Raw genomic sequence first — 57,671 nt, 5'->3', positions numbered from 1 at the left:
TCCGACAGGCAGATTCGCCAAACTGGTTTTGTACGTGATGCGATAGGCCGAGTCGATGGGGCCGAGATGAAGCTCGAAGCCGTTGTCCAGTTCGTCAAATTTGGTGGCGACAACTGGACCCTCGACCACTTTCACACCATCTGCTCCACCTGTGAGCAGCAACTTATGGATGGTTAACGAGTCCTTCACAAAAGTTTGTTCTCCGGTATAAAAATCCCGGATGATCGCGTTGTTAATCTTGTGAAGGTTGTAGTTCACATCGATTGTCCACGTGATTTCTTTTGTCCGGGCGTCGTATGTACCCGTTTTGTTGCCGTTATTGTTGGTGTAGCTGTCTGGTTTAACAGTAGCGGATTTCGTGATAGGGTCTTGTGCTTTCCCGTTTTCCTTCCAGTTCAGTTCAGCTTTGTTTTTGTACACGGATGGACGGTCCTTGGAAGTAGGATCGAACTTCGTCAGGTACGTAATGACTAGACCTTTTGTGACTGGTTTGTGGAAGGTAATCTTGAATCCTTCTTCATAAGTTGTGTTCGGAGAGATGCTGTAGTCTTTGTCAGGACCTTCTTCCAAATCCTTTGTCCAATCGTTGATTTTTACTTTGTCAGAAAGAAGAGTCAGCCCTTGACCCGCATAACTGTCGGTAATGACGACTTCGTCCATCACCTGATTGTCGTCGTTTAGACTAATTGTCCATTCGATCGTTTTATCCAGGTAGTTCACTTTTTCTTTTTTGGCGTTTTTCCAGAAGATTGCTTGATTGATCTCTCTGGATGCATCTTTTTTGGTTCCATCATAGATCTCTACTTCATTTTTCACGAGGTAGCTGTCTTGGTGGACCCGATTTTTGGCTTTGGTTTGGTAGGTGATTTCGTAAGCAGCCGACACGTCATGGTCAAACTCCAAGCGGAAGCCGGTAGGCGATGGGGTTACGTTGTACTCTGTGATGGCAGCCCCGTCTTTTGTTCCGTTTCCGTTGTCACCGATGGTCATTTTATGAACGGTAAAGGAACTATTCACGAGCTCTTGATGACTCGTATCGAATCGATCCTCGAGCCATGCGTCGCTTTGCTTGATCAGTTTTTCATTGTAGTTGTACTGAATAGCCCAGGTGATCGTTTGTTTGTTGTAATCGTAGTGAATCGCCTTTTTGTTCAAAGGCTGGCTGAATCGGACAGAGACATTTGCGGAATCGATTAAATCCTTTGGAAGGTTCGTTCCTGTGACAGTGACTTTATTCGTGTAGGTCGTATCTGTGGTACCAGTGACGTTGGTCTTGTACGCGACGCGATAAGCATCGTCGATGTCGCCAAAGTTAATTTTGAACCCATTTCCTTCTGTCAATTTCTCAGGAGTGAAGGTGGTTACCTCAGCCTTTGGATGAACAGAGCCATTCAACTGAACTTCTAATGGGAAGACCTTAATCGAGCTCATGTCGATATCCAGACCGCTTGGAAGCTCGTCCGTAAAGACAGCGCCTTTTATCGGATTTTCACTCAGGTTAAAATCGACGGTCCAGTCGAGATAGCTAGGATTCATGCCCTTATTTGCTTTTCCGTTCTTGTCGATTTCATTGTTGTTTTTGCCTTTGAAATGGACAGAGATCGGAGCGATGCCATCGAATTTGAAATCGATCTCCTGTCTCGTGCCACCCTCAAACTTTTTCTCATCGAATTCCCGCCACACATAGAACGTTCCGTCATTGATCTCTGCGCCGTCATTGATGGCATCACTGAAAGTGAAGGTGACTGTGCCGTCTGTTGTCACTTCATAGGTACCGTAGCCTCCGTTCAGATCTCCGGTCAAATTGCGATCGGTCCGAAACTTATCTGGGAGAGGGAAGGTAAAGGTGGCACCTTCTGAGTAAGGATGTTCAGCAGGGATTTTCCAAGTGAAATCAACTTGAACCCGCGAGCCCTGATCGGGGCGGATGTCTACTATGTTGTTTCCGTCCTTGTCCTTCATGACTACGCTGGTGATGATGCTGTCTTTGATGATGTTATCTTCAGGGTCTGGAACGGGTACCGGTACCTCTGGTAGAGGAACTGGCGGTTCAACAGGTGGCGTAGTAGGAGTACCCGTGCCTGGAGGAGTAGTAGGAGTACCTGTATCCGGCGGAGTAGTAGGAGTACCCGTGCCTGGCGGAGTAGTAGGAGTACCCGTGTCCGGCGGAGTAGTAGGAGTACCTGTGCCTGGCTCCCCGCCAACGACAACCTCACCTTGTGTTTGGGCATACGAGGTTGTCGTGAAACCGAAAAAGTTTTGGATGATGAGCAAAAGTGCCACCAATACGATCCAAGATTTCCTTTGCATATGCTCCTCCTGTACTTATAAAAAACTAGCTCATTCCGTCTTTCAGTCGGAAGTGTTAGGGCTGAGATGAAGTCGTCTGTTTCCATTCAGCTTGAACGATCAGTCTGTCCTTCGGATCTTTTGCTCCAACAGGGGTGCATGTGACCAAGGTGATCAATGGCTTCTTTTGATCCTCTAGAACTTCTATTTGTGTACGATCTACAACAAAGGCTCTCACGACAACGAATTGGTAGATTGCCGTTTTCGTCTTGATCTCAATCTCATCGTTAGGTGCTAGTTCGTCCAAGCGATTGAATTGCTTGCCATGAGTAATCCCGCGATGGCCTGCCAGTCCAACATTGTTCACACCGAATTCCTTGTCTGGCTCGATCAGGCCAACGCCTTTACTCAAGGCATGCTTGTCCGCGCCTTCAAAAATCATCATTTCCAGATCAATTTTGGGAATCCGAATCACGCCTCTGGCACCTTCCAACATAGCGAGCGGCTCTTGTATCTGAGGAGCTGGTGGGTTCTTTGATGCAGCCGTTTCTATTTGCTCGCTGACGTTGCTCAGTTGTTCGAACGCTTCGATGAGCTGTTCTTGCTTTTGTGCAGATACCGCCGTTTCCCATTGAGGATAGAAAAGGAGGAATAAGCCTGCCAGGATAAACCCAGCACTTAACAGCACTCGCACATTCTTCAACTCCCTTTTCGCACCGTTAACTCAATTCACCTTTCCCCCCTTGTCCAAATTTTTAGTTAAAATAAACTTTTTTCGGCAAGGGCATTCTTCATTGTATAAATCATGCTAGTCGAGAACAACAGACACCCACTGTTCCAATTGTGAAAAAATGCCTAGAAGAATCATAATCTTTCGACCTAAACAATTTCTGAACATGAAAAAAGCCAGAGGAGAAAGACTCCTGACTGGCTTTTTTTGGTCTTTATTCTATGATTAATAGGCGACGCTTTTCGAAACAAATCCAACTAAGACTTTCCTATTTGCATCGATGGTGGAGCTAAGGATTCGCTTTCGCCCGCAACAGATTCAACCCCATCCCGATAAAAACAATCCCCGTCAGCTTGTTGAGAATGACAGAGAACTTCTGGTTATTACGCAATTTTTGCGTAGCGAAGGAAGCAAACAGGGCGAGGAGACTACACCAGATGCCACCTGTAACGGTAAAAGTAAGGCCAAGAATAAGGAAAGGGAGTGGTCCGGCTTCCGTTGCGCTAACGAATTGCGGGAGGAAGGCGATGAAAAACAGGGCGACCTTCGGATTCGTGACACTTGTCAGAATCGCTTGCAGATAGACCTTTTCACCCTTCAGCTTCTTGGAATCGGCCGTATCAAAAGCTGGTGATTCCTTCGTCATGAGCATGCGAATGCCTAAATAGACGAGATAGGCGACCCCCAATATTTTGACGATGTTAAAAAGCACGATGGATTGCGCCAAAATGAGCGACAAGCCGAAAGCAGCCAAGAGTGTGTGAATGAGTGAGCCTGTCAAAATGCCGAGAACCGAAAGAATACCTGCCTGTTTTCCTTGCGAAATGCTGCGGGTGATGATGTACATCGTGTCTGAGCCGGGTATCAGGTTCAACATGATTGCGGTCATCAGAAATGCTTCATAATGAACGATTCCAAACATCGCTTCTCACTCCTCGTCTATCTATAAAATAAAAGTAGATTATAGAATAATCTGACACTTAAGGCAATGCGAAAAATGAGGAAAAGCCCCTGACGCAGATCAAAAAAGCATGATCGCGAGGGGAGCTCGTTATTCAAGCAAACTGATTACGGCGTCGATTCAGTAGCGCGTATCCAGCCTTCTTTTCCATTAAATACAATCTGGTACCAGCCATTCAGATCGGCGATGACTTGTAGGGAACCATCTGCTATTACTTGACCGATCTTCTCATATTCTTCACCGGGACCCGCAAAAACATCGATTTTTTGAGTGGCAGGGGGAGTTTGATCTGTCCCTTCTGTTGAGCCGTCAGCAGGGGAAGTCGCATCTCCTGACTCGTTACCCTCGGTCGTTTCTTCGGAACTCGCTTCTAAGTCAGCCAGCTTTTCTATGTAATTCAAGCCATTGTCCTCGAGCTTGAACAGAGCGATTTCCTTTTCCCCTTTTCCTACCGCATTTTTCATGATCACATGCTCGGAGTCTTCTACACTGAGTTCATCCGCCTCGACCGAAAAGCGCTTATCGATTGACTCTTTTGTCAAATTCGGGGACAGTGCCGCGTAGGCGTTAGTACGCTCTTTGCCGGATGCACTCACGATAATCACAGGCTGTTCTTTACTTCCGAGCGTATTGTCGATCTTAGCCTTTGCCGATTTCATGTCCACATCGAGCGACTGATCCAGATAGAGGAGCGAGTCATTTGGCATTTTCGCTGCGAAATAAAGACGTTGATCTGCCTCGGAGAGTCCAAATGCGTAAAGCTTTGCCCCCCAGCGATCTGTGCCGGAGAGCATTTCGGTGAACGTTCTGTCTGGGTATCTCAGTTGCAATAAGCGTGCTGGATCGTATTCCAACCAGAGTTTTTCCAGATCGGACAGGAGTGTAGCCGTATTCTGGAGCGGATTCAACTGTTCGTACAATTCACGTGCTTTGGTGAACTCGAACGACTTGATGTATTGTTCTGCCTGCTTGAGCTTGCCTTCTAGATAGCGGGTGATCGAATCGAGGACAGGCGAATCAGTAGACAGTACATCCTCGATTTTGCGATAGGCGGCTGCCATGTTCACGAAGGCACTCAGATCCTTCGAACGAATGACTTCCTTTATTTCAGCTAACGCATACTTTTCCAATTGACCCACTAACCAATCTGTCTCGATACCCAGTTTTTCGTAATGGCGTATGCTTGTAGCGGTTTTGGTGATGACTTCTTCAAAAGGAGCCGAAGCAATTAGCACCCGCAGCTTGGTCTTTTCATAGTCCTGGAACAAGGCCGTGAGCTCAGCCTGCTTCTTCTTTTTGCCGCCGTAGTATTCATCTGGAATGGCAAGGAGTGTTTCAATGAAAGATTCGTCCTGGTAGTTTTCCTTTTCGAGATTCGATTGGGCCTGAGCCTTCGCTGTTTGCAAGGCATTCAAGTAATAATCGGAAAAGCTCTTATCCATACCCAATTGAGCGGACAATTGCTGGAAAAACATCGCTGGTACATTCTTTTGATTCTGGTATTTCTGTTTGACCACTTGGTATTGTTCATAGACTGCACCGATTTCTGCGATCTTCTTTTCCGAGATGGCAGAACGCGAATACAGGTGAAGACCTTCCAACTCGGTGCGGATAGAAGTCAGTTGAAACATGATGGAATTCCATTCGTCATCTCCGTAGGACAGGACAGCCATATCATGCGCGCGAGAAAAGGTTTCCTCAGCTTGCAGCAGGTTCTTTTGGTCATAAAACGCCTTTGCCTGTTTATACAACGTAACCTGCTTGTACCCGAATCCAAGCTTGAACAGAACGGCGATCAAACCCAAGGCAAAGAGTCCGAGAAAAATATTACGGACCCAGAGGGACCGATGATAGGGAGAGATAGGAAGCATAAAAGGCTCCTCCTTCACAGTAAGCCTTTGAAATCGGGGTCAAACGCGTAATGCGTATCTACCCTGTTTTTGGTAGAATGATACAGTTGTTCCCAACCCTCATCCTTATGGGTTTGTACCATTTTTGCCAATCGCAGAAGGCGCTCGCGTGGCAAAAAATCGATAAATTCGATAATCAGATCCTGATACTCATCCACATAAGACTTCATGCGAAGCGCCGCACCTGCCACTTGACCGATGAGCTGATCCCCATTTTCTAGTAACAATATTTGATTTTTATAACGTCTGACATAATTGAGAACAGATTTTTTGACGAGCGAAGGCTGGACCTTGATGACTTCGCGCACATATTCCATGAAGTCCTTGTCGTACATAGAGGGGATGAGCGTTTCGAGCTCCAGCTCCATGTCTTTGCGCAGGACGTAATGATTGAGGAACATGATCTTGCGTATCTTGATCGTATCGGAGTCGATGAAATGTCCGATCTCTTTCGTTTTTTCATAAGCTTCCTTGAGATGTCCTTCTTTGACGTCGTTGCCCACTTCCTCCAAATGACGGTGGAGTGACTTCTTGAACGTCTCCAGTTCCTTTGTCAAAAAGTGTTGAAATTGTACGTCTCTTTCATAGGTGCCGTATTTTTTCTGCATCACGAAAAACAGGACGAACAACACACAGCCAATACCTCCTGCGAGAGCTAATTGCAATAGGGTATCCGCAGAAAGGACAGCAAGACAGACGAATAAGCCCAAGAGCAAAAAGCGCGTCTGCACATAGCGGCGCGTTACGGCATGGGAAACCTGGCGGATCGGTGTGTAGGCTCTCCCGCAGGTCTCACAATGTGTCTCCCACAGGACATGGTACGTATGGCATCGCGTGCACGCTTGAATTCTTTCATACGTATGAGTGGTTTTACGGGTTTTGCGAAATTGTACGCCGATTCGCTTTCTCATGGTGAATCCCTCTTCTCATTCAGTAAGGCATGAAGATGCTGATCGATTTCGGCGTTGGAGAGATTGCGCCGTTTTAGTCGCAGCAGCTTGAGGAATCGGACCGCTAGCAGCAAAAAAGCCGCAAACAACAGAAAGTAAGTTAACATAAAATTTCTCCTAACGAAGTTGTCGAAATCTGTAACAAAGAATCATGTCGTATCGTATTACGAGTAAGGGGCAATCATTCTAGTACTTTTTTATCATCTGTCTTCTACTTCTTGAATCTAGTGGTAATAGTGTCATAGTCTTACTTTCTTTGCAACACTTCACAAATTCTTTGTAACGAACAAGAAAAGGAGCACTTATGAAAATAATACGATTCCGAATGTTATGTCGATACGTAGCATGTCTTGTCTTGCTCTTGGTCAGTGTCCTCTCCGTCACTCACCCAGGCTTTGCGCAAACGAGCGGAAATAATATGGACGCTGTCCTGGTCGTGGACGTCAGCAACTCCATGACCCAAAGCGATAAGAACAAAGTCAGCAACGAAGCGATGAAAATGTTCGTCGACATGACGTCGATCCAAGCGAACAAGATTGGTGTCGTCGCCTATACCGACAAGATCGAGCGGGAAAAAGCCCTGCTTGAGATTAATTCCGAAGAAGACAAGAACGATATCAAAGCCTTCATCGACAGCCTGCAAAAAGGAGCCTACACCGATATCGCAGTAGGGGTAACGGAAGCAGTAAAAATCCTGGATGCAGGACGCAATCCAAACAATGCGCCAATCATCGTGCTGTTGGCAGACGGAAACAACTATTTGAACAAAGCATCAAGCCGTACCCAAGCACAGTCTGATCGAGAGCTACAGCAAGCAGTGAAAGAGGCCAAAGACAAAGGCTATCCGATTTACACGATTGGCTTGAACGCAGACGGTCAGCTTAACCGCACGACCCTGCAACAGATTGCTGCGGATACAAATGGTAAATTTTTCGAAACAAGCACAGCGGACAAGCTCCCGCAAATCTTGAGCGAAATCTTTGCGAATCACTTGAAGCTGAAGGTTGTCCCGGTGAAAAGCTTCGTCGCAAACGGTCAAGCTCAGGAGATTCCGATCCCCATCCCGAATGGCAGTGTCATGGAAGCCAATATCTCGATCATGTCGCAAAAGGCAGTGGAAGTGAAGCTGTTCGATCCGGCGGGCAAGGAAGTACAAATCCCTTCCAACCAGGTCAGACTGTCGAAGTCCAATGCGTACACGATGATCAAGCTGGTCAAGCCACAGCAGGGCGATTGGAAGCTACAGGTAAAAGGCGCCCCGAAGGAAAAAATCGATATTAACCTCATCTTCAACTACGATCTGCAATTGGAGATGGAGCCAGTCACAGCCAAGAGCTTCAAGGCTGGCGATGTCGTACCGATCAAGGCTGCGCTTGTTTCAAACGGACAGAAGGTAGCGAGTCCTGATCTGTACAAGCAGATGAAGGCGACACTGATCGTCAATGACAAGACGGACAATAAGACAAATGAGGTCATCCTGAACAATACGGGCAGCGGGTTCGAAGGCAACTTCACAATCCCGGCTGACCATACGTACGAGATAAAAATCAAGGCAGAAGACAACAGCTTTTACCGGGAGACAAAACCACTCCTTGTAGATGCTTCTAAAACAGCAGGTTCTGGAGCGGGCAAGCCGAACACAACCACTGATCCTGCGGCAGAATCGAAACCATTTCCATGGATGACCGTAGTAGGAGGTACCGTGGTTCTCATCCTGTTGATCGGTGCAGGCGTGTACGCACTGTCGATCTATCGCAAGGCGAACAAGGGCTTCGCGGGCCAAATCGCCGTCGAGATCGTGGATGAGGATACAGGCGAAAAGTCCAATCCACAGTACAAGAAACTGAACGCGTTCAAAGGAAAAGTGAAGCTGCACCAACTCTTGCAACTCGCCCCTGAGTTTGCGGAGACAGAGAAAGTCATCTTGTTACCAGGGAAAAACGATACGCTGATCATCGAAAACCGTTCGAGCTGTCGAATCGAAAAGGCAGGACGTGTCCTCGATGCAAGCAAAGGCAAAGAACTAAAGAAAAACGATCGCATCAAAATTTCGTTAACGAATGTGAACAAGTCCTTATATGTAGATTACATCGTCTAGGAGTGAGTCGATTATGAAAGCAGTTGTGAGAGAACACATTCAACAATTGGACGTATCCCTCGGCGGAGGAATCGTCAGTGACAAGATTCGCGTAGATACAATCGATAACCCGATGCTCGTCATCGGTCTTGGCGGTACAGGAATTGATGCGCTTTTGCGCCTGAAATACCAAGTGAACAGACGCTTCAAGCTGCCGGTAGATCAGCTTTCCAAGAAGCGCAAGGAAAAGCCGGACAATATTGAATTCATCGCGTTTGAAACGAATGAGCATGACCGCAACAAAAAGTACAAGGGCATCGGACTCGATCCAGTGACGGAGTTCGTACTCCTGTCTAATCCTGAGATTGGCGGTGTGTTGCAGAATCGCAGCATTCTGGAGCCGTACATCACTGACTGGCTCTCACCAGAGCTGACGATTACGGATGGTATCAGCGGAGCATCGGGTGTTCGTCAGGCAGGTCGACTTCTTCTCTTTACGAAAATTACGCAAGTCGTTCAAACGATTGAGAAAAAAGTCAAGATGCTGTGCGAGGGCACGAACAAAAAGCTGACGGTATTCCTTTTGAGCGGTTTGTCCGGGGGAACGGGGAGCGGTTGCTTCCTCGACATCGCCTATATCGTACGAGGCATTTTGGAGCGCGACTTCGGCAGTGCAGGGGTAGACAAGGTGAATACGCTGGGTTACCTGTTCACGCCTGACGTCAACCTGTCGAACAAGAGCCTCAGCTCCCACACACGCGACTACATCATGAAAAACGGTTACGCGGCATTAAAAGAGCTGGACTACTGGATGAATGCGGACGAGCGAAATGAGCGTTTCCGCCAGCAATACGGCAATGTACTCACTGTCCAATCGCCAATGCCACCATTCAACCTGTGCCATTTGATTTCTGCGACCAATCTCGAAGGCAAAGCATTGGAAAACGCCTACGATTACTGCATGAACGTAACCGCGGAGAACATTACGAACTTCATGGCGAGCGAAGAGAAACGTTCGGGTGAAGAGTTTGCGATCCACGACTATATCAGCAACATTCGTACGAACATCAACCAGATGCCAAAAGCGTACGCAGCCAACTACCAATACAACGTCATCGGTGCTTCCTCTGCTGTCTTGCCGATCGAAGAGATGACAACGTACTTGGCCTATCGCTTGTTTAAAAAGATGGAAAAAATGTTCACGGTAGCGCCAACGCAAGAAGATGCGGAGAAATTCGCCCGCAAGCTCGGAATCGACATCGACTCGATTTCCCGCAAGTTCGAGGAGCGCGTTCCTGAACCGTTGCCAGGCTATGAAAACAGCGAGCGTCTGAACTACAGCAACGTGATCACTCAGCAAGTCGTGAGCATCGACCACGAGCTGGAGCAAGGCTATCTCGCCAAAGCGCGCGAAGCGTACATCAAATGCAAGAAGCAGACGCCAGGCGATATGATCTCTGTTTTCGGCGAAATGATCACGCGTGTATTCCTGCACCCGCAGCAAGGACCTTTCTATGCGTCCCGTCTGATTCATTCGGACAAAGGCTATTGCCTGATGAAAATGATCCTCTCCTACATCGAGAGCCTCAAGGCGAATTTGGAGAGCTATCCACGTGAGATCGAGGGCGCGCGAGAGAATGCGAATGAAAAGCTGGGCGATGCCCGCAGTGCTTTCATCTCCAAGGAGAAGAAGAAAAACAGCTACATCGAAGCGAAGATCAACGAATACCAGCTCCTGGCTGATCAAGAAAAGCTGGAGCAAATGATCGAATTCTATGAAGAGCTGCACCGTTTGTTAAATGCAGAAAACAACCGCATTTATAACGTATTTACTGAGATTTTGAACGCACTCAACCAAATTTTCGAGCAAAATGGCGACATTTTGATCAACGGCGGCGAAGAGAGCGACCGTACTGGCAACAAGACATACTACTGGAACATCGTCAGTGTGCCGGATATCTCCAAGGTAGTCAGCAACATCCTGGAGCAAAAAGATGCGGACGACCTGATCCGCGATTTCACTAGCGAGCTGCTGCGACACTCCGATCAGTGGGTCAAAGAGCAGGAGCTGGATATCGTCAGCTCGATCTCGGAATTCCTCTCGGAGAAGTTCGGTGAGGTGATCACCAAGTCGATGGAAGAATTCATCGTGATCAAATACGGTCAGGACGAGACACTCGATCGCATCGTAGAGCGCAAGATTGCGAGCAAGCTGGATGAAGAGGCGATTCCGGTCTTCCATCTGAGCAACAATCTCGGCAATATGCACTTCCCTTCCTGGGGCTTTGTATCTGTGCCACTGAAAGCACCGTCGATCTTGAAGGGGATTAAAAACTATCAAAATACAGCGATTAGCGGATCGCGCTTTACTGTCAAAGAAAGTGAAGTCAAAAACCGCATCTTCTGGCTGAATACGAAAAACGGTGTTCCACTGTTTGCTTACACACCGCTAAAGGTCTACGAGGAAAGCTACGAACGTACCATTCTGGATAGAGAGGGTATCGGACGCCACCTCGTTCAAACCGAAAAGAACAACTGGGCGTACCTCCCGTCCCCTATTCCTGAAAAATCGTGGGGAGATACGTACCAAAACGGACGGATCAAAGCGTACAACGCCAACGTACGCGAACTGTTTGACCGTGCGGTGCGCTATGGAGCTATCCGCGAAAAAGGCAGCGACAGCAAGACCAGCAACCGCTATGAATCCATCGTGACGAAGCCGTTTTCGCTGGCTACTTTCTTGGCTAAGCACCAAGCGCAAGAAGACGCGACCAAGCTGAGCCCTGGCGAGATCAAACGTGCATTGGTTGAGCTCAAAGGTTTCATGAGAGATGGTCTGGAGCAAGAATTTACGCGTGATGTGTTCGGCAGTATCAATGAAGAGATGGCAAAAGAAAACCTGATTCGCTATCCAGAGCAGATTCGCTTGATCGAACAGGAAGTGCGCAAATACGAAGAAATCGAGGCCAAAATCCAGGAGCTGGAGCAGATCGTAGGTGCCATCAAGGACGAAGAAGAGCTGGTGACCCGATTTATCGAAGCACTTTACACAAACACCATCTGCAAGCGCGGTGCGCTGTACGTCTACGACAAGGATGAGGAAGAAGATGCGTGGGAGCCATTCATCAACCTGATGAAGGTCAATAAGCACGTCGAATTCGCCATCTATGAAAAATACCGCGCATTGGATCACAAGAGCATGGCAACCATCCAGCGCAAGGCTGCAAAACGCAGTGACGCGATGACCTCCGCAGAGGATACGCAACAACTGTTGGTAAAACTCGATGAAATTGCGGCGACTTTCCAAGAAACGAAAAACGATCTGGAATACGACCGCGACGAATACGTGAACGGTGAAGAGCTGTTCCAGTTCTACAAGAAAGTTTGGTCAAAAGTAAACGATATGCGCAAGACGCTGCAATAAACAATCAGGATCGTTTGATAACCGAGGAGGATGCATGAGGGATTTGATTGGAGAGTTCGCGACCCAATACGTTACGGATTTGGAAAGACAACTGGATAGCGGAAACGGACAGCGAAGTATTCAAAACCCCGTGCTCTTCCTTTTTCTCGGGGATAAGAGCGTAGAGGCACTGCAAGCTGTTCGTGCCCACAACGAGCGCAATTGGCAAAATGGTCACGGTGTTCTATATGTCCATGCGTATCAGGACAAAACATGGGAGCATCCACAAGTAATCGGCTGCCGCTTGCCGCAGGCAGATACCGACAAGAAAAAGATGCGTACTTCGATCCACGAGCGCTTTTCACTCGATGAAGCTGTCACCATGGAGCTGAACAAGGTGATGAAGCTGGCAAGCGTGCGGGTAGCGGAAATGGGCAAGTTGTTCACTGCCTTTCAGCAAGTCAATATTGCCGTCGTGGCAAGGGCGGATGACCCTGCCACGATCCTTTTACCAGAGCTGACGCTGCTTCTCAAGGGCTACCTCAACGAGCTGTTTAAAAACGTGTCCGTCGACCTGTACGTCCTGCTTCAGGAAAAGAACAACGGGGAAGCATTCGGATTCTCGACAGCGCTCTCGGTCAGCTTTTTGGAAGAGGTCAATCGTTATCAGCGGAGTGATTACAGCTATCGAGCGAATCTCTTGGTAACGGAGGATCTCGTGAAACTGCCTGTGGAGCATGTGAACGCACCGCTATTTTCACTGGCGTACCTATTGAGTGACAAGACAGAGCATGGCTTGTTTATCGAAGGCGGCATGCAGGAAAATTACGAGCTGATCAGCAAGCTGGTGCTTTTGAACAACAAAAAGGTAGAGTCAGAGTTTCATGAAAGCAACGAGGGATATAACAAGCTGCAATTTATGCGCAGCATTACCGTTGATCATGGGCAGACCAAGTTCGCGTCGGCAGGACTATCCAAAGTGAAGAGACCAACTCATGCGATTGCGCTGACGGTGCTATCCGCCGTATTTGACCGCTATTGGGAGCGACTTCAGGACGGCGAGGTGTTGCCGAAAACAAAAGCGAGAGAGAAGCTCGGGGTGACGGCGCATGATTTGCAGCGGAAATTGGCTGGCATTCTCCCTGAGGATCACATTCTGGAGGAAATGACGGGGCTCATGACCTCTGGCATTAGCTACAGCGAGCTTTGCAGTATGAATATGCGTGAAGCGGAGCTGGCTTTGTTTGACGGTAGCAGCCAAGCCTTTTTTGAGGCGAATGTCGTTTCCGGGGCGCGTAAACGTCTGGAGCACATGTTGTCTCAGGAGTCCTTGGCTGATTTGATTCAGAAAGGAATTATCGAGGATGAACGGCTTGGGCTTTATGCGGCTTACTATCTCACAGCCGAACACGCCAATGGAGCAAACCTTTTGGATGAGCTGCGCACAGGAATTCGCGAGACATCTCGACAGGTTGAACAAATTAAAGCCGAACTGGTCGATCTCTACCAAGAGCGAGTGGAGCGGCAGGACATTCGCGTAGGAGGATTTTTCACACGGGATAAAGAGCGTGTGCGGACCTTCATTCGCCATTTGCTGGACGCTGTTTATGGCAAAAAGCTGGAGCTGCTGGATTGGGAGATGATGCTCTCAATCCTTGTGAGCTATGAGAAACAGGCAGAGCAGATTCACCGGCAGTTAGGTGAGCAAGTTGAACAGCTGGAAGCCTTGCATAAGCAACTGCGGGAAATCGCCCAGACGAGTGTTCGAGAAGCGACTGACTACTTGGGCAAAAACGTGGACGAATATTACGAATCGGTGGTCCATGAAACGATCCGGTCATTGGAAGCTTCACGCGGCAGTGATTTTTACATGGAACAGCGGTATATTGGCAGCGGCGCTCTGCTCAGCGGGAATCGACTCGCCGGACTCGTGGAGAGGCTGTGTCAGTTTTGCCGGAACGAGATTCTCACCCGTGCACCATTTGCTTTATCTTTTGAGGCGGAGCTGCTTGCGCGTGCCAACGTTGGGGCTGCTTACGATAACCGAACCGTGCTGACGAAGGAGGATTTGTTCCTCGATCTGGCATTGGTGCTGGAAGAACGCGCAGCGGTTCACATCGAAGTGTTCCATTTCTTGCAAAAGCATCGCTATGAGGAGAAGTACTTGTTTGCGGATATTCACAACGACTTCGTCCAGTATGCGCTGCATAAGGATGAGAGCACACGAACTTACAAGCTGGGCTGCATCCACGAGGAACAAAAAAGCGGGATAGAAAAGATGAACCTGATGGGTGGATTCGGCATGGAAGAGTTGATGTTTTACCGTAATAACAAGAAATACCATGCTTCCTATGAGGACAGCGGGTTTGTCTTTCGCCGCGTGGGAGGAGATGAGTCGTCATGAGTCAGAGAAGGGTAAGCTTACTCATGCTAGTTTGTAGCCTGGTAGGTGGCGTGATCGGATTTTTGATCGGGGAAGTCATGCTTGGCAAGCTGTCCGGAGAAATACCGCAATGGTTGTTAATGGGACTTTATTTTGGTCAATATGCCTTTTTCGTAGGATTGATGTGCCTCATTGCGGAAATGATCTCGCCTCGACTGAATGGAGTCGGCTGGAAGCAGCGCTATCTGGGCTTTTCCTGGAAAATGCTCGTGCCCAGCACGTTTTTGATGGTGGGCGTGGTGGCAATGCTGCTTCAGCTACTGTACGGGTCATCATTTCAACAGGCCAGCGGGGCCAACAATATTGTCATGGTTCTGGATACGTCAGGCAGCATGCAGTCGTCTGACCCGGATAACCAATTGTTCAAAGCAGCAGCCGACATGGTGCAGCGCATGGACAGTGACATGAACATAGCAGTGGTTACGTTTCACGATCAAACGAATGTGCTGCAACCCCTCACCGCGCTGAGTAGCCAGTCCGTGAAGGATGAGATTGTGAAGAAGCTGCTTCAATATCCTCGAACGGATGGAGGCACCCGGATCGACCAGGCACTGCAAGTGGGGCTAGACCAGCTGCAAGCCAATCAAATGGCGAATAGTACGGTCGTGCTGATGTCAGACGGCTATAGCGATCTGGATATCCCTGCCGCACTTGCACCCTACAAGCAAAACCAAGTGATCGTCCATACGGTAGGTATGAGCCAAATCGATGCAGACGGAACGGCGCTGCTTCAAAAGATCGCTGCTGAGACTGGCGGCAGCTACTTCAATGTTGAGCACGCTGACCAAATGACAGGAATCTTTGGTCAGATTTACGATATGAGCCGAACAGACCGCAATATCGTTTCCGAGCGCACAGGAGCGACAGAAGAAAGCATGTTTTACGCGATTGCCCGTGTGGTCAGCGTTCTGATCATCGGTGCTTTAATCGGCTTGGCTCTGGGTCTGATTTTTGACAATCGCCATCTGGCTAAAAGCTTCACGATTGGCGGGGCGGTATCAGGACTGTTAGCTGGACTTGTTTTGGAAATGGGTCTGTCGTCAATCGACTTGCTTGATATGGTTGTACGTTTGCTGGCGTGTTCCTTGCTCGCCGTCATCCTGACATTGTTCACTCTCTTTGTGCCAGCTTCTACGAGTGGCGGATCGTCTTTTGCAAAGCGCAGACTGAACAACAGACAAAACCCTCGCGCGTTGGACGCCGGGAACCAAAGCAGCAAGCGGTTTGAGTAAAGGGAGCATGATGAATCATGATTAATCGGGAGGAAACAACAGAAACCTTCATCAAGGACGTCACCTGCCAGCATCAAGGGAGCGAATACGTGCTCAATTGGCATTGGGCGCAGGATATTCCGTGCGTGTACGTGCACAAGTCGCGGTTTGGCGCCCCTTTTGACGTAAACGAGCTGGATGATCGTCAGTTCAAGCTGTATACCCGAGAGGAATACAAAGTCCACAAAGGGCTGCGGGAAAAAACAGACGGCATCGGCCGGTACACATACCGCATCTTTCCTTGCCGATTGGAAAATGGCAAGCCGATTCTGCTCATGCCAGACGGGGATGCCCATGTGATCCACGTCAGCACAGGAAAGGCCAAGATCTACTACTCGTTCAAACGGGGCGGAAGCTGGTTCAGCAAGCATCAATCGTTGCAGATTCGCATTTTTTCAGAGATTCCGATCGCGCGGGACGTACTCTGCTACGTAAAAAAAGAGGGCTCTCCTCCCGCCCACCAGGATGATGGTACCCGATACAATTTCATTCGCGATCTCGAGCCCGGTGTCAATCTGATGCCGGAGATCGAGGTCAGGAAAAAAGACGTCGTCCGCCTGTTTTTTACGGACGGGAAAAAATACGGAGAAATGTACGAACTGATTCCTGAATAGGAGGGGATGCGCCATGCTGTCGTTTTTGAAAAACATGTTTGAAAAGAAGCCGCAGGTCAAGGAACGGCTTCCTTTTTACGATATTGTCTGCCCGTACTGCTTCGCGAAATACGGACCGGACCAAGTTGTCTTCCGTGCCACACATCATCGTCAGGACGACGAAGACTATGCGTTGCAGGAGGATGAGATTCTCAATGCGTATCGGGATAAATTCGGACTCGATGCCGTCGACGAGCTGGAAGCGGTGATCGATCCGGAATCCATCCCGGAGGAAAACCATTTGTACGTCGATAACGTCCTCGCGGGTGTGACTGATCGGTATGGCATGGTTTCCAAGCGCAGATTATGCCCGAAATGCCACAACGAGCTGCCGATTACAGCGGGCAAAGCGCCGAGCAACATTATTTCGATTGTCGGGGCGTCCCAAGTCGGGAAGTCCGTTTACATGACCTCATTGATCCATACCTTGCAGAACACGACTGCGAATCACTTCGATGCAGCGTGTATGCCGCTCAATGCGCAGATTAGCCGCAAGTTCCGGGAGAACTACGAGGCACCCTTGTTTGAACGCGGACAGTTGCTTGATTCTACGCAAAAGGAAAAGCGTCAGGAGCCGTTCATCTTCCAGTTCATTTTCAAGGATAGCGACAAGGCACCGTTGATCCTGGTGTTTTTCGACGTAGCGGGCGAGGGAATGGTCGACCGCGAGTATTTGGAGCTGTATGCGGCGCATGTAAAAAATTCGTCTGGCATCCTGTTCCTAGTCGATCCGCTGCAAATCAAAACGATTCGCGATCGGGTCATGCTACAAGCAGGGGATGAGCCAGGGGAATTCACAGCAAGGTACGACGAGCCGCGTGAGGTCGTCATTACGCTGTTTGAGAACTTCATCGGCTATCAGGAGCAGAGCAAGACCCATATTCCGACGGCTGTCGTGCTGACGAAGAGCGACATGCTGCATCTGATCAAGGAAGACGACGGCGAATACATCAAGTCCAACAGCAACGTTTTCCGCAATTTCGTCCATGAACAATATTTAAATACGACTGAATTTGAGAACATCGATGGGGAAATCCGCCGATTCATCGAAAAGGTGGATAGACCGTTTAAAGACGCGTTGGATGTTTACTTTACGAATACGGCCTATTTCGCTGTATCTGCGCTGGGGAGCAATCCCGTCAATCAAAGGGTGAGTGGTGTCGTGACGCCGATTCGTGTCGATGAGCCGTTTATTTGGTTGATGCACCAGCTTGATTACATCGAGGGGAGGGAGCGGTAGTGACCAACCGTCAGCCCATTTTGCAGCAGTACTACACCCGCGGGCGACAAGGGGTTTTCCGTTCGAACGAAGGATACGATACTGTCGCCAAAACGCCAGGGCTGGATAACCAATTCATTAAAAAGGCGCTCCATCCGTTTTGTGTGTACGATGCGCCGCGACAGCTTCAAGAGCGTGCGGAAAGCAATCAAGCGCTCTATCCAGAGGCACTCGTCAGCTTTCAGTCCGAATCAGGTGAGATGGTTCTCGGCAGAAGTGTATTTGTCGGAGCGGACTTTACCGGGCAGCGCAATACGTTTTTCAGCCACAACTATGTCATTCCGGTAGAGCGTCGGGATGAATTTATCAAGAACCCGGGCAAGATCTTCGGAGTGCGCACCTTTGCAGATCGCCACGACGATGCAGCGGGCAAGGAGCTTCCTGCCGTCGATGACATCCCTTCAGAAAAGGGCTTGTCACAAGATCGAAAACAGCTGCTTGGGCAATCGGGCATCGATGAGCGTTTATTCAAACAGCTCCTCTTTGCGGTGATGTCCTCGCTCGCAGCGAAAAAAAAGGTGTTCATCAGCCTGGATGTAGATATTAGTGCCTCATCCAAGGGTGCTACTCAATTGTTGGAGATTTTGTACAGTTGTCTGCCTTATGAGATGCGCAGACATTTTGGTTTTCTCACTTTTAGCAACGAGCCACAGAGCAAGAAGCATATCCACGTCACGTTCGTGGAAAAAGGAAGCATACGCCCAGGAGGGGGGCACAGCGACAAAGACTTTTTGTTCGACTTCGCCCTTGGTCGTGTTCAGAACGTCGATTTGCAGGACGGAGGACACGAATACCTCGACTTTGCTTGGGAGTATGTGAATGAGCCACGGATTCTGGATGCGTTCCACGAATTTTGTGAGGAAGTGCTGGCTGGAGCAGACCATGCACTGGCCTTGAACATTCGCACGTACTATGAACTGTGCGCCCTGTATTTGATTGAAAAAGGACGAACGTCCGTGTATGAGAGCAAGCGGGCGGGCGTTTGGCAGGCGTTGAACAGCTATTTGGGACACAGCAGCTTGACCCGTAAGAAACGGCTGATCGAGCTTCAGGAAATGCTAATGCGGATCGAGGTAGAGGCGCTTTCGTCCAAACAGCTGCCTGACGGCGAGACGATCAAGCAAATGATTGAATCCTACCGTGTCACCAGGCAGGAACGCCTGCAAATGGATTTGATCCGCTTCTTGATGGACGTGTTGATGAAGGCTAAGACCTCGAGACAGAGCAGCTACGTGGCAGAGGTGTACAAGCATTTGTCCAGCAACCGGGAGCTGTTTGGTTTCATGATGCGGACGATTTTCGGCTATCCACAGCTGGTGAAGCCGCTTTTTGAGGACTATATGACCGAGCGGGTAGCCGCCGTGACCAGTTTGGATCAGATGCTAAAGGAAATCCGGTTTTGGACGGAAACAGAACCGCAAGCTATGCGGAGTGCTGTTTTTGTTTCTACCACGACGGAGAAAGTTCTGCGTCTATTTGCGCGTGAACGCCAAAAGCTCACTGCCGCTATTACTATCCACCAGTTCTTTGAAAGCATCGATGGGGCACGCAGCTATGCCGATGAGTTGTTGGATGAGCTGGACAAGTCCTTGATGAAGCTCGTCGCGCTAGATACGCTATCCAAGGATGATTTCCAAGTGCTCATCGCCCTCTTGGAGGAGAAGCCACAGAGCTTTTTCGGAACGTTGGATATGGAGAGTCGCCACAAACAAGAAATGCTCATGAATCTGGCGAAGCTGCACGAGGAGAGAAGCACGCCACACCCGGCAGAGTTTTTCCGGAAATGGGATCGGGAAGCGATTTCCGTGCAGCAAAGAATGATCCAGAATATGTTGAGTAAACCGCTCCATGCTGACGAGTTCCCGCAGGTGCCGCTGGTCTTTTACCGGGAAGATCATTTTGGTCAGGAAGGCTTCCAGTTTGCAGAATTGCTGGAGTATGTTCAGCAAAATGGTGGGGAATCCGTTACCATGTCCTTTATCCAATGGACGATGAGCCAGCGGATGTTCTTTGAAGGGAAGTATTTGCTGCCCGGATACAGACAAGCATTAAAGGCCTTCTTCCTTGAGGAGAAAGGCAAGAGATTGCGGGATAAAGAATGGCGAAAACGGTGGTATGCGATCCGAAATGCTGATTTCCGCAAGCTTTTGGACGAGGTACGCAGTGAAACAGCCAATCCATTCGTGAAGCTGTTTCGGCACAAAGCTACGGTGATATCCAGCGTAGTTGTCTTGCTAGGTGCTGGAGCGTGGGGAGGCTATATGGTTTGGGGAGGTACGAGTACGCACGTACAGCCACCTGAAACACAGCCTGAACCGATTCGCCCTCCGGCTGTGTTCGTACCGGTTTATCGGTTGATGGTGGACGAGCCAGACATCCAACCTGTCCGTGTCCAAAATGCATCAACGGGTGGGCAGCCTGTTCAGACAACCACACCTTGAGGTAATAAAACGCCAACGCGGTCTGCTCGGGTAGGAGCGACCGCGTATTTCGGGGGTCTTTGTTGTACAAGAAGATGCCTTGAAAGTATATTGACAAATATTTTTATTTGTGGTATAATAAAATATTTTCATATTGAAACAACTCCTCGCTACGTGATAAAAAGTAGTTGTGCGATGAAATGGTGTGAGGAGGAATAGGGTATGAAAGCTAACACAGGTGTGAAAATGATTCCGTTACAAGGAGAGGCATTTGGCAAGCCGATGGTGATCAATCCCACCTTACTTTGGGATGATGACCGAGCGGTATTAGTGGATACAGGAATGCCTGGTTCGTGGGAGACCATTCGTCAGGAGATGAGCCGTGCTGGCATACCACCTGAGCGTTTACAGGCTATCATTTTGACACATCAGGACCTTGATCATATCGGCAGTCTACCAGAAATCGTTCGTGAGCTTGGCGGACAGGTTGAAATATACGCGCATGAGCTAGATCAGCCGTATATTGAAGGCACACGCCCTCTCCTCAAAGCAAACCCCAAAAGTATGGCCCCTTTACTTGCAATGTTGCCTGAAAAGGAACGCGAGCACTTGCAATGGCTTTGCGAAAATCCGCCAAAGGCAATGGTGCACAAGACACTGGCAGACGCAGAGATTCTGCCGTATTGTGGGGGAATTCGCATCATTCATACTCCCGGACATACGCCGGGGCATATCAGCCTTTATGTACAAGATAGCAAGACTTTGATAGCAGGCGATGCTATGGTCTACATGAACGAAGCACTACGAGGACCGATTCCGCAAAACACTCTCGATATGGAAATGGCAGTAAACTCATTAAAAAAATTCGAGAACTTGGAAATTAATAGTATCATTTGTTATCATGGAGGCATGTGCCAAAACAACGTACAAGAACAGCTACACGCTCTGATACGGTGAAGCAGTTACACGAGCTTACATGATAAAACAATGAATCCAGGTTGGAGTATGTGGATATAAGAAGCGTGGAGGACACCAAGCTGGAGTAATCCTTATGGTGTCTTTCCCATTTTATCCTTGCATCGTCTTTTGCGCTGTTTGCTCGATTTTGGAATGGGAGACTGGTGCAGCTGTAGAGGTTTTGTAGTATTTTTCCAGCGACTTATCTGAGCCAGTCCAACGAGCTAGAACGGCGAACACAGCAAACATGCCTTTTTGCAGGAAGCGCGGAATGATTGGGAGATAAAACTGCCCCATCTGAAAGATCGTTCCCAAGAGGAGAATATTTTTCGGGATATTTTGCTTGATAATTGGCAAATAAAAGCTGCGCCCGTCTGTATCGAGTCCGTATCCACAGCGGACAAACGCTTCGAAAGTACCTGCCGGACGGATTTCAACATCGAAGCTGACGAATTCGTTAGAGGGGTTGTGGAACCCATGAACCTTGTCTGTCGGAATGGTTAGCTTCTCTCCCGGCTTCAGGATTACTTTTTTTCCATCAATGGTTACCTCTAAATTTCCAATTACACCTTCAAAGGTTTCGACAAGTTTTGTATGATAGTGTAGAAAAATCCCGTTATCCGGTGGAAGATCGGTACGGAATAACAAATATTCGCCATTCGTTTCTTCCGTTGTCTTCAAAAAGGTGACCACTTCATTATTGTGTGGGTTACTTACACTGCGACTTAGATTTGACAAAACTATACCTCCTTGAAAAATAGTAAAAAGAGATTATATTAAGACGGAATATAGATTAAATATAGATTAATTGTTCCGGGGCAACAATTAAAAAGATAGGATGTTCTACCTAAAGATGGAGTGGATAGTATGAGCGGCATGATCGTGGTTCCAGGGTATCGGGTGGCAGAGTTTATTTCCACTCATTCAAAATTGGGAATTTATCGGGGTTACAGAAATAACGACAATCTCCCTGTCTTATTCAAAGTACCGATGGAAGGATCTTCCCATAAAGAATCTCTGTGGAAACTGAAGCATGAATATCGCATTCTTCAATCATTGGAATCCCATGCAGTGGAAACGATCATCGAACTCGTTAATCACAACCGTGAGACGGTCATGATTACGGAAGATTTCGGGGGAGTGCCGCTCTCCTTGCTTATGAAAATGAAAGGACTGTCGCTGAAGGAGATGCTCTTCATTGCGGTCCGCATGGCTTCCTGCTTGAAGGAAATCCATCAGCACGGAATCATTCATAAGGATGTAAATCCCGATCATATCCTGGTTCATCCTGAAACCTATGAGGTAAAGCTTGTTAGCTTTGGGTTGGCGTCTAAGAGCCACCAAGAATACCAAAGTGTGATGAATCCAAAAGAATGGAAGGGGAATCTTCGCTACGTCTCGCCGGAGCAGACGGGGAGAATGAATCGTACCGTCGATTACCGCTCCGATATTTATTCTTTTGGTGTCACGCTCTACGAGTTATTGACTGGAAAGCTGCCCTTCTTAACTTCGGACATGCTTGAACTCATACATGCTCATATGGCGAGAAAGCCGCTCGCTCCCTCCAGTGCAAAACCATCCGTTCCAGAGATTCTATCGGACATTGTGATGAAGTGTCTGTCAAAAAATACAGAGGATCGCTACTTTAGCATGTCTGGCTTACTGGCAGACCTGCAGCGCTGCTACGACCAGCTTGAACAAAACGGTTTGATTACGCCTTTTCCGCTTGCTTTAGAAGACCGTGCTGATCACTTGCGGATTCCGGAGAGGCTGTATGGACGTGAGCAAGAAATCCAGATGCTCATCGATGCATTTGAGCAAGTCACGAACGGCGCTACGAGGATGGTTCTCCTCAGTGGCTCAGCAGGCGTGGGTAAATCTGCTCTTGTGTTAGAAGCGCAAAAAGCGTTTTTGAGAGGCCGGGGACGTTTTGTTTCAGGAAAGTTTGATCAATATAATCAGGCCGTTCCGTATTCGGCTATCATTCAAATCTTTCAGGATTTGATCAAGCAGCTCTTGGCAGGCCACGAACGCGAGCTGCTCGCTTGGCGAGAGATGATACTCGACGCCATGCAAGGACTTGGTCAAGTGATCGTGGATGTTATTCCACAGCTTGAGGCAGTGATTGGCACACAGCCTGCCGTACCTGAGCTGCCTGCGGCAGAAGCAAAAAATCGCTTTCAATGGGTGATGCAACGCTTTATTCGGATTTGGGCGCGACCAGACCATCCACTCGTCTTGTTCCTGGATGATTTGCAGTGGGCGGATTCTTCTTCGCTTTTCCTGATCCGAGAGTTGGTTGCGGATATGCAGATCAGTCATTTTCTGTTGATTTGCTCTTATCGTGAGCATGATGGCAGTACGATGAATCCGTTGATTGCCCTTTTGACAGAGACAGGCATCAAGAGCCGCATTTTGCGCCAATTCACGTTATTGCCGCTTCGAGAACCCGAATTCAATGAGATGCTAGCGGATGCATTGCATAGTGATCCGGATATGACGAAGCCGCTGGTTACGATGATCATGCAGAAGACAGCTGGGAATCCGTTTTATGTAAGGGAATTCATTAAAACGCTGTATGATCGGAACTTGCTGTGGTATGTGAGAGAAGAACGAAACTGGCAATGGAATTTGGCCGAAATCGAGAAGCTGGGTACGACGGAAAATGTGGCCGATTTTCTCGTGGAAAAAATGAGAAGATTGCCTGATTCCACTCAGCAGCAGCTCGGCTATGCAGCTTGTCTGGGTAACTCTTTTTTTCTTCATTTGATAGCCAATTCACGAAATCAAACGGAGTCAGAAGCCATCCAGCATATTCGGCCTGCGATTGAGGAAGGTCTCATCTATCCGATTGAAGGAGCGGAATATCTGACTTACGCTGCGCTCGTGGAAGAAGAAGTGACGCCTCAGGTGATGATTCGTTTCCGCTTTGTGCATGATCGAATTCAACAGGCTGCCTATTCGTTGTTAGCAGAGGCAGAGCGCGGACAGATTCACGTCAAGCTGGGCAGGATGATGTGGGAAATGGCACAAGGGAGCGAATCTAGCTTCCTGTTCGAAATTTGCGATCATATGTACCGGGGCAAAGAGGTACTGGAGGATCAGGCGGAGCGCATTCATGTAGCGTACTGTCATTTACTCGCTGGTCAAAAAGCGAAATCCTCTGCGGCATTTGAGTCCGCCATGCAGTACTTCCAACGCGGTCTCGAGCTGGTCGGGGAAGATGGCTGGCAGCACAATCATGATCTGACCATGGAGTTGTGTGCGTTGTCCGCGGAGACGACGTACCTCTGTAACCAATTGGATGAGGCAAAACAATTGTTTGAACGCGGGATGCAGCATGCCAAAACAGACCGAGAACGAGTACGTATTTTGGAAATGGAAATTCGCATGTATACGCGACTAGCAGAATTTCCGCGTGTCATGGAGATCGCAAGCGAAGCCTTGGGGTTATTGGGCGTACCGATTCCCAAAAAGCCCGGCAAGCTCGATATCATTAAGGAAATGTTTCACATCAAACGCCGCCTCAAAGGCCGGAAAATAGATGAGCTGCTGTATTTGCCGGATGTTCCTGATGAAAATTATCAGATGGCGATGAGCATCATCAGCTACGCAGGTCCATCTGCTTACTATGTCAATCTCAATTGGTTTGCTTTAACGATTTTGCGTGCTCTTCATCTGTCTCTCGTACACGGAAACGCGGTCGCCTCGGCGAACGGTTATACCGGTTACGGGATCGTACAAGCTGCTCAATTCGGAAATTATCGAGAGGCTTTTGAATTTGGGCAATTGGCTTGCCGTGTAGCAGACAGCTTCGCCGATCCGATCGCCATGACGAAGGCGTATGGCGCGTTTGCTTTACTGATCAATCACTGGTGCGAGCATGCGCGGACGAATATCCCTCTTCTGAAAAAAGCGATTCAGCTCGGCTTGGACGGTGGCGGCAACATTTATGCTGCCTACAATGCCCATGGGCTTTTGGAGGCCATGCTCTATTGCGGTGTGCCAGTGGAAGAATTGGAGCAGCAAATCGAGGAATACAGCGATATGATTCAACACATCAAGGTCGTTGATCACGATGATCGGCTTCTGTTATTGCGTCAGGCGCTGCATACTTTTACACGGTGGACAGATAATGAACGAACGGCGTTTTGCCATGATGGATTTGACGAGGTGGCATATGTAAGCAACCTGCAAAAAGAAGGAAACAGCTACAAGCGGTACATGTACCACTACTATAAATCGATGGTTCATCTCATGTACGGGAACCACCTGGAGGCTGCCGAGCTGCTGGGCGAAGCAGAGCAATGGATGGATTCAGTCAGCGGACAAGTTCTTGTCAGCCAGCAAGTTTTTATGCAAACACTTGCATTGACGGGGCTCTATGAGAACGCCAACCGACAGGAAAAATCGAAGTATGGGAAAAAAATCAAAGCAAATATCAAAAAGATGAAGACGTGGGCAAAGGAATGCCCGGAAAATTTCCAGCACAAGTGGTTGTTGATGTATGCTGAGTGGCTGCGTGTCACAGAGAAAAAACAAGAAGCAGGTCCTTTTTATGAGCAGGCGGTTCAACTCGCCAAAAAGGATGTTTTCTTGCAAAACGAGGCAATGGCAAATGAATTGGCCGCCCAGCATTACTTGGCACTCGGGCTCGAAACGATTGCGAAGGTATACATGACCGAGGCGCACGAGGTTTACATGCTTTGGGGAGCGGTCGCCAAGGTACGAGAGATTGGGGAACGGTACCCTTATCTTTTGCAACGGGTAAGAAGCTTGGGAGCTTCCGCCGAGATTGCCACGACTGACCAAACAGCAGACCTCGTCGATTTAATGAGTGTCATCAAGGCGTCGCAAACGATTGCTAGCGAGCTTCGCCTGGAAATGCTGTTGGCGACGATGCTGCGCACAGTGATGAGCAATGCAGGGGCGGAGAAAGGAATCCTCCTGCTGAAAAAAGATGGTGACTGGCTCATCGAAGCGGCAGGCTCTGTCGATTTGGACGTGGAGATCATGCAGTCTGTCCCGTATGAACATAGCGGGATGCTCTCTGTCGCTGTCGTGAATTACACCATTCGCACAGAAGAGATGCTGGTGCTCCACAACGCTTCCGTTGAAGGCGTCTTTTTCCGCGATACGTACATTGCGAAGCACGAGCCGAAATCCATTCTATGTTCCCCGCTATGGCAGCAAGGAAAAATGATCGGCGTCATTTATTTGGAGAACAACGAGACGACACATGTGTTCAACGAAAGCCGCTCAGAGCCGCTCAGACTGATCTTCTCGCAAATTGCGATCTTTATTGAAAATGCGAGACTGTATCATCAATTGGAGCAATGGAATCAATCCTTGGAAAAGATCGTGACAGAGCGTACCAATGAGATTCAGACCCTTTTGCAGGCGAATAAAAATCTGTTAAACAATGCGGGACAAGGCTTCCTTTCTTTTTCCAAAAACCTGCTGGTCCATTCTGAATACAGTCGGGAATGTCTACGGATTTTTGGTCGAGAACTGGCTGGGGTGTCGGTCGCCGAGCTACTATACCCAGATCGTCCAGAGGACAGCATGTTTATTGAATCCCTTTTGGAAAAGTACTTTGAAGCAAAAGACCAAGGGCAAAAAGAGCTGTATCTCAGTCTTTTTCCTACGGAAATCCAGATCAATCAAATGCCGTTGAAGCTGGCATGTAAGCCGATTTATGAAGATCGGCGAGATTCGCCAGAGGGCTTGATGCTGATCCTGACTGATATGAGTGAGCAACGGGCGCTCAAATCCAAGATGGAGCGAGAATGGCAAAGGTTGAATATGGTCGTAACTGTAGCGATTAGTCTCCCGCTCTTCCAAAAGGTACTGCGATCTTTTGACGCTTTCTTTGAGGATGGGTGGAAGCGGGTCCTCGGAGAAGAGATGGCGGATTCCGAGAAACTATTCAAATTGGTCGCTCAGATTCATCAATTTAAAGGTGACTTCAGCCAACTACACTTGATTCATACACCGCAAAAGCTGCATGATTTGGAATCGTGGTTGATTCAATGGGCAAAGTCCGAAGAACGCCTCTCCGACGAGGATGTGCGCGCCCATGAGTCATTCGCAGAGGTTCAAGCCGCGATGCAACAAGATTTGTCGATCATGCGGCACAAGCTCGGAGTCGGGTTCCTGGATCATAACGAGCATGTGTACACCATTGCAAAAGAGCAATGGGAAAGCTTCGAGCATGAGATCACCAGTCTGATACAGGGGGAAGCTCAGCAGGAGCTGCTCCACCGCATCCGCAAGCTTCGCTATCGTCCCATGAAGGACATGTTGTTCCGGTATGAAGACTATGTAAGTGAGCTCGCTATCCGTCTGAATAAGACCATCGATCCGGTCGAATGGGATGCAGAAGAAGTACTGGTCGATCCGGAGCGATTCGAGAATTTTGCGAGGAGCCTGATTCACGTATTCAACAATGCCATCGATCATGGAATGGAAGAAGAGCAAGAGCGATTGGCCTGCGGAAAAGAACGCAGCGGCAAGATTCAATGCCGCATTTGGCAAGAGGATACATCCCTGTGCGTCACGATTCGTGATGATGGGCGGGGCGGAGATCTGGAAAAGCTAAAGGTGGCATTGGCGGAGCATGTCACGGTGCAAGAAAATGCGAGTCTCGTATCGGGCAGAGGAATTGGCCTGTCCATTGTTAAGCAAGAGGTTGAGCAGTTGGGCGGAAGCCTTCAGGTTGATACTGAAAAAGGAGAGGGCACCCGCTTTACCTTCCGAATCCCGTTGGAATAAATTCGCTAGACTCATAGAAAAAACTGAGGCGACAGTTTACAGTGCCTCAGTTTTTTTGTTTGATCGACTAAAGAGAATTCGTAATGGAAGCCAAAAGGCGTTCTTCATCGATCGGTTTTAGAATATAATGGCGCGCTCCAGCGTTGATTGCTTCAAAAACGAGCGGCTTTAATCCGTTGGTGCTGACCATAATGATGTTGGCGTCGGGGAAGGTGCCGATGATTTTTTTGACGGTATCAATGCCATTCATTTCTGGCATATTGATATCCATCGTCACCACGTCGGGGAGGTGGGCCGTATACTTTTGATAGGCGTCCAATCCATTCGTCGCTTCTGCAATGACTTGATGGCCCGCCCGTTCCAAAATGATTTTCATGTAATCTCGTACTACAAGGGAGTCGTCTGCTATCAGTATACGAGCCATAAAACCTCCTGTTTCGAAACGGTTAGTTATTCTTAGTAAGTAGTCTACTTTTACCATAACACTGATAGGAAAAATGTCGCAATCATTTGATCATAAAAAGTGTAGATGAATATATAAAAAAACAAACGAATTCCATTTCGTGATGAAACTGGATTCGTTTGTTTTATTTTCCAAATGGATGATATAGTTAGTTAGCAAAAGCAATCTGGCTTACCAGGAGCATCACGATAGGCGAGCAAGGCATTGACCCCATGACTTAAGATGGCACCAGAACGTGTCACTGCGGCAACGAGTAGAGCCTCCATTATTTCCTCCATGGTGCCGCCTAGTTCTTTATACTTTTTGACGTGAACATCGATGCAGTAGGGGCAACCCGTCACGTGAGCGACCACAATGGCAATTAACTCTTTCGTTTTGACTGGGAGCTGTTGAGATTGCTGGTAGACTTGGCGCTCGAAAGAAAAATAAGAAGCGGCAGCCTCAGGGGCCAATTTCATCAATTCGGGGATATGTGACAAATTTGATGATTCATAATACGAACGTGCTTTTGACATGAAACATCCTCTCCATTCCATGAGTAGTCGCTACGATTTCATTGTAGAGAGAGAAGATGTTTGCTTCTGTAACTAACTCACCAATCACCAAGAAAAGCTTTTTCTGAAGGGCATCACGGTGAATAGCAGCGATTCGACCTCGTCCTAACTGAAGCCATCCGGCTTTCTCAAACTCCTTGAGTGACCGACTGATTACTTCTCTGGCAGTCCCGAGCTCAATGGCAATCGCTTCATGGGTGATGGATAGGTGGTTGCGAGAATCGGTGGTACGACGGAGCAATAATTCGGCGATGCGGGCGTTGATCGGTTTAAATGCAATATCCTCGACCAGAGACGTGACGGAGACCATTCGGTTGATCATGTTTCGGTAAATAAACTGACGCAAGTCCTTATAGCGATCCATCCAGTCTTTGAAAACATCTACAGGCAAAAGCAGCAGCTCGGTTTCTTCTTCTAGCTGTGCGGACGCTTCATAGCCCGTCTCACCTAAAATACTTGCCATCATGAGGACGCAGACTCCCCCGCGTTGTACCCGATATAACGTAACCTCACGTCCTGACTCACTGATGATATAGATGCGGACCTTGCCTGACAATACAAAAGTGGCGTGGGCAAACAGATGGCCCTGCTGCATGGTAAGCTGGGGAGAAAAGCGTTCCACTGTTATGTCAGGATGGCGCCATGCAGCTTCCGGAACAAGGGAAAAGCACGGAAAAGCATCCATCACAAGTTGGGTTCGATTCAAGTCCATTGTTGTACCCTCCGAAGCAATCTGATTGGGAAAATATTCTTACCTGTAGTGTAGGGAAAAGACGCGATCTCTACAATGGAATATCCGTCTGCAGACTGACGAGAGAACAACGCTGTAGCCTGATTTCTCTTCTACGCTGTTTTGCTACGATGTTATAGAACTTCATCTTGTAAAAATAACCAATATCGAGGGGAAACAAATGAAACAAATGAAACGGTGGATAGGAGTAGGTCTAATCGCTGTAGGAATCGGTTTGGCCGGATGCACGATCAGCAATAACGTGATCAAGATTGATGAAGAAAAAAGACAGATTGAATTACCTGCGGAGTCCATCGAGACGTTGAAGATTGTTACGGATTCAGGCGATTTGATCGTCAAAGGTGATGAAAAAGCAACAGTGATTCATGTCGAGGCTGATATCAAATCGAAAAATGTCAAACCCGAAGAAATCATCCTTACACTCGAGAAGGATGGGAATACCGCAACACTACGATCCGAAATCAACACAGATATCGGAGTTAACTATGTAGATATGACGCTAACGGTAATCGTTCCTGCCCAGCTGCCGATAGCCCTTACCGATGGATCAGGAGATATTGACATGACGAATCTAACAGGAAAGCTCACGATTGAGGATGACTCTGGTGATATTCGATTAACGAATACGAACGGAGAGGTAGAGATTCGTGATCAGTCCGGTGACATTATGATCAAGGACGCTGGGGCCATCAAACTGATCGAGGACGACTCGGGTGATATCTTCATGGAAAATACGGGTGGAAATGTAGAGATTCACGATCAATCCGGCGATATGGTTATTCGAAATCATAAGGGCGACATAAAGATATCCGACGAAAGCGGCGACATGGTCATTGATACTGTCGAAGGAAATGTACGAATTGAGAATGACGGGAGCGGAGAGCGAACCATTCTAAACATAAAAGGCTCGTACACATCTAAATAAAACAGGACCGTCAGGGTTTTTGCCCTGGCGGTTTTCTTGTTCTTGTCGGTATTTTGACAGGTTGAGGAAAAAATTAGCCGACTAATGAAAAAAAGCTTTCCCTTCCGATAAAGAAGTGCTAATATAACAAAGGTAGTTCTAATTGAGAATGAATCTCTTTATTAATGATCATGAGAATTATTCTCTCTCGTAAATACTCGAGTCAATACAGAACATTACTCCAGGAAAAAGTAAGAAGAGTAGGGACGCGATGAAAAAGAGATATTTGGTTGTAGCACTTATTTTACTATCGTTCGTTTCACTTTTTATTGGCGTGAAAGATATATCTCCGTTAGATCTGTTCAATCTCACAGATGACAAAGTGCAAGTGCTGTGGATTAGCAGGATTCCGCGATTAATCAGTATCATTATCGCAGGGATAAGCATGAGTATCGTCGGCTTGATTATGCAGCAGTTGACCCGAAACAAGTTTGTTTCGCCCACGACTGCGGGGACAGAGGATTCCGTTCGCTTCGGAATATTGATCTCTCTCCTGGTTTTCGTAGATGCCGGTCCATGGGTGAAGCTGCTCGTTGCTTTTGCTTTCTCTCTCTTAGGAACGTTTATCTTTATGAAGATCCTTGACCGAATCAAATTCAAGGACTCCATTTTCATCCCGTTAGTGGGATTGATGTTTGGGAATATCGTCGGTTCCATTACGACGTTTTTCGCTTATAAACACGATTTGATGCAAAACATGTCTGCTTGGTTGCACGGAGATTTCTCCACCATCATGAAAGGCAGCTACGAGCTTTTGTACATAAGCATTCCGCTGGTGATTATCGCTTACCTGTATGCGAACAAGTTCACGATTGCCGGAATGGGTGAGGAGTTCGCCATCAACCTCGGGCTGAACTACAAACAGGTCGTCAACATTGGACTGATCATCGTTGCTTGTGTGACGTCCGTTGTAATTCTTACGGTAGGCGCGATTCCGTTTTTGGGACTCATCATTCCAAATCTGGTGACGCTGTACGTGGGCGACAACCTGAAGAAAAGCTTGGGGCATACCGCATTGCTTGGCGCGGTGTTTGTACTTGCCTGTGATATCCTGGGACGCCTCATTATCTTCCCATACGAGATTTCTATCGGTTTGATGGTTGGGGTCATCGGCAGTGGAGTATTCGTGTACTTACTCATGAGAAGAAAGGCATATGAACAATGAAAGCGAAGATAGGTGCCCTGTCGATTGTGGCCATTGCTTTAATAGCCATATTCATGACGATTAACGCCGGTGGCAACTGGGATTATATCCTTCCTCGGCGGGCGAAGGAAATTCTCGCCATTATTTTAACGGGATGCATCATCGCCTTTTCCACGATGGTCTTCCAGACAATTACTAACAACCGAATCTTGACGCCGAGCATTATCGGCCTGGATTCGCTCTATATGTTCATCCAGACGTTTGTGATCTTTGTTTTTGGTTCTACCACTTCTTTGATGAACACCAATGTGAACTTCCTGATTTCAACAGGGGGGATGGTGCTTTTCGCAGGACTACTTTACAAATTCCTGTTTAAAAGAGAAGGGCAAAACATCTACTTCCTGTTATTGATCGGATTGATCTTGGGCACGTTGTTCGGCAGCTTGTCCACGTTCATGCAAGTGTTGATCGATCCGAATGAGTTTTTGATCGTACAAGACAAGATGTTCGCCAGCTTCAACAATGTAAAAACAGACCTGTTGATCATAAGCTTTGTGTTGGTCATCGCGGTTGGGATTTACTTCTGGCGTTACATCAAGTATTTAGATGTGTTATCGCTCGGCCGAGATCAGGCGATCAATCTGGGGATTCCATATGATTTTGTCATCAAGCGATTCCTCATCGTGATTGCAATCCTCGTCTCCATTGCGACAGCTTTGGTCGGACCGATTACCTTTTTGGGATTATTGGTAGCGAATCTTGCCCATCAGTTTATGAAAACCTATCAGCATAAATATTTGCTGGCAGGCTCAGCTTTAATCAGTGTCGTTGCTCTAGTTGGCGGTTCGTTGATTGTGAAGCATGTATTCACGTTTTCTACAACACTCAGTGTCATTGTCAACTTTATTGGTGGGGTTTACTTCATCTATCTTCTGTTAAAGGAGAATAAAGCGTGATAGAAGTCCGGAATGTCTCAAAACAATATGGTAGCAAATATGTCGTGGAAGACGTCTCTGTGAAAATTGCCAAGGGAAAAATCACGTCCTTTATCGGACCCAATGGGGCAGGAAAGAGCACTCTGCTGTCTATGATTAGTCGTCTGTTGACCAAGGATCAAGGCGAGGTTTTCATTGAGGGTCAGGAGATTGGACAGGCAAAGAGCAGTGAACTGGCCAAAAAAATCTCGATTCTCAAACAATCGAACCACATTACAGTACGATTGACGATCCGTGAGTTAGTCAGCTTTGGTCGCTTCCCGTATTCGCAAGGTAATTTGACAAAAGAAGACTGGAAGCATGTAGATGATGCAATCCGTTATCTGGAGCTTACGGACATTCAGCACAAGTATCTCGACCAATTGAGTGGTGGTCAACGTCAGCGAGCTTACATCGCCATGGTGGTCGCTCAGAATACGGACTATGTCCTTCTGGATGAGCCGCTCAACAATTTGGATATGAAGCATTCGGTCCAAATCATGAAGGTACTGCGACGATTGGTAGACGAAATGGGTAAAACCGTTGTGATCGTGATTCACGACATCAACTTCGCTTCCGTCTATTCCGATTATATCGTCGCTCTCAAGAATGGTAAGGTCGTGAAGGAAGGCTCTACAGACGAGATTATTACGCGACCTATTTTACAAGATGTCTATGACATGGATATCAAGATTGAAGACATCGATCAGAACAAAATATGCGTCTATTTCGCATAAGTCCCATCTTCCTATCGTTAAAATTTTGACGGCCTGCAAGGGGGATTCATCAGCAAGCTATCAATAATTTTATATACTTTTAAATTCTATATAGAGGTGAGAGAAGTGAACAAAAAACTACTCGTGCTGTTTATGGCAGTACTGATGGCTGTATTCACAGCTGCATGCGGCTCGAATAACGCTGCACCTGCAACACCAGCGACAAAAGCACCTGAAGCTGCACAAACATCTGAAGAAATTACAATCAAGCATAAATTGGGTGAAGCAAAACTGAAGAAGAATCCAAAAACCATTGTTTCTTTTGACTACGGTATCCTGGATTCCTTAGATAAATTGGGTATTGAAGTAGCGGGTGTTGCACAGTCCTCCAACATTCCACCTTACCTAGAAAAGTTCAAAGATGCGAAGTACACAAATGTCGGTGGTTTGAAAGAACCAGACTTTGAAAAAATCAACGCAATGAAGCCAGATGTGATCTTCATCTCCGGCCGTCAACAGCCTGCTTATGAAGAGCTGAACAAAATCGCTCCAACCATCTTCATGGATGTAGACAACGAGAAGTACATGGAATCCTTCAAAGAGAACATGAAAACATTGGGTACGATCTTCGGTAAAGAAGCACAAGTGGATGAAGAGTTGGCTAAAATCGACGAGTCTATCAAGCAAGTGAATGAGAAAGCAACAGCAAGCGGTAAAAATGCCTTGATCGTATTGGTGAACGAAGGTAAGTTGAGCGCGTATGGTCCAGGATCTCGTTTTGGCATTATTCATAAGGAGTTGGGTATCACTCCTGTAGACAAAGACATTAAAGTCGAAGGTCATGGTCAAAGCGTATCTTCTGAATATATCATGGAAAAAGATCCGGACTACCTGTTTGTTGTAGACCGCGGCGTTGTGAACAAGAACCAAGACGCTTCTGCTTCTGCGCAACAAACGATCGAAAACGATCTGATCAAAAACACCAAAGCATTCAAAAACGGCAACATCATTTACCTCGATGCGAACTACTGGTACCTCTCCGGTGGCGGATTGGTTTCCACTGGTAGCATGGCAGAAGAGGTTTTGAAAGAAGTTAAGTGGTAAGAGGCTAAAAAGAAAGTGGCGACTGCCGAGGGGAGCAAGACATACCCTAGGCTGTCGCCTTTTCATTTTTTAGAACGTGCTGATTTATACCCGGGGCTCCCGTTTTGCAAACTCCTGTAACATCCCTCTTATTTGTTCTACCAATAAAGCAGGTGCCTTCTTAGGTGAACCCGAGTCAAACGGTGGCTGTGGATCGTATTCCAAAATCAACTGGACTCCTTTACTCATATCTTCTCCCAATTCCCATGCAACTAATTGGAGTGCCATGTCGATACCAGAGGAAACACCGGCCGCTGTAACGATTTTGCCCTGACGAACGACTCTTTCCTCTGTTGGAGTGGTTCCAAGGGATTGGAGCAGTTCGAAGGATCCCCAATGAGAGGTGGCTACAGCTCCATGTAACAAGCCTGCGGCGCTCAAGATCAGAGAGCCATTGCAAACAGACGTAGTCCATTTCGTTGTTTCATGGATGTGGCGAATCCACTGCAGGGTTTCTTCGTCATTCATAGGGGTTTTATAATTGGGCGGACTGCAACCGGGAACAACAAGAATATCAGCGGAAGTAATTTCAGAAAAACTGTAATCGGCATGTAAATAGCCCATATTGGAGTCAAGCTTGATTAACCCCTTTTTCTTAGCGACAAACTTCACTTCACATTTCAGCGTAGCAGCGAATACATCGTATGGACCAATTGCATCTAATGCGGTGATGCCGTCGAATAGCAAGATTGCAACCTTCATGATGATCTCTCCTTTGAAATGGGATATTTTTCTTGCAAACAAATACTAACATACATATACGGGGTATATGTATATCGGAGTTGTGACTAACTTTAAGTAGGCATAGCAAAAAGCCGGTTACACCATAAAACGTGGTGAAAACCGGCTTTTTGTTTGCGAAATCTAACAATTATCTGGCTCCAACCAGCTTGCGCTCTTCCGTGTAAACAGGTTGGGGAGTGTTTTCGTTTGGATGCTTTTGATCCACAGCATGAGACAGCTCATAAGGGAGGCAGAGGGGTACACCTGTGCGTGGATCGATCAGGATGTCTGCTTCGATGTTGAATACCTTACGCAGCATATCAGGCGTCATGACTTCAGCAGGACTTCCCTCAGCGACAACGGTACCGCGAGAGATTGCAACCATGTGCTGTGCATAACGGGTAGCGTGGTTCAAATCGTGGACGACCATGACGATCGTACGATTTTCTTCGTCATTCAGCTTTTGTAGGAGCTTGAGAACCTCCAGCTGGTGAGCCATATCCAGGAAGGTCGTAGGTTCATCCAGGAACAGGATGTCTGTTCCTTGCGCCAGTGCCATGGCAATCCATGCGCGTTGGCGCTGACCGCCGGAAAGCTGGTCAACCGGACGATCATGGAAATCGGACATGCCGGTCATGGAGATAGCCCAGCTTATGATCTCTTTGTCTTCCTTGGTCAAAGAGCCGAAGCCTTTTTGATGGGGGAAGCGGCCATAGGTAACGAGCTCAGACACGGTCAAGCCATCGGGTGCGGTTGGGTTTTGCGGCAAAATCGCCAGTTGTTTGGCGACTTCCTTGGTCGATTGCTGATGGATCGATTTTCCGTCCAAAAATACTTGTCCGCCTGTTGGTTTCATAATCCGGGCGAGAGTTTTGAGGATCGTCGATTTACCAGAACCATTTGCACCGACCAGGGCAGTGATTTTTCCAGAAGGAATGCTGATGTTCAAGTCTTTGACAATGGAAAGCTCACCGTATCCGATGTCCAGCTTTTCTGTGTATAAGCGCTCCACAATGGGCCAACTCCTTTTTAAAAGTATGTACCTGTATAAGTAAATGTAGTAATGATAATCATTTTCACTAAGTTAAAGTATATAACGTAATGAGGTCAAATTCAATATGTAAAAAGCCAACCTGCTCACATGCGTGAACAAATTGGCCTTGGGTTAACAAACGAATATCCAGTGTTAGTAGGTAATATGGGCGATGATTCCTTGTTCGTCGTCCAATACCAGCTCGATACCGGCGGAATAAGGGTTGCGCTGCATCTGGGTCTCCAGATAGTAGCGAATCGCTTCAATCATATTCATCTCGATGAAGATTTGTTGGCGCTCCATCCAGTGTACTTCAGCAGAAAAGCCGTATTCTTCGTCCCACATCAGCTCGACGGAGATGTCTTGTGGCTTCAATTGCTTTTTGTAGGCTGCGTGAATACAGATCGCATTAATGATATCTTGTTCGGAAAATGTTATCTTTTCCATGCGTTCAGTTCCTGTTCTTTCTCACGTTTGGTTTTGAAGTAGACGATCACTTTACGGATCAGGATAATCACAGCGAGGATCGCCATCAGGTTGATCATGAAGCCAAGGATGGAGCCCAGCATACCCATGTCACCAAACAGGGATCCGAACAGCAAACCAGCCAGACCACCAATCATGAGACCTTTCATGAATCCACCGCTTTTGCTTGCTGTAGCAGCAGGAGTTGTTGTTGTACCTTTATTTGTTGAAGCATTTACATTCGTATCTGCTTTGTTAGGCGTTTGCGTGTTCGTAGGAGCCGTATTAGAGTTGAAGGATTTTTTCCCGGACTTATAGCCTTTCGCGTCGGCATGATCAATGAATCCTCCGGCCGGAGCGAGTACGAGCATTACGGCAACCAACATCATGATGAGTTTTTTCATGTTATTTGAGTAGCCCCTCTCAGTTAAATGACTTGTATATATAAGTCTACATGAATATCGGACGAAATTCCAACGAACTTTCAGTGACGTTCGGTCTAAATACCTACAAAAAAGCCCCTGACAAGCGATCATGTCAGGGGTTCTTCGTTTTACGCACTCTTTTTCAGTTTTCGGGCTGCCCAGTTGCCCAGCGATTGAATGAGCTGGACTAAGACGACGAGAATAACGACGGTAATGATCATGACTTCGATGTCCCATTGCTGATAGCCGTAGCGCAAGGCGAGATCGCCAAGCCCACCGGCACCGACTGCCCCTGCCATAGCAGTAGCGCCAATCAAGCCGATCGTCGCAATCGTCAGGCAGAGGACGATGCCAGGCCGTGCTTCACGCAGCATGATGCGAAATATAATCTGCGTCCGGGATGCGCCCATCGCTTGGTACGCTTCGATAACGCCACGATCGACGTCATGCAGGGCCGTTTCCATCAGGCGTGAGATGTAAGGCGCCGTGTAGACGATGAGCGGCACAATCGCTCCTTCAATCCCAATCGAAGTACCTACGATCAACTCTGTAAAAGGAATGATCGCAACCATCAGGATAATAAAAGGCAGCGAGCGCACAATGTTGATGATCGTATTCAGGGTATGATAGATGATTTTATTCGGGAAAAGGTGATTTGCCTGTGTGATGACCAACAAAATCCCGAGCGGAATCCCGATCAATGTCGCAATGAACAACGAAAACCCAACCATGATGACGGTCTCTTGCAGGGATTGTCCGAATACCGGAATCATTTCAATCAAACGCTCCATTAGCTCCGCACCTCCTCTGGTGACACAATATCTAAGCGGTAGACGGATTCGCGCAAGAAGCGAATGCCATCTTGAATGGCCTGATCTTCACCAGAAATGTGCAAAAGCAAAATGCCGAGCGCCGTTCCCTTAATGGTCGTAATCGAGCCGTACAATAGATTCGTACTGATTGGAAAGCGTGCGGACAAGGTCCCTAGAACTGGATCGAGAGCGGCATCCCCGCGAAAGGCAACGCGAACAATTTTGGAAACGGGTCCGGTTTCTTTTATCTTGGACAAAATCTCCTGTGGTACCTGATCGTCGAAAACCGTTTTGATAAAATTACGGGTCGTTTGCTCTTGCGGATTGCTGAAAACATCCAGAACAGAGCCTTGCTCGATGACGACACCGTTTTCCATGATGGCTACCTGATCGCAGATTTTTTTGATGACCTGCATTTCATGCGTAATGAGCACGATGGTCAGGTTGAACTTTCGATTGATGTCGAGCAACAGGTCCAGAATCGATTCAGTCGTCTGCGGGTCGAGAGCGGAAGTCGCTTCGTCACAGAGCAGGATTTCCGGATCAGTCGCAAGTGCACGAGCGATGCCCACCCGTTGCTTTTGTCCACCGGATAGCTGAGAAGGATAAGCGTTTGCTTTATCAGACAAGCCAACCAAGCCGAGAAGGTCTTCTACCTTGCGCTTAATGATATCTTTGGGGACGCGATTCATCCGCAAGATTTCCGCCACATTGTCAAAGACATTATAGGAAGAGAGCAGGTTGAAGTGTTGAAAAATTATCCCGATCTTTTTACGAGCTTGCCGCAGCTCTTTTTCCTTGAGGGTCAGCATGTTCTGGCCATTGACGATCACAGAACCGCTGGTCGGCTTCTCCAACAGGTTGATGGTGCGGAGCAGGGTACTTTTCCCCGCTCCACTAAAACCGATAACACCGTAGATCTGCCCTTTTTCCACCTGCAGGGATACGCCCTTCAATGCTTCTACCTGCTTGTTTCCTACTTGATACGACTTATGAATATCGGTTAGCTGTATCATAACGAGTTCTCCTTGTTGTTCTTGATGTTCCTGGCGTCGATCTTACCAGGACGGCAGTACAGCTCCTTCAAAACGTTCATCGATGAATTTTTTCACTTCTTCCGAACGGTAAATGTCCACCAGCTTTTTGACAGCTGGGTTGTCTTTGTTGGTTTCGTTGACTGCCAAGATGTTTACATAGGGAGAATCAGCCGTCTCAGCGAAGATCGCATCTTTTTTCGGGGAGTAGCCAGCTTCCATTGCGAAGTTCGTATTAATCGAAGCGACTTCTACGTTGCTCAACGAGCGTGCCAGGAAAGCAGCCTCCAGCTCTTTGAATTGCAAATTTTTCGGATTTTCCACGATGTCCAGTGGTGTTGCATTGTCGCCCACGCCATCCTTGAGCTTAATCAAGCCAGCTGCCTGAAAGAGCAGCAGGGCGCGTGCTCGGTTGGTCGGGTCGTTTTGAATGCCGACAACCCCGCCTGCCTGGATGTCCTCAACTTTTTTATGCTTGGTGGAGTACAGGCCCATCGGGTACGTCACGGTTTTTCCAACCTCGACGATTTTTGTTTTGTGATCTTGATTGAACTTCGCCAAGAAAGGGATGGTTTGGAAGCTGTTTACATCGAGATTTCCTTTATCGAGAGCTTGGTTCGGCTGTACGTAATCGTTGAAAACGACGACTTCGACTTCGAGTCCTTTGCCTTTGGCGACTTCTTTCACTTTGTTTAGTATCTCTTCGTGCGGGCCACCAGTGACGCCCACTTTGAGTGAGGTTTGTTCAGCAGCAGTGCTACCGTTAGCAGGAGCAGCTTCTTGTTTACCGCCGCAAGCCGTTACGAGCGATGCAACGAGCAGTAGTGTAGTGAGCAGTAGACCAGTCTTTTCATGAAAATACCCCTTTTCTCTGGATGTAAGATGGAAAAGAAAAAAGCCTCTTCCGACAGAAGAGGCGAAAACTGCGAGTATGTATCCACACTGCAACAATACCTCTCTTATCTGTCGGAATAAATTCCGCTGGATTTGGCACCGTATCGTTTGCGATAGGTTGCCGAGGTGTCATAGGGCCAGTCCCTCAACCTCTCTTCATAAGAGAATATGCTATGAAATTATCATTCCAAACATTGACGTTAATTCTTATTTGGATAGTTGGATTATAACGACTGATTTTTTAGGTGTCAACTGTTTTTGCAAACGAATGACTTGGTGGAAAAATGTGAAATTGATCTAAATACGAATATTCTATTGAAGAATAAAAAAATCATATGTATAATGAGAGCGAATGAACCCGATACCAGCTATCGCAGGTGATGACATGACTCTAGTGGACTCCAATGAAACCAGAAAAAAGCTGTCTGCCATCTATAATGAGATAGCAAAAGAGTTGTTCGGATTTGGAACGACGTTGCTCCGAGTCACGATTGAAAACCAGATGATTACGTTCCAAGCCAAGCATCGCCGCTCTCCGCGCTCACAAGCGTTGGAAGGAGAAGCACCGGCCCTCAAGCTCGAAGTCGATTTTCGCATGTCCCTTCTTTATAAGAAGAAACTGCGAGAGCGATTGGAAGAAGAGATGGGGTTGCCGTTGGAAGCTGTGCTGCGGGACTATGATGCGCCTACGCAGTGGGCAATCACGAATGTTATTTTAGTTGAATCAGAACTGAATACCTGACGCAATCGTTCGGATTTTCTCTTTTGATCTATCTTAAGGGGAGACCGTAGACTTTGCGTAAAAACGGGTGTCACTTCTCTTTGTTTACGAAGAAAAGTGCTCTTGTTTAGAATGATACGTTCTAATCAAGGGTACTTTTCTTTTTATTGTTACACCATATTTTGTCATCAAATGAACCCAACTGGAGGAGAATTACGATGAAAAAATTACTTGCTGGAATCCTATCTTTCTCTATGATGTCACTGGCTCTCGCTGGCTGTGGCAGCAATGATCAACCACAAGCGGGTGGGGCTGGCGGCGAAGCCAAGGGCGAGCCACAAAAGCTGGTCATCTCCACATGGGGCTTCTCCGAAGACTTTTTCCGCAAAGAAGTATATGAGCCGTTTGAAAAAGAACATAACGTGAAAATCGTACTGGAAATCGGGAACAACGCAGAGCGCCTGAACAAAATTCGCCAAGGAAGCTCCGATGTAGACTTGATCTACCTCTCTGACTACTATGCACAGCAAGGAATTGAGAGTGGCGCATTTGAAAAAATCGACCGCAGCCGCATCCCGAACCTGGATCAAATCTATGATATTGCCAAAGCACCACTGGGCGAGGAGTACGGTCCGGCTTACACGATTGGCCAATTCGGGATTGCGTACAATCCAAAGCTCGTGAAAACCGAGATCAAGGATTGGAAAGACCTGTGGAACCCAGAACTGGCGGGCAAGCTGACATTGCCAAGCATTACGTCCACAACTGGCCCGATGGTTCTCGACAGTGCTTCCCAGATAGCGGGCAGCAAGGAATTTAACGAGGATCAAGCCTTCGCGAAAATGAAAGAAGTCAACAAAGGTGTAGTGAAGTTCTACGACAAGACCTCCGAATACGTCAACATGTTTGGACAAGAAGAAATCGGCGTAGGACCGATCATGGAAATGTACTTCAAAGACATTAAAGCCGCTGTTCCGGAAGCTGTTTTCGTACAACCTGCAAGCGGCGGATATGCGGTCATGAATACAGTTAACATTGTAAAAGGCTCGAAAAACAAAGCACTAGCTGAAGACTTCATCAACTACCAGTTGAGCAAGGAAGTTCAGGAAAAATCAGCAAAAGCAAAAATCGATTCCCCTGTAAACAAAACGGTTCAACTGACAGAAGAAGAAGCAAAAGGCGTAACGTACGGGGAAGAAACCGTAAGCAAGCTGCGTATGATGGACATGAAATTCGTTAACGAGCACTCTAAAGCATGGATTGACCGTTGGAATCGTGAAATCACGCAATAACGAACGATAGATAAACATGGGCGAGGGTATAGACATTTGCGGATATACCCTCGTTTTCATGAGAAATGAACGTGAGGAGGACCACTCGTGAAAAAGATCATTCTTGACGTGGATACGGGCATTGATGATGCGCTTGGCATTATTCTCGCTGTGAAGAGCGGGCAATTCGATCTGGTTGGCATTACTACGGTGAATGGCAATGTGTCGCTGCGAAAAGCCACAGAAAACACGTGCAAAATTCTGGATTTCTTGCAAGTCGGTAAGCGAATCCCTGTCGTCTGTGGAGCGTCTGAACCGTTGCTGCGACCGTTGTTTTTCGAGCATGCCGTACACGGTGAAGATGGCTTGGGTGGTGCCCTTGCTGGAGTTCCGGTTTACAAGGAACCAACTGCTGGCTTTGCTCCTGATTTCATCGTGGAAAACGTACTCGCTCATTCCGGCGAGATTACGCTCATCATGACGGGGCCGCTGACCAATTTGGCACTGGCGGTGAAAAAATGCCCGGAGCTTGTCCAACACGTCAAGGAAGTCATTTTCATGGGTGGAGTGGTCCGCGAGCATGGCAATGTGACGCCAGTTGCGGAGTATAACATGTACGTCGATCCAGAGGCAGCCAAGGTTGTGTTTCATGCCGGATTCCCGCGATTGACGCTGGTTGGACTGGATGTGACACGAAGAGTGCTGCTGAACGAGGAGCATATTCGTGAGCTAGGAAATACACTGATGGGCGAGTACGTAAGACAGAGTACGTCTGATTACCTCCATCGTTATTTTAAACGAAATGGTATCTATGCGTGCGCCATGCATGATCCGTTGGCTGTCGCAGTTGCACTCGATCCGAAGCTGGTGGCGACCAAGAAGCTGTATGTAGATATTGAAACGAGAAGTGAGCTGTGTGATGGGCAAACGGTTTGCGACTTTCAAAACCGCCTAAAAAAAGAACCGAACATAAACGTCTGTCTGGACGTAGATGCAGATGCGTTCTTTGCGCGTTTTATCGGCGCATTGAAAGCCTGACGATACCGTGAACAGGAGTTAATCAGATGAGAAAAACGGGTCTTTATTTACTGCTATTGCCGGGTGTGCTGTTTTTGACGCTGTTCATGGTCATTCCGATCGTGATGACGATTGCGTCCACCTTTTATCAAGAGGGTAGCTTTACGATTCAAGGCTATCTCCAATTTCTGACCGACGCGTACTTCCTGAAGATTATGCTGACGACGCTGCAAGTAAGTCTGGTCACGACGATTGCGTGTGTCTTGATCGGTTTTCCTGCCGCGTACTACATTTCCAAGCTAGGCCCACGCAAAAAGGGCATTCTGCTGGCATTGGCGATTTTTCCTTTGCTGACCAGCTCTGTCGTGCGGTCGTTCTCTTGGATGATTATTCTCGGAAAAAAGGGCTTATTGAACAGCTCGCTGCTTGCAATCGGGCTCATCGATAAGCCGTTGGAAATATTGTATACGCCGACTGCGATGATGATTGGTTTGATTCATCTGTTCCTGCCGCTGATCATTATTACGCTGGTAGGGGTGATGGAAAACATCGACCCAGATTTGCTGAAGGCGGCGGAAAGCTTGGGTGCTTCCAAGTTGACTGCCTTCTGGAAGGTCATTGTGCCACTTAGTGTACCGGGACTTATCATCGGTAGCATTCTGGTGTTTGTCGGAAGCTTGACCGCCTACACCACGCCTGCTCTTCTAGGTGGAAAACAGCGGGTTATCTCCACGTTCCTGTATCAAAATGCGATTACACTCAACGACTGGCATCTGGCCTCTGTTATTGCCACGATCATGATTGTCATTACATTTGTCGTCATCTACTTCATGAACAAGCTGGCGACGAAATTAAATCCGAAGGGGTAGAAGCTATGCAGGAGAAAAATCGCGGGTTGGCCCTGTTTACCTCTCTCGTCTTTCTGTTTTTGCTAGGGCCGCTCATTATCATTTCTTTTACGTCGTTTGAGCCGGGGAGCGTCTTGAAGTTCCCACCGGAGGGCTTTTCTTGGCGGTGGTACGAAAATATTTTTAAGGTAGAAATGTTCATGACGACATTCAAGACGTCAATGTTCGTTTCCTTGCTCGGAAATCTTTTGGCGCTCTTGTTGGGGATTCCGGCAGCTTATGCGCTCAGTCGCTTTGATTTTCGCGGCAAGGGCATTTTGAATGGCATTTTCATCTCACCTGTCCTGATTCCGGGTATTGTTATGGGCTTTGCCATGCTGAAATACGTCATTGTCGTGTACAATTTGCCGATTTATGCGGGACTTCTCGTTGGTCATACGGTGCTGATGCTTCCGTTTATCATTCGCGTTATTGCATCTTCCTTGTCCAATTTTGACTTCGCCATTGAAGAAGCGGCTTTAAGCCTTGGGGCAGGTCGTCTCGAAACCTTTTTCAAAGTCGTCTTGCCAAATATTCGCTCCGGGATTATTGCTGCGATTCTGATCGCTTTTCTGGAGTCATTCAATAACGTAGATATCTCTGTTTTCATGACAGGACCAGGAGTAAGCACGCTGCCGATCCAGATGCTGACGTACGTAGAAAACAACTTCGATCCAACGATCGCCGCTATTTCCGTGCTGCTCATGATTCTTACGGCTATTCTCATGTTCATCATTGAACGTCTGATGGGGCTTTCCTACTTTACAAAACGATAACGGAGGCATCAACTCATGGCATTGCTCACGCTGGATAACGTATCGGTTGCCTATGACAATCAATATATTTTGCAAAACTTCAATCTCAATATCGAAAAAGGACAGCTCATTTCTTTGCTCGGTCCGAGCGGTTGCGGAAAGACGACGACGCTGCGCCTGATTGCGGGTTTTCTCGAAGCAAAAGATGGTCGGTTCATGTTTGAAGGAAAAGATTATACGCGCATTCCGGTCAACAAGCGCAATTTCGGGTTTGTGTTCCAGAGCTATGCGCTGTTTCCACATCTTTCTGTATTCGATAACGTGGCATTCGGTCTGCGCCTGCGCAAGATCAATGAAACAGAGGTAAAGACTCGGGTACAGCAAATTCTCGAAATCGTGAGTCTCGGCGGCTATGAAAAGCGTTTCCCGAAGGAGCTGTCCGGTGGTCAAAGACAGCGCGTGGCGATTGCGCGGGCACTGGTGATTCAGCCTGACCTGCTGCTGTTCGATGAGCCGCTCAGTAACCTCGATGCCAACCTGCGGATCAACATGCGCGTAGAAATCCGTCGCATTCAGCAGGAGCTGGGTATTACGACTGTGTACGTATCGCATGACCAAGAGGAGTGCTTCTCCATCTCGGATCAGGTCGCGATCATGAACAAGGGTGTGATCGAGCAGCTCGACGATCCAGCTACGATTTTCAAATATCCGAAGACGGAGTTTATCGCTCGCTTTATTGGTTTTACCAACTTCATCGACTTCGCAGAGCGCACTGAGCAGAACGGAGAAATCGGCCTGCGTGTCGGTGACCATCATTTTACCGCATCCAAAAATCCGGGTACGGCGAGTCCGTCCGGCAAAAAATGCGCAATGAGACCAGATGACCTTCTCGTGACGACAGAAGAGAGCGCCGAGCCGGGAATGAACCGTTTGCGCGGGATAGTAAAGGTAAGCACGTTTTTGGGACGCAGCTATCAATATGTTGTGGAAACAGAGCTGGGCGACTTCACGGTCAATCAAGAGATGGAGACACCGTACAAGACTGGCCTAAACGTCAATCTGCTGTTTCCAAAAGACAAAGTGGTACTCGTGGACTAAAGACAGGAGGTTATTTTCGTGAAGGTCGATTTGTTGATTCAAGACGTCCAAGTGTTTAACAGCTATTTTAAAAAGTTCATCAAAGGAAATGTCGCTGTTTTGGATGAACGCTTCTTCTATATTGGTGAGCGGAGTACGGAAACATTTGAAGCTGCCGAGATTGTGGACGGACAAGGCAGCTACATGATTCCTGGTCTGGTCGATATTCACTTGCATATTGAGAGCACGATGGTAACGCCGGAGACGTTTTCCTATGGTTTGATTCAAAACGGAGTGACGACGATCGTACCGGAGCCGCATGAGATGGCCAATGTGTTCGGGATCGAAGGGATCAAAGAGATGATTCGTGCGAGCCGTGATTGTGTCGTTGATATGCTGTACGCGATCCCGAGCTCCGTACCAGCTACCTCAATGGAAACGACAGGTGGGTCTGTCGAGATTGCGGACATGGACGAGCTTTTGCGTTCTGAAGAGATCATTTGCCTCGGCGAAATCATGAATTACGTAGACATCATCAAGGACCCTGACTGCAAGACGAATCGCATCCTGGAGCATATCCGCAAGACGTATCCAAAGCTCGTCATTGAGGGGCACGTCCCGAAATTGCTCGATTTGGACCTGCATCGCGTCATTTATGCGGGAGTGGATTCTGATCATACGCACCAAACGCGTGAGGGCATGGAAGCGAGAATTGCAGCAGGTATGTTTCTGGAGATTCAAGAAAAATCGATGACGGATGAAGTCATGGACTTTTTTGTAAAGGAAGATGTTTCTGAGCATTTTTGTTTTGTGACGGATGATGTGATGACCGATTCTTTGGTCAATCGTGGACACTTGAACCATATCGTGAAAAAAGCCATTCAAATGGGCATGCAGCCAGAACGCGCAATCTACGCGAGTACATTTACCCCAGCTAGACGTATGAACATGACGGATCGAGGGGCAATTGCTCCCGGCAAAATAGCGGACTTCCTGCTGCTGTCTGATCTGCATGAACTCAAGATCGAACGCGTCTATAAAAATGGGAAGAAAGCTTATGACGTCAAGGAAGAGTACCGACAAGTAGTCAAAGAGAAGCAGTTTCCTGCGCATTTTTATGAGAGCATCAAGCTATCGCCGCTTACAGAGCAAGACTTCCGCGTCACAGTAGACGTGCCGGACAATCGCTATCCATGTCGGGTCATGCTCGTTCAAAACGGCTCTACTTTTACAGAGGATCACCGTGGAATCGCTGAGGTGCGGGAAGGACAACTCTTGTGGGAGGAGAGCCCGTACGGCTTGATCGCCGTCTTTGAACGCTATGGCAAAAACGGTAACCGTGGCTATGGCTTGATCAGCGGAGATACGATCAAACGAGGGGCGGTAGCCACCAGCTATTCGCATGACAACCACAATCTCTTGGTTGTCGGACACAATCCGCACGATATGATGGTCGCAGCCAATGAAGTCATCCGCAATCAAGGTGGTTTTTACGTGGTCGAGGATGGCAAGGTGATCGCGAGTCTTCATTTGCCGGTCGGAGGCATTTTGACAGAGGAACCATTGGAAAAAACCGCAAAGGAAGTCGAGCAACTTCGCCGCGCTATGGAGTCGCTCGGTTACGATCACTACAATCCGATCATGTCGATCAGCACGCATTCCTTACCGGTAAGTCCAGCCTTGAAGCTGACGGATCTGGGGTTGATCGATGTAAATGACGGGAAAATAGTTCCGTTGCTGTTGATGTAAAAAAGTTGCTTGCTGAAAAGAAAGTTTTCGGCAAGCAACTTTTTTGATCTAATAGTCCCAAAAGTAGCATATAAATTTTCATGCATAGGTATACATTCCTGAATCATCTCCCTATTTTCTGACTGGAATTCAGGTATTTGGTAGGTTTTGGTTTAGGTATTCAGAATCTGGGAGACTGGAAAAATTTTCTGTAACATGGTATTCGATCCTAATCCAGGAAAGAGGAGATAAATAAATGGATAACGTAGGGTTGAGAAACACACTGTTCAGTAAAGGGCTGTCGCTTTTGTTCATGCTGGCTATGATGCTGGTGGCGGGCGCAGCGACTCTCGTGTTTGCTGAGAAAGCTTCGGCACACGGGTACATCGAATCACCAGCGAGTCGCTCTTACTTGTGTAAGACGGGGCAAAACACAGGCTGCGGTCAAATTCAGTATGAACCGCAAAGCGTGGAAGGCATTGGTTCGTTCCCGCAATCTGGTCCTGCCGATGGTGAATTTACCGGTGCAGGCCGCTATCCTGAGCTTTACACACAAACAGCAGATCGCTGGACCAAGATTACCTTGCAGGGTGGACAAAATGCGTTTACTTGGAATCTGACAGCCCCGCATAGTACAGCGGAGTGGAAATATTACATCACGAAAAAAGATTGGAATCCAAATAAGCCACTTTCCCGAGCTGATCTGGAACTGTTCTGCTCGTTCCAGGACGGAGGGAAAAGACCGCCATTCACAGTAACGCATTCGTGCAATGTACCGACAGATCGTAGCGGTTACCACATTATTTTGGGTGTTTGGGAAATTGCCGATACGGGCATGGCCTTTTACCAGGCGATTGACGTGAATCTGATTAACAATGGAACAGGTATCGTAGAAAAGCCTACTGTTCCAGGCAACGTGACTTCCGTATCGCAAACAGCTACAAGCATTGAGCTTGCCTGGACAAAATCCGTGGCAACTGAGGGAATCAAGCAGTACGACGTATATCGCGATGGCAAATTAATCGCATCTACCAAAGAAACCGCATACACGGACAAAGATTTGACGCCTGCTACGGCTTATAGCTATACCGTTGTGGCAGTTGATGGTAAAGGGAAAGAGTCTAACGCTAGCAAAGCACTAACTGTTCGCACAAAAGCAGAAGATATCGTGGATACAGAAGCACCGACTGCACCAGCAGGAATCATGACTCACCATCCGACAGAGACAGAAATCGACCTCATGTGGAGTCCTTCCCGAGACAATGTTGGTGTGGTGAAATACGAGGTGTACCGTGATGGTTCCCGCGTAGGGACAGTCGCGCAGCCTTCCTTTGTTGATAAAGGATTAACGGCAGGAACATCTTATACGTATACAGTCAAGGCAGTTGATGCCGCAGGAAATGTTTCCGAAGAGAGCGCACCTTTTGCTGCAAGCACAAAGGAGAAAAAGCCTGAAGTACCAGGTGAAATCGCCGAGTGGGATTCCTCAACTGTGTATGTACAGGGCGACCGCGTCTTGTATGATGGACTGGAATTCGTAGCAAAATGGTGGGTAACTGGAGAAAAGCCAGACCATTCCGATGCGTGGAAGCTGGTGAGCAATGTCGTACTGTCGTGGGATTCCGGCAAAGCGTATGATGGCGGAGCGCAAGTGAACTACGGAGACAAGGTTTATGAGGCAAAATGGTGGACCAAAGGCGAAGAGCCAGGAAAAGCCGATGTGTGGAAGTTGGCTGAATAATGTTGTAAAGCCCAGGTGATCTGCCTGGGCTTTGTTTGTGTAAGTGCAGCTACTATTTTGCCGATTCCTACTTGTTTTGATATACTTATCATTTGAACGATAAGCCCATCTTATAAGGTTAGAAGGATATGAAAAATGAATGAAACCTATTCGCTAAAAGAAAAATGGCGACAGTTTTTGGCTGTTTTGCTTCCGATCTTGATATCACAACTAGCGCTGTTTTCGATGACGTTCGCCGATACCATCATGTCTGGACATGCTAGTCCGACAGATTTGGCGGGGGTAGCGATTGGGGCTAGTCTATGGACACCTGTTCAAGCGGGATTGACGGGGATTCTGATGGCTGTCATGCCGATGGTTGCACAGATGGTTGGGGCTGGGAAACAAAATCAGGTGCCTTACACAGTTATGCAGGCCCTGTATTTGAGTGTGGGGATTGCGGTCGGTGTCATCATCGTCGGTGGTTTGGTGCTTGATCCGATCCTGAACTGGATGCAATTGGAGCCTGAGGTGCGTACGATTGCTCGCGGCTTCCTGCATGCAATCGCTATTGGAATTATTCCGATGTTTCTTTATACGGTTTTCCGTTGCTTTATCGACGCATTAGGACAGACGCGGGTAACGATGTTCATTACCCTGCTTTCGTTGCCGATTAACGTCTTTTTAAACTACGCTCTTATCTTTGGTAACTTTGGTTTGCCTCGACTGGGTGGAATCGGTGCCGGGCTTGCATCTGGCATCACATACTGGTGTATTTTGCTGATTACTCTGTTTGTCTTGAATCGCGTACACCCATTTGTTGAGTTCGGTTTGTTCTCCCATTTTCACCGGATCTCGATGAAAGCATGGAAAGAGCTACTGAAGCTGGGGCTTCCCATCGGATTTTCGATCTTTTGCGAGGTTAGCATTTTTGCGGCCGTCACTTTGTTCATGAGTGAATACAGCACGATTACGATTGCTGCGCATCAGGCGGCGATGAACTTCGCATCCTTCCTGTACATGGTACCATTGAGCATATCCATGGCATTGACGATTGTCGTCGGCTTTGAGGTCGGAGCCAAAAGGTTCCGGGACGCGAAGCAGTACAGTTATTTGGGAATAGGTATCGCTCTTGGTATCGCCCTTTTGTTCGGAATCAGCTTGCTGATGTTTAGTGAGCAGGTAGCTGGTTTTTACACGACCGACATCGAGGTGTTGGAACTTGCCCAGCATTTCTTGATGTACTCGATCCTCTTCCTGATCTCTGATGCCGTCGCAGCACCTATTCAAGGGGTACTGCGCGGGTACAAGGATGTGACCGTTACCTTTATCGTTGCGCTGATATCTTATTGGGTGATTGGCTTGCCTTTGGGATACATTTTGGCGAAATTCACTTCGCTTGCAGCATTCGGATACTGGATTGGTCTGATTACGGGATTGGCTGCTGGTGCCATCTTCCTTTTTGGACGTCTGCTGTCGTTACAGAAACGCATGATTCGCAGCCATTCATAAGGAAACAGAAAAGCGGAAAATCCCTAATGTGGGGGTTTTCCGCTTTTTGCATGAAGAATGAAAGCCCCGTTTACACTAGGTGAAAGACCAGATATACTTCTTATCATAGACGATGGAAGATAACCTGACATCAAAGCAGATGGGGGGAGAGACTTATGTCACTCTCAGTATTCACGACGTATGATTTTTTGCTAAAATTAGGAGTTGCACTATTTCTAGGCTTGATGATTGGTATGGATCGGCAGCTCAAACACAAGCCGCTGGGTGTAAAAACCAGCATGGTTATTTCGGTTGCGAGCTGTCTCATTACGATTGTCTCGATTGAATCTGTGCATCGGTTCTCCTTGCCCGGACACACGAATATGGACCCGCTGCGCTTGGCTGCTCAAATTGTGAGCGGTGTAGGTTTCCTTGGGGCTGGTGTTATTCTACGCCGGAGTAATGATGTCATTTCGGGCTTGACCACGGCATCGATGGTCTGGGCGGCTTCTGGTCTTGGGATTGCAGTAGGAGCAGGATTTTATTTTGAGGCAGTGACTGCGACGATCCTCATTATTTTGGCGATTAATTTGTTCCCGCTCCTTCTTCGCTTGATTGGTCCAGAATCGCTCAGACAAAGAGATTTGTCGATCAAGATTGTGGTCGAAAGCGGGGGCGATTTGGATTTGGTGTTCAAGCAGATTAAGCACCTCGATCTACAAGTGAAACGGGTGAAGGTCAAAGACTTGGACAATAGTCTGCAAAAGCTGGAAATGATGATTACGGCATCGGAAAACACGTATACAACGGATATTTACAGTCTACTGAAAGCGGTAGATCATGTCGTTTCTGTTGAAGTAGAAAGCAGATAAAAAAGGAATACTAGAAGACGGAGGCCATGTGTGGCTTTCGTCTTTTTTAGTTGCTATCGTGAGGGAAGAAGCGCATTTCCAGTCTACGCTTCGGCCTCCGCCCTGCTGAGGGTGTAGACTGTCCGCTCCGAAAAAAATGGCGGGAGCGCTTCAAACGTAGATGTTTCGAAGAAGTTTTCCATAAGTGAAGCTGAAATTCCCCGCCATTTTTTCCTGCGCTGGGTCGGGCTCCAGAGGCGCTTGGACTGGAAATGCGCTTCTTCTACACGGCTTTTGTTTACTTTCTTGATAGTGAAATCATGAAGCCCCCTGAACCACTTCCAAAACGGTTTAAAAGCTCCTACTAACACACAAGTGCTTCCCCCGACCACAACTATTTGAGGAAAACAATATTTTTGGTTTTTCCCGAAAAAACACTTCATCCCTTGATAATAATAATGAAAATCATTATCATTTAAATAAAGAAGAACTGCTTCATTTCCTTTTTGACATAAGTAATACGTTCGATATTGAGGAGGATGCGAGATGGAATTCAGAATTGAAAAGGACACGATTGGAGAAATCAAGGTTCCGGCAGATAAGCTGTGGGGCGCCCAAACACAACGCAGCTTCCAAAACTTTGAAATCGGCGATGAAAAAATGCCACTCCCACTGATTCGCATGTTTGCCATCCTGAAAAAAAGCGCTGCTCTGGCGAATCAAAAGCTGGGCAAGCTCGACAATGAAAAGGCAGAAGCGATTGTGGCGGCAGCAGATGAAGTGATCCAAGGAAAATGGGATGAGCATTTCCCGTTGGTTGTCTGGCAAACTGGCAGCGGCACGCAATCCAACATGAACGTCAACGAAGTCATTGCTCATCGCGCGAACCAATTGCTGCAAGAGAAGGGCAGCTCAGCTCGCATTCACGCCAACGATGATGTGAATAAATCGCAGAGCTCCAATGATACATTCCCGACAGCGATGCACATGGCTGGGCTGGTCGCTATCGAGGAGCAAGTACTGCCTGCACTCCAGCTGTTAAAGGCAACGTTGAAAGAAAAAAGCGAAGCCTATATGGATATCATCAAAATCGGTCGTACGCATTTGCAGGACGCGACTCCGCTGACGCTGGGCCAAGAATTCAGCGGTTGGGTACGCATGCTGGAAAAATCGGAAAAGATGGTCAAGGAGAGCAATGAGTACCTCCGTGAGCTGGCGATTGGCGGTACAGCGGTAGGAACGGGCATCAATGCGCATCCACGCTTCGGTGAAATGGTCGCAGCAGAAATCAGCAAGGAAACCAACCACCAATTCGTGACCGCAGAAAACAAGTTCCACGCGCTGACCAGCCATGACGAGCTCGTTCATGTACATGGTGCCATGAAAGCACTGGCTGCGGATCTGATGAAAATCGCTAATGACGTGAGATGGCTGGCGAGCGGCCCACGTTGCGGAATCGGTGAACTTATCATTCCGGCGAACGAGCCAGGTAGCTCCATCATGCCAGGGAAGGTGAATCCGACCCAAAGTGAAGCGATGACGATGGTTGTATGCCAAGTGATGGGTAACGATGCTGCCATTGGCTTTGCTGCAAGCCAGGGGAACTTCGAGCTGAACGTGTTTAAGCCAGTGATCATCTACAATTTCCTGCAATCTGCAAGATTGTTGGCAGACGCGATGAAGTCCTTCAACGACAATTGCGCAGTAGGCATCGAGCCTGATCTGACAGTGATCAAAGAAAATCTGAACAACTCGCTGATGCTGGTGACGGCACTGAACCCGCATATCGGCTATGAAAATGCGGCAGCCGTAGCGAAGCTGGCTCACAAAGAAGGCATCACACTCAAGGAAGCGGCGATCAAGAGCAATTTGCTGACCGAAGAGCAGTTCGATCAAGTCGTGCGCCCTGAACAAATGATTCATCCAAAAGAATAGGATCTTCATAAACAAAACCGATGGTCCCATGTTTGTGGCCATCGGTTATTTTTTTGAGAACCATTACAGATGTGAACCACCACTTGCATCAATCAATTGACCAGTTACCCAACGGCTGTCCGAGGAAGCGAGAAAAGCGGCGATATCCGCTACATCATCAGGCTCTCCCCATCTGTTGAAGGTGGAAAGTCCAGCGGCATACTTTTGCCCATCCGGATTATTTTGCAACGTGCCAGCATTCATCTCTGTGTTAATGATACCCGGTAAGATCGCATTTACCGTAATATGACGGCTCCCCAGTTGTTTAGCCAGAGCTAGTGTCAGCGTGTTAACTGCCCCCTTCGAGATACTGTAAGTGAACACGCTTGGGGAAGCTGCACGAGTCACAAAGGATGAGAGATTGATGATACGGCCTTCCTCTCTTAAGCGGGGCAAAGCTTGTTGGATCATAAAAAACGGTGCTTTGACATTGAGGTTCATGACCTCGTCAAACGATTCCTCGGTAGCCTCTTCCAACGTTAAGATTTGCCCGATCCCAGCGTTGTTTACGAGAATGTCAAAATGATGATCTCCTGTACGTTTCTGAAGTGCTTCGTCCAATGTCGCATAGAAATCGCGAATGCCATCAAGGGTGCGCAAGTCCGTACCGATTGCGAATGCTTGGCCTCCCGTTCGTTCAATCTCCTGTACGACTGCTTCTGCTTCTTCTTGTCGTCTTCCATAGTGTACGACGACCAATGCACCGTCCTGTGCCAGACGTAATGCGATGCCACGACCAATCCCACGGCTTGCTCCGGTTACCAATGCAATTTTCCCTTTCAAATTACTCATGGTTTCATCTCCCTTGATTGAAATTCAAGTTAGTTATAACACAAGGGGATGTTTGAAATATTGCTCTCTCATTCGCTCGGTTGGTCTCGTGAACGGAATGGCGATAATGTTAGAGAACAATCACTTGCTTTACCTTTTCTTTAACAATTCTTGTTATAGTGATGCTATCCATATCTACCATGCACGAGTTCGGAGGTGTTTGTCCGTGAGGATTTTGATTGTAGATGACGACAAAGAGATTGTAGAGCTGATGGCGATCTATTTGAGCAACGAAGGGTATGAGATCGAAAAGGCTTTTGACGGTCTGGAAGCGATGGAGAGGCTGGAGCAGAAGCCCATCGATCTCGTCATTCTGGATGTAATGATGCCCAATCTGGATGGGCTGGAAGTTACCAAGCGAATACGAAAAAACTCGACCATCCCCATTCTGATGGCGAGTGCCAAAACGAATGATATGGACAAAATTCTGGGCTTGATGACGGGTGCAGATGATTATGTGGCGAAGCCGTTTAATCCGTTGGAAATGATTGCGCGGGTCAAGTCTCTCCTCCGACGGTCGAACTACACGCAGGCAAGCAAACAGGATCATGTGATTGAGGTGGGGCCGTTAATTATCGACAAGCAAAGTCACTTCGTTCAGACAAAAGAAGGCACCCCGATCAAGCTGACGGCATTGGAATTTTCCGTCCTGCATCTTCTGGCAAGTCATCCGAATCGAGTTTTCAGCTCGGAAGAAATTTTTGACCGTTGCTGGAAAATGGAGAATTTCGTTTCCTACAAGACGGTAATGGTTCACATCAGCAACCTGCGAGAAAAGCTGGAGAAGGCGACCAATGGCGAAAAGGTGATACAGACGGTCTGGGGGGTCGGCTATAAAATTGAAGCTTAGAGCCAAGGATTTTATCCGCATCCTGTTCGATTTGCTACTTGGCCTCTTGATTATCTACGCTGTTTTTCAGATGGCTGATTTTTTTGCCAACAACTATTTGTACACCATCCCGGAAATCAGAGAGTTCATCTGGAAGTTGCGGATCAATTTCGATATCAACTCCTTCAAAATCCCAATTATTTTGTTGGCAACCGGTATGTTTGCGGCGTGGTCGGTCGTTCGTATCCGCAAGTACCTGGAACAAAAGCAGATGGAGCAAATCATAAACGAACTGCATTTCATTGCAAAAGGCAATTATCATCACCAGATTTCTATTCGTCCGAACGGCAGCTTGGGCCAAGTCGTCGATAGCATCCATGCTCTGGTCAAAAGCGCCTTGGATGCGATGGAAGAGGAGCGGCGGCTGGAACAATCGAAGGATGAGCTGATCACCAACGTTTCCCATGATCTGCGAACACCGTTGACCTCCATCATTGGCTACCTGGGACTGATTGAGCAGAACAAATACAAGGATGAAGAGAAGCTCAAGCATTACGCCCATATCGCTTACGAGAAGGCCAAGCAGATGAATGTGCTCGTCAATGATTTATTTGAGTACACGAAGGTCCGCAATCGCGGGGCGTATTTAAACCGAACAGAGTTTGACTTGGTAGAGCTGGTTGAGCAAGTATCGGTAGGCTTTCGACTCGTAGCGAATGAGGCAGGGCTGCGTTTAGTCGTAGATACGCCTGATCAAAAAATTGAAATGGCAGGAGATACAGACAAGCTCGTTCGGGTTCTGGAAAACCTTATTTCCAACGCCGTGAAATATGGACGCGATGGTACGGAAATTGTCATTCGCGTTTTCCAGCAAGGAGAAGGTATCGCGATTTCTGTCGCCAATAACGGAGCGCCGATCCCGGCTGAATATGTGCCGAACTTGTTTGAACGCTTTTTTCGGGTGGAGGCCTCACGTTCGAAAGAGACAGGAGGCTCGGGTCTCGGTCTCGCTATCGCCAAAAGCATCATCGACTTGCACGAAGGCAGCATTTCCGTCGAAAGCACAAAGGAATGGACGACCTTCACGGTTTGGCTCCCACATACAATTTCAAGCCTTTGAGAAAAGCTTTACTTTTTCTTTACCTTTCGTTTCCGTTTAATTTAATCGAAAAGTCTATCCTGACTGCATGAAGGTTACAGCCTTTGTTTTTGCAGGTGTTAGGAGGGCTTTTTTTATGAGGAAAACAACATGGGCTGTGCTCATGCTGACCATATTCGTCGGATTGACGCTTTTGCGCGATTCAGACTCAGTAGATGCAGATTGGAAATTCCAAGGACCCATTACGCTAACGGAAAAAACATACGAGAAGGTCGATGCACAGGCAGCGATTCTGTTGGATAGCCAGACAGGAGAAATCATGTACGCACAAAATGCGGATACGCCTTACCCGGTAGCAAGCATGTCAATAATGATGACCGAATATATGCTCCTCGAAGCCATTAAGGAAGAGCGAGTCGATTGGGACGACAAGATCGTCGTATCGGAGAATGCGGCTGCAGCTGGGGGAGCACGGGTCCATCTTGTCGCAGGAGAAGCCTATCCGATAAAAGACTTGTATAAAGCGTTTGCGATTGACTCTGCAAACAATGCAGCGGTGGCAATCGGCGAGTATTTGGCAGGCAGTACATCTGCTTTTGCGGAACAAATGAATTTGAAGGCAGCCGAGCTGAATCTGAGGTCCTCCTCGTTTGTGAATGCGACCGGATTGGATACTGGATATGGGCGAAATGAAATGACGGCTCGCGATGTAGGAATGCTCGCGTACCACTTGCTCAACGACTTCCCCGATATTGTCAAATGGACGGGCGAGTTATCCAATGGGGAAAACACTAATTGGAGTGTCGCAGGGCTAGATGGGCTCAAAACGGGTTATACCAATGCTGCGGGGTATTCCTTCACGGCAACAGCGAAGCAGGGGGACAAGCGGCTCATTTCCGTCGTGATGGGCGCTGAAGAAGATGCCACTCGTTTTACAGAGACAAAAAAACTGATGGAGAGAGGGTTTGACAATGGATAACGTGCAAAAAATGGAGAGACCAACAGAGCTGCTTGCTATTGCTGGATATGCAGTGTTTGCCCTTTATTTGTTTCTCGTCGTGAAGATACTGCTGTTTAAATTCGGCAGTTTGGATACCAGCTTATTATTAGATCAGTGGAAAATCATTTGGAGCGATCCGTCTGTGATTGTGGAGCGGTTGCGTTACCGAAGTAATTTGGTGCCGTTTCATGAAATCGAGAACTATGTC

At 47.7% G+C, this 57,671-nt stretch carries 48 protein-coding genes and 1 riboswitch (2 of these 49 cut by a window edge); of the genes, 29 read left to right on the top strand and 19 right to left on the bottom strand.

Annotated features, from left to right (window positions below):
* From ACQ5DJ_RS10990 to ACQ5DJ_RS10965, 6 genes are all read right to left on the bottom strand, one after another.
* Nucleotides 1–2,310 carry the 5' portion of a collagen binding domain-containing protein gene (locus tag ACQ5DJ_RS10990; protein ID WP_429842499.1) on the bottom strand. Its footprint begins 2,289 nt before the window's first position, so the window shows 2,310 of its 4,599 coding nt (coding positions 1–2,310); its start codon is at nucleotides 2,308–2,310; its stop codon lies off the left edge, out of view.
* A gap of 55 nt (nucleotides 2,311–2,365) precedes the next feature.
* Nucleotides 2,366–2,983 (bottom strand): class D sortase, encoded by a 618-nt coding sequence (locus ACQ5DJ_RS10985; RefSeq protein ID WP_429842498.1) that lies wholly within the window; start codon nucleotides 2,981–2,983, stop codon nucleotides 2,366–2,368.
* A gap of 325 nt (nucleotides 2,984–3,308) precedes the next feature.
* Nucleotides 3,309–3,941: a LysE family translocator gene (locus ACQ5DJ_RS10980; RefSeq protein ID WP_142065749.1), complete on the bottom strand. Its 633-nt coding sequence runs from the start codon at nucleotides 3,939–3,941 to the stop codon at nucleotides 3,309–3,311.
* 146 nt (nucleotides 3,942–4,087) lie between these two features.
* Nucleotides 4,088–5,851 carry an SH3 domain-containing protein gene (locus tag ACQ5DJ_RS10975; RefSeq protein WP_429842497.1) on the bottom strand — a complete coding sequence of 588 codons (1,764 nt, stop codon included), beginning with the start codon at nucleotides 5,849–5,851 and terminating at the stop codon, nucleotides 4,088–4,090.
* Between the two features lie 14 nt (nucleotides 5,852–5,865).
* On the bottom strand, nucleotides 5,866–6,801 hold the full coding sequence (locus tag ACQ5DJ_RS10970) for a hypothetical protein (RefSeq protein WP_429842496.1): 936 nt from the start codon (nucleotides 6,799–6,801) through the stop codon (nucleotides 5,866–5,868).
* Nucleotides 6,798–6,947 carry a hypothetical protein gene (locus ACQ5DJ_RS10965; protein ID WP_007724683.1) on the bottom strand — a complete coding sequence of 50 codons (150 nt, stop codon included), beginning with the start codon at nucleotides 6,945–6,947 and terminating at the stop codon, nucleotides 6,798–6,800. Before ACQ5DJ_RS10965 ends, ACQ5DJ_RS10970 begins: the two co-directional genes overlap by 4 nt.
* A 197-nt stretch (nucleotides 6,948–7,144) precedes the next feature.
* Here ACQ5DJ_RS10965 and ACQ5DJ_RS10960 point away from each other — a divergent pair, with 197 nt between their 5' ends.
* The 8 genes from ACQ5DJ_RS10960 (at nucleotide 7,145) to ACQ5DJ_RS10925 (ending at nucleotide 21,343) form a co-directional block, all read left to right on the top strand.
* Nucleotides 7,145–8,938, top strand: coding sequence for a vWA domain-containing protein (locus ACQ5DJ_RS10960; protein WP_429842495.1), 1,794 nt, complete (start codon nucleotides 7,145–7,147; stop codon nucleotides 8,936–8,938).
* A gap of 13 nt (nucleotides 8,939–8,951) precedes the next feature.
* Nucleotides 8,952–12,341, top strand: coding sequence for a tubulin-like doman-containing protein (locus ACQ5DJ_RS10955; RefSeq protein WP_429842494.1), 3,390 nt, complete (start codon nucleotides 8,952–8,954; stop codon nucleotides 12,339–12,341).
* Nucleotides 12,342–12,375: 34 nt separating this feature from the next.
* Nucleotides 12,376–14,724 (top strand): hypothetical protein, encoded by a 2,349-nt coding sequence (locus ACQ5DJ_RS10950; protein WP_429842493.1) that lies wholly within the window; start codon nucleotides 12,376–12,378, stop codon nucleotides 14,722–14,724.
* Nucleotides 14,721–15,995 carry a vWA domain-containing protein gene (locus ACQ5DJ_RS10945; RefSeq protein WP_429842492.1) on the top strand — a complete coding sequence of 425 codons (1,275 nt, stop codon included), beginning with the start codon at nucleotides 14,721–14,723 and terminating at the stop codon, nucleotides 15,993–15,995. The genes ACQ5DJ_RS10950 and ACQ5DJ_RS10945 overlap by 4 nt, the downstream gene beginning before the upstream one ends.
* 17 nt (nucleotides 15,996–16,012) lie before the next feature.
* Complete coding sequence (locus ACQ5DJ_RS10940) at nucleotides 16,013–16,648, top strand: beta-mannanase (RefSeq protein ID WP_429842491.1); 636 nt, start codon at nucleotides 16,013–16,015, stop codon at nucleotides 16,646–16,648.
* 13 nt (nucleotides 16,649–16,661) lie between these two features.
* Complete coding sequence (locus ACQ5DJ_RS10935; protein WP_017246636.1) at nucleotides 16,662–17,927, top strand: TRAFAC clade GTPase domain-containing protein; 1,266 nt, start codon at nucleotides 16,662–16,664, stop codon at nucleotides 17,925–17,927.
* Nucleotides 17,927–20,407: a hypothetical protein gene (locus ACQ5DJ_RS10930; RefSeq protein WP_429842490.1), complete on the top strand. Its 2,481-nt coding sequence runs from the start codon at nucleotides 17,927–17,929 to the stop codon at nucleotides 20,405–20,407. Before ACQ5DJ_RS10935 ends, ACQ5DJ_RS10930 begins: the two co-directional genes overlap by 1 nt.
* Nucleotides 20,408–20,608: 201 nt before the next feature.
* The gene (locus ACQ5DJ_RS10925) at nucleotides 20,609–21,343 is read left to right on the top strand and encodes an MBL fold metallo-hydrolase (RefSeq protein WP_429842489.1); all 735 of its coding nucleotides are present in this window, start codon (nucleotides 20,609–20,611) and stop codon (nucleotides 21,341–21,343) included.
* A gap of 111 nt (nucleotides 21,344–21,454) precedes the next feature.
* On the opposite strand, the gene ACQ5DJ_RS10920 is transcribed toward ACQ5DJ_RS10925, so the two are convergent.
* The gene (locus tag ACQ5DJ_RS10920; protein ID WP_429842488.1) at nucleotides 21,455–22,081 is read right to left on the bottom strand and encodes a cupin domain-containing protein; all 627 of its coding nucleotides are present in this window, start codon (nucleotides 22,079–22,081) and stop codon (nucleotides 21,455–21,457) included.
* Between the two features lie 129 nt (nucleotides 22,082–22,210).
* On the opposite strand from ACQ5DJ_RS10920, the gene ACQ5DJ_RS10915 reads away from it, so the two are divergent.
* Nucleotides 22,211–28,117, top strand: coding sequence for an AAA family ATPase (locus ACQ5DJ_RS10915; protein WP_429842487.1), 5,907 nt, complete (start codon nucleotides 22,211–22,213; stop codon nucleotides 28,115–28,117).
* Between the two features lie 67 nt (nucleotides 28,118–28,184).
* Here ACQ5DJ_RS10915 and ACQ5DJ_RS10910 read toward each other — a convergent pair whose 3' ends face one another.
* From ACQ5DJ_RS10910 to ACQ5DJ_RS10900, 3 genes are all read right to left on the bottom strand, one after another.
* On the bottom strand, nucleotides 28,185–28,541 hold the full coding sequence (locus tag ACQ5DJ_RS10910) for a response regulator (protein ID WP_429842486.1): 357 nt from the start codon (nucleotides 28,539–28,541) through the stop codon (nucleotides 28,185–28,187).
* 191 nt (nucleotides 28,542–28,732) lie between these two features.
* The gene (locus ACQ5DJ_RS10905; protein ID WP_429842485.1) at nucleotides 28,733–29,095 is read right to left on the bottom strand and encodes a carboxymuconolactone decarboxylase family protein; all 363 of its coding nucleotides are present in this window, start codon (nucleotides 29,093–29,095) and stop codon (nucleotides 28,733–28,735) included.
* Entirely contained in the window at nucleotides 29,070–29,846 is a 777-nt protein-coding gene (locus ACQ5DJ_RS10900; RefSeq protein ID WP_429842484.1) for a Crp/Fnr family transcriptional regulator, read from the bottom strand. The genes ACQ5DJ_RS10905 and ACQ5DJ_RS10900 overlap by 26 nt, the downstream gene beginning before the upstream one ends.
* 199 nt (nucleotides 29,847–30,045) lie before the next feature.
* Between ACQ5DJ_RS10900 and ACQ5DJ_RS10895 the strand changes: the two genes are divergently transcribed.
* The 5 genes from ACQ5DJ_RS10895 (at nucleotide 30,046) to ACQ5DJ_RS10875 (ending at nucleotide 34,787) form a co-directional block, all read left to right on the top strand.
* Nucleotides 30,046–30,810: a DUF4097 family beta strand repeat-containing protein gene (locus ACQ5DJ_RS10895; protein ID WP_429842483.1), complete on the top strand. Its 765-nt coding sequence runs from the start codon at nucleotides 30,046–30,048 to the stop codon at nucleotides 30,808–30,810.
* Nucleotides 30,811–31,060: 250 nt separating this feature from the next.
* Nucleotides 31,061–32,014, top strand: a complete 954-nt coding sequence (locus ACQ5DJ_RS10890; RefSeq protein ID WP_429842482.1) for an ABC transporter permease — start codon at nucleotides 31,061–31,063, stop codon at nucleotides 32,012–32,014.
* The gene (locus ACQ5DJ_RS10885; protein ID WP_429842481.1) at nucleotides 32,011–32,949 is read left to right on the top strand and encodes an iron chelate uptake ABC transporter family permease subunit; all 939 of its coding nucleotides are present in this window, start codon (nucleotides 32,011–32,013) and stop codon (nucleotides 32,947–32,949) included. Before ACQ5DJ_RS10890 ends, ACQ5DJ_RS10885 begins: the two co-directional genes overlap by 4 nt.
* Nucleotides 32,946–33,704, top strand: coding sequence for an ABC transporter ATP-binding protein (locus ACQ5DJ_RS10880; RefSeq protein ID WP_144618561.1), 759 nt, complete (start codon nucleotides 32,946–32,948; stop codon nucleotides 33,702–33,704). Before ACQ5DJ_RS10885 ends, ACQ5DJ_RS10880 begins: the two co-directional genes overlap by 4 nt.
* A 105-nt stretch (nucleotides 33,705–33,809) precedes the next feature.
* Complete coding sequence (locus ACQ5DJ_RS10875; RefSeq protein WP_429842480.1) at nucleotides 33,810–34,787, top strand: siderophore ABC transporter substrate-binding protein; 978 nt, start codon at nucleotides 33,810–33,812, stop codon at nucleotides 34,785–34,787.
* A gap of 84 nt (nucleotides 34,788–34,871) precedes the next feature.
* Here the strand turns inward: ACQ5DJ_RS10875 and ACQ5DJ_RS10870 are convergent, their stop codons facing one another.
* The 7 genes from ACQ5DJ_RS10870 to ACQ5DJ_RS10840 all read right to left on the bottom strand — a co-directional run bounded on the left by ACQ5DJ_RS10870 (nucleotide 34,872) and on the right by ACQ5DJ_RS10840 (nucleotide 40,155).
* Nucleotides 34,872–35,528: a DJ-1/PfpI family protein gene (locus ACQ5DJ_RS10870; RefSeq protein WP_429842479.1), complete on the bottom strand. Its 657-nt coding sequence runs from the start codon at nucleotides 35,526–35,528 to the stop codon at nucleotides 34,872–34,874.
* Nucleotides 35,529–35,697: 169 nt separating this feature from the next.
* On the bottom strand, nucleotides 35,698–36,561 hold the full coding sequence (locus ACQ5DJ_RS10865) for an ABC transporter ATP-binding protein (RefSeq protein ID WP_429842478.1): 864 nt from the start codon (nucleotides 36,559–36,561) through the stop codon (nucleotides 35,698–35,700).
* Nucleotides 36,562–36,735: 174 nt separating this feature from the next.
* The gene (locus tag ACQ5DJ_RS10860; RefSeq protein WP_429842477.1) at nucleotides 36,736–37,029 is read right to left on the bottom strand and encodes a YxcD family protein; all 294 of its coding nucleotides are present in this window, start codon (nucleotides 37,027–37,029) and stop codon (nucleotides 36,736–36,738) included.
* A complete protein-coding gene (locus ACQ5DJ_RS10855) occupies nucleotides 37,017–37,451 on the bottom strand; it encodes a hypothetical protein (protein WP_429842476.1) in 435 nt (144 codons plus the stop codon). Before ACQ5DJ_RS10855 ends, ACQ5DJ_RS10860 begins: the two co-directional genes overlap by 13 nt.
* 149 nt (nucleotides 37,452–37,600) lie before the next feature.
* Entirely contained in the window at nucleotides 37,601–38,263 is a 663-nt protein-coding gene (locus ACQ5DJ_RS10850; protein WP_056489125.1) for a methionine ABC transporter permease, read from the bottom strand.
* Nucleotides 38,263–39,300 carry a methionine ABC transporter ATP-binding protein gene (locus ACQ5DJ_RS10845; RefSeq protein ID WP_429842475.1) on the bottom strand — a complete coding sequence of 346 codons (1,038 nt, stop codon included), beginning with the start codon at nucleotides 39,298–39,300 and terminating at the stop codon, nucleotides 38,263–38,265. The genes ACQ5DJ_RS10850 and ACQ5DJ_RS10845 overlap by 1 nt, the downstream gene beginning before the upstream one ends.
* A gap of 42 nt (nucleotides 39,301–39,342) precedes the next feature.
* Nucleotides 39,343–40,155 carry a MetQ/NlpA family ABC transporter substrate-binding protein gene (locus ACQ5DJ_RS10840; protein ID WP_429842564.1) on the bottom strand — a complete coding sequence of 271 codons (813 nt, stop codon included), beginning with the start codon at nucleotides 40,153–40,155 and terminating at the stop codon, nucleotides 39,343–39,345.
* 119 nt (nucleotides 40,156–40,274) lie between these two features.
* Nucleotides 40,275–40,377: riboswitch (SAM riboswitch) on the bottom strand.
* Between the two features lie 220 nt (nucleotides 40,378–40,597).
* Between ACQ5DJ_RS10840 and ACQ5DJ_RS10835 the strand changes: the two genes are divergently transcribed.
* The 10 genes from ACQ5DJ_RS10835 to ACQ5DJ_RS10790 all read left to right on the top strand — a co-directional run bounded on the left by ACQ5DJ_RS10835 (nucleotide 40,598) and on the right by ACQ5DJ_RS10790 (nucleotide 51,751).
* Nucleotides 40,598–40,954 (top strand): DUF2294 domain-containing protein, encoded by a 357-nt coding sequence (locus ACQ5DJ_RS10835; protein ID WP_429842563.1) that lies wholly within the window; start codon nucleotides 40,598–40,600, stop codon nucleotides 40,952–40,954.
* A gap of 197 nt (nucleotides 40,955–41,151) precedes the next feature.
* Nucleotides 41,152–42,225, top strand: a complete 1,074-nt coding sequence (locus tag ACQ5DJ_RS10830) for an ABC transporter substrate-binding protein (RefSeq protein WP_429842474.1) — start codon at nucleotides 41,152–41,154, stop codon at nucleotides 42,223–42,225.
* 87 nt (nucleotides 42,226–42,312) lie between these two features.
* Entirely contained in the window at nucleotides 42,313–43,242 is a 930-nt protein-coding gene (locus ACQ5DJ_RS10825) for a nucleoside hydrolase (protein WP_429842473.1), read from the top strand.
* A 26-nt stretch (nucleotides 43,243–43,268) separates the two neighbouring features.
* Nucleotides 43,269–44,090: an ABC transporter permease gene (locus tag ACQ5DJ_RS10820; RefSeq protein ID WP_015893850.1), complete on the top strand. Its 822-nt coding sequence runs from the start codon at nucleotides 43,269–43,271 to the stop codon at nucleotides 44,088–44,090.
* Between the two features lie 5 nt (nucleotides 44,091–44,095).
* Complete coding sequence (locus ACQ5DJ_RS10815) at nucleotides 44,096–44,884, top strand: ABC transporter permease (RefSeq protein WP_106838408.1); 789 nt, start codon at nucleotides 44,096–44,098, stop codon at nucleotides 44,882–44,884.
* Nucleotides 44,885–44,899: 15 nt separating this feature from the next.
* Entirely contained in the window at nucleotides 44,900–45,961 is a 1,062-nt protein-coding gene (locus tag ACQ5DJ_RS10810) for an ABC transporter ATP-binding protein (protein ID WP_429842472.1), read from the top strand.
* Between the two features lie 18 nt (nucleotides 45,962–45,979).
* Nucleotides 45,980–47,689 carry an adenine deaminase gene (locus ACQ5DJ_RS10805; RefSeq protein WP_429842471.1) on the top strand — a complete coding sequence of 570 codons (1,710 nt, stop codon included), beginning with the start codon at nucleotides 45,980–45,982 and terminating at the stop codon, nucleotides 47,687–47,689.
* A gap of 235 nt (nucleotides 47,690–47,924) precedes the next feature.
* The gene (locus ACQ5DJ_RS10800) at nucleotides 47,925–49,409 is read left to right on the top strand and encodes a lytic polysaccharide monooxygenase (protein ID WP_429842470.1); all 1,485 of its coding nucleotides are present in this window, start codon (nucleotides 47,925–47,927) and stop codon (nucleotides 49,407–49,409) included.
* A gap of 135 nt (nucleotides 49,410–49,544) precedes the next feature.
* On the top strand, nucleotides 49,545–50,900 hold the full coding sequence (locus tag ACQ5DJ_RS10795) for an MATE family efflux transporter (protein ID WP_429842469.1): 1,356 nt from the start codon (nucleotides 49,545–49,547) through the stop codon (nucleotides 50,898–50,900).
* A 155-nt stretch (nucleotides 50,901–51,055) separates the two neighbouring features.
* Entirely contained in the window at nucleotides 51,056–51,751 is a 696-nt protein-coding gene (locus tag ACQ5DJ_RS10790) for an MgtC/SapB family protein (protein WP_429842468.1), read from the top strand.
* A gap of 83 nt (nucleotides 51,752–51,834) precedes the next feature.
* On the opposite strand, the gene ACQ5DJ_RS10785 is transcribed toward ACQ5DJ_RS10790, so the two are convergent.
* Nucleotides 51,835–52,101, bottom strand: coding sequence for a hypothetical protein (locus ACQ5DJ_RS10785; protein WP_429842467.1), 267 nt, complete (start codon nucleotides 52,099–52,101; stop codon nucleotides 51,835–51,837).
* Nucleotides 52,102–52,276: 175 nt separating this feature from the next.
* Between ACQ5DJ_RS10785 and fumC the strand changes: the two genes are divergently transcribed.
* Nucleotides 52,277–53,665: a class II fumarate hydratase gene (gene fumC, locus ACQ5DJ_RS10780; RefSeq protein ID WP_429842466.1), complete on the top strand. Its 1,389-nt coding sequence runs from the start codon at nucleotides 52,277–52,279 to the stop codon at nucleotides 53,663–53,665.
* A gap of 63 nt (nucleotides 53,666–53,728) precedes the next feature.
* Here the strand turns inward: fumC and ACQ5DJ_RS10775 are convergent, their stop codons facing one another.
* Nucleotides 53,729–54,496, bottom strand: a complete 768-nt coding sequence (locus ACQ5DJ_RS10775) for an SDR family oxidoreductase (protein WP_429842465.1) — start codon at nucleotides 54,494–54,496, stop codon at nucleotides 53,729–53,731.
* Nucleotides 54,497–54,695: 199 nt separating this feature from the next.
* Between ACQ5DJ_RS10775 and ACQ5DJ_RS10770 the strand changes: the two genes are divergently transcribed.
* From ACQ5DJ_RS10770 to ACQ5DJ_RS10755, 4 genes are all read left to right on the top strand, one after another.
* Nucleotides 54,696–55,385 (top strand): response regulator transcription factor, encoded by a 690-nt coding sequence (locus ACQ5DJ_RS10770; RefSeq protein ID WP_429842464.1) that lies wholly within the window; start codon nucleotides 54,696–54,698, stop codon nucleotides 55,383–55,385.
* Nucleotides 55,375–56,484: a sensor histidine kinase gene (locus ACQ5DJ_RS10765; RefSeq protein WP_429842463.1), complete on the top strand. Its 1,110-nt coding sequence runs from the start codon at nucleotides 55,375–55,377 to the stop codon at nucleotides 56,482–56,484. The genes ACQ5DJ_RS10770 and ACQ5DJ_RS10765 overlap by 11 nt, the downstream gene beginning before the upstream one ends.
* Before the next feature lie 115 nt (nucleotides 56,485–56,599).
* Nucleotides 56,600–57,442 (top strand): D-alanyl-D-alanine carboxypeptidase family protein, encoded by an 843-nt coding sequence (locus ACQ5DJ_RS10760; protein ID WP_429842462.1) that lies wholly within the window; start codon nucleotides 56,600–56,602, stop codon nucleotides 57,440–57,442.
* Nucleotides 57,435–57,671, top strand: partial view of a VanZ family protein gene (locus tag ACQ5DJ_RS10755; RefSeq protein WP_429842461.1) — the beginning only. Its footprint extends 309 nt past the window's final position; only the first 237 of its 546 coding nucleotides appear in the window; its start codon is at nucleotides 57,435–57,437; the stop codon falls past the right edge of the window. Before ACQ5DJ_RS10760 ends, ACQ5DJ_RS10755 begins: the two co-directional genes overlap by 8 nt.

The sequence above is a fragment of the Brevibacillus sp. FIR094 genome (assembly GCF_050477165.1).
In the GTDB taxonomy this organism is placed as follows: Bacteria; Bacillota; Bacilli; order Brevibacillales; family Brevibacillaceae; genus Brevibacillus.
Note: the sequence above shows the minus strand (reverse complement) of the source record. Positions and strands in the feature narration are given on the sequence as shown.

Bases quoted from the DNA above. Each gene is read 5' to 3' on its own strand.
- ACQ5DJ_RS10870 (WP_429842479.1), bottom strand. From the start codon at position 35,528: ATGAAGGTTGCAATCTTGCTATTCGACGGCATCACCGCATTAGATGCA.
- ACQ5DJ_RS10795 (WP_429842469.1), top strand. From the start codon at position 49,545: ATGAATGAAACCTATTCGCTAAAAGAAAAATGGCGACAGTTTTTGGCT.
- ACQ5DJ_RS10900 (WP_429842484.1), bottom strand. From the start codon at position 29,846: ATGGACTTGAATCGAACCCAACTTGTGATGGATGCTTTTCCGTGCTTT.
- ACQ5DJ_RS10965 (WP_007724683.1), bottom strand. From the start codon at position 6,947: ATGTTAACTTACTTTCTGTTGTTTGCGGCTTTTTTGCTGCTAGCGGTC.
- ACQ5DJ_RS10945 (WP_429842492.1), top strand. From the start codon at position 14,721: ATGAGTCAGAGAAGGGTAAGCTTACTCATGCTAGTTTGTAGCCTGGTA.
- ACQ5DJ_RS10895 (WP_429842483.1), top strand. From the start codon at position 30,046: ATGAAACAAATGAAACGGTGGATAGGAGTAGGTCTAATCGCTGTAGGA.
- ACQ5DJ_RS10950 (WP_429842493.1), top strand. From the start codon at position 12,376: ATGAGGGATTTGATTGGAGAGTTCGCGACCCAATACGTTACGGATTTG.
- ACQ5DJ_RS10800 (WP_429842470.1), top strand. From the start codon at position 47,925: ATGGATAACGTAGGGTTGAGAAACACACTGTTCAGTAAAGGGCTGTCG.
- ACQ5DJ_RS10980 (WP_142065749.1), bottom strand. From the start codon at position 3,941: ATGTTTGGAATCGTTCATTATGAAGCATTTCTGATGACCGCAATCATG.
- ACQ5DJ_RS10955 (WP_429842494.1), top strand. From the start codon at position 8,952: ATGAAAGCAGTTGTGAGAGAACACATTCAACAATTGGACGTATCCCTC.
- ACQ5DJ_RS10905 (WP_429842485.1), bottom strand. From the start codon at position 29,095: ATGTCAAAAGCACGTTCGTATTATGAATCATCAAATTTGTCACATATC.
- ACQ5DJ_RS10910 (WP_429842486.1), bottom strand. From the start codon at position 28,541: ATGGCTCGTATACTGATAGCAGACGACTCCCTTGTAGTACGAGATTAC.
- ACQ5DJ_RS10860 (WP_429842477.1), bottom strand. From the start codon at position 37,029: ATGGAAAAGATAACATTTTCCGAACAAGATATCATTAATGCGATCTGT.
- ACQ5DJ_RS10925 (WP_429842489.1), top strand. From the start codon at position 20,609: ATGAAAGCTAACACAGGTGTGAAAATGATTCCGTTACAAGGAGAGGCA.
- ACQ5DJ_RS10845 (WP_429842475.1), bottom strand. From the start codon at position 39,300: ATGATACAGCTAACCGATATTCATAAGTCGTATCAAGTAGGAAACAAG.
- ACQ5DJ_RS10960 (WP_429842495.1), top strand. From the start codon at position 7,145: ATGAAAATAATACGATTCCGAATGTTATGTCGATACGTAGCATGTCTT.
- ACQ5DJ_RS10775 (WP_429842465.1), bottom strand. From the start codon at position 54,496: ATGAGTAATTTGAAAGGGAAAATTGCATTGGTAACCGGAGCAAGCCGT.
- ACQ5DJ_RS10760 (WP_429842462.1), top strand. From the start codon at position 56,600: ATGAGGAAAACAACATGGGCTGTGCTCATGCTGACCATATTCGTCGGA.
- ACQ5DJ_RS10975 (WP_429842497.1), bottom strand. From the start codon at position 5,851: ATGCTTCCTATCTCTCCCTATCATCGGTCCCTCTGGGTCCGTAATATT.
- ACQ5DJ_RS10835 (WP_429842563.1), top strand. From the start codon at position 40,598: ATGACTCTAGTGGACTCCAATGAAACCAGAAAAAAGCTGTCTGCCATC.
- ACQ5DJ_RS10850 (WP_056489125.1), bottom strand. From the start codon at position 38,263: ATGGAGCGTTTGATTGAAATGATTCCGGTATTCGGACAATCCCTGCAA.
- ACQ5DJ_RS10970 (WP_429842496.1), bottom strand. From the start codon at position 6,801: ATGAGAAAGCGAATCGGCGTACAATTTCGCAAAACCCGTAAAACCACT.
- ACQ5DJ_RS10855 (WP_429842476.1), bottom strand. From the start codon at position 37,451: ATGAAAAAACTCATCATGATGTTGGTTGCCGTAATGCTCGTACTCGCT.
- ACQ5DJ_RS10820 (WP_015893850.1), top strand. From the start codon at position 43,269: ATGAGAAAAACGGGTCTTTATTTACTGCTATTGCCGGGTGTGCTGTTT.
- ACQ5DJ_RS10935 (WP_017246636.1), top strand. From the start codon at position 16,662: ATGCTGTCGTTTTTGAAAAACATGTTTGAAAAGAAGCCGCAGGTCAAG.
- ACQ5DJ_RS10815 (WP_106838408.1), top strand. From the start codon at position 44,096: ATGCAGGAGAAAAATCGCGGGTTGGCCCTGTTTACCTCTCTCGTCTTT.
- ACQ5DJ_RS10915 (WP_429842487.1), top strand. From the start codon at position 22,211: ATGAGCGGCATGATCGTGGTTCCAGGGTATCGGGTGGCAGAGTTTATT.
- ACQ5DJ_RS10810 (WP_429842472.1), top strand. From the start codon at position 44,900: ATGGCATTGCTCACGCTGGATAACGTATCGGTTGCCTATGACAATCAA.
- ACQ5DJ_RS10885 (WP_429842481.1), top strand. From the start codon at position 32,011: ATGAAAGCGAAGATAGGTGCCCTGTCGATTGTGGCCATTGCTTTAATA.
- ACQ5DJ_RS10890 (WP_429842482.1), top strand. From the start codon at position 31,061: ATGAAAAAGAGATATTTGGTTGTAGCACTTATTTTACTATCGTTCGTT.
- ACQ5DJ_RS10790 (WP_429842468.1), top strand. From the start codon at position 51,056: ATGTCACTCTCAGTATTCACGACGTATGATTTTTTGCTAAAATTAGGA.
- ACQ5DJ_RS10830 (WP_429842474.1), top strand. From the start codon at position 41,152: ATGAAAAAATTACTTGCTGGAATCCTATCTTTCTCTATGATGTCACTG.
- ACQ5DJ_RS10940 (WP_429842491.1), top strand. From the start codon at position 16,013: ATGATTAATCGGGAGGAAACAACAGAAACCTTCATCAAGGACGTCACC.
- fumC (WP_429842466.1), top strand. From the start codon at position 52,277: ATGGAATTCAGAATTGAAAAGGACACGATTGGAGAAATCAAGGTTCCG.